A 56,367-nucleotide genomic window follows, 5' to 3' on the forward strand; every position below is an offset into this window, starting at 1 on the left:
ATCAGCGCCAGCAGCGTCTGTTGGTCGGTGGTGGCGGGCAGCCGATGCTCGAACGAGGTCATGCCGACCTCGCGCGTCATGCGCCCCTTGGAGCGGACATAGACCTGGCTGGCCGGGTCCTCGCCCACCAGCACCACGGCCAGGCCGGGCACGATGCCCCGGGGCGCCAGATCGGCGACCTGGGCGGCGATGCGGGCGCGCAGGCGGGCGGCAAAGGCCTTGCCGTCAAGGGTCTGGGCGGTCATGGGCGGTCCTTGCTCAGCTGGCGTTCTTCCTGGGCGATGGCGGCCTCGATCAGCTGCCGCCACAGGCGGTCATAGAGGTCGGGGTCCAGCCCGTGCTCCTGGGCGTGGCGGCGGACATTGGCGACCACCTCCTCGACGCGGTCGTCGATGCGGGCGGGCATGCCGTTGCCGGCCTTGATCTGGGCGGCGCGGTCGATCAGCGCATGGCGCCGCGCCAGCAGGGCCATCAGCTGCGCGTCCAGGGCGTCGATCTCGACCCGCAGGGCGGGCATGTCGGGAATGTCATTGATCCGGGTCATCGTGCCCGACCCATGCACCGCGCGAGGCAAAATCGCAAGAGGGACTAGCCCTCCAGCGGCTGCTGCAGGGCGCGGCGCAGCTGGCGCAGCTGTTCGCGCAGCTGCCGTGCGGTCTCGGACTCCAGCCCGGTGTTGCGGGTCACGCAGGTCAGCACCCGATCGGCCTCGGATTTCAGCGCGGCGCCCTGCGGGGTCAGCGACACCAGCACGCGCCGCTCGTCCCGGATGTCGCGCAGGCGGGTGACCAGCGACGCGCCCTCTAGCCGCTTGATCAGCGGGGTCAGCGTGCTGCTGTCCAGGCCCAGGGTCTCTCCGATGCGCCCGACGCTCTGGCCGTCGGCCATCCACAGGCTGAGCATCACCAGAAACTGCGGATAGGTCAGGCCCAACGGGTCCAGCAATGGCTTGTAGACCCGCCCGAATGCCAGGTTAGCGGCATAGACGTCGAAACACAGCATCGCGTCGAAAGGCGACGGACTGGACGAGGCGGGGTCATCGCTCATGTTCACGATGTAATTGCACATGACGCAGATCGCAACAGTTGCAATTGCGACATGGTTACTTACATCGTATACCATATATTATCATGAAAGGAAATACCGATGGTCACCAAGGTCCTGTATCATACCGCCGCGACCGCGACGGGGGGTGGGCGCAACGGCCACACCGCGCTGAATGACGCCAGCCAGGCGTTCGACCTGGACGTGCCCAAGGAGCTGGGCGGACCCGGCGGAGAGGGGCTGAACCCCGAAAAGCTGTTCGCGCTCGGCTATGCGGCCTGCTTCATGGGGGCGATGCGCCACTATGCCGCGTCGCGCAAGATCACCGTCCCGGACGATGCCACGGTCGAGGTGACAGTCGGCATCGGCCCGCGCGAGGATACCGGATTTGGCGTTGCCGTCCAGATCGTGGTCAGCCTGCCGGACCTGGAGCGTGACGTGGCGCAGGACCTGATCGACGGTGGCCACAAGGTCTGCCCCTATTCGCATGCCATCGGCGGCACGCTGGACATCACCCCGACGCTGGCCTGAGATAGGGACGCTGGCCTGAACCAAGAAAGAACCCCGGTCCATCGGACCGGGGTTCTATCGTCTCAGGCCGGGGCCGGGTCGCCGCCCGGCGCGGGCTTCGTCCGCGGGATCGCGGTCACCGAGGGGATCACGCTGGCCGGGGTGTCGTCGTCATCCCCGCCGATCGAGTCGCCACGCAGGATGCGGGCGATCTCGGCGCCGGTCAGGGTCTCGTATTCCAGCAGGCCCTTGGCCATCCGCTCGAATTCGACCTCCTTCTCAAGCAGGATGGCACGCGCCTCCTGATAGCCGGCCTCGATCAGCTCGCGGACCTCCTGCTCGATCAGCTCCTTGGTCGCGGCCGAGACCGAGAACCCGCCGGTGCTGCCGTTATAGCCCTCATGCGCCTCGGAATAGTCCACCGCGCCGACCTTGTCCGACATGCCCCACCGCATGACCATCGCACGGGCCAAGGCGCTGGCCTGCTGGATGTCGCCCGCAGGGCCGTTCGACACGCCCTCCTCACCATATTTGATGATCTCGGCGGCCTTGCCGGCCATGGTCATGGTGATGCGCTGCTTGGCCTCGTCCTTGTGCATGTTCAGGCGGTCCATTTCGGGCAGGCTGACGACCATGCCCAGGGCACCGCCGCGCGGAATGATCGTGGCCTTGTAGACCGGATCGCATTTCGGCAGCGACAGGCCCACGACGGCGTGACCGGCCTCATGATACGCGGTCTTTTCCTTCTGCTCGGGCGTCAGGACCAGACTGCGACGCTCGACCCCCAGCATGACCTTGTCCTTGGCATTCTCGAAATCGGCCATGCTGACAAAGCGGCGACCGATCCGGGCGGCGCCCAGGGCAGCCTCGTTCACCAGGTTCATCAGGTCGGCGCCCGAAAAGCCGGGCGTGCCGCGCGCGATCAGGCGCAGATCGACATCGGGACCGACCGGCACCTTGCGGGCATGGACCGACAGGATGCGCTCGCGCCCCTTGATGTCGGGGTTCGGCACGTGGATCGTGCGGTCAAAGCGGCCCGGGCGCAGCAGCGCGGGGTCCAGCACGTCCTTGCGGTTGGTGGCGGCGATGATGATGATGCCTTCGTTCGCCTCAAAGCCGTCCATCTCGACCAGCAGCTGGTTCAGCGTCTGCTCACGCTCATCGTTGCCGCCGCCGATGCCCACGCCACGCGCACGGCCCACGGCATCGATCTCGTCGATGAACAGGATGCAGGGGGCCGATTTCTTGGCCTGCTCGAACATGTCGCGCACGCGGCTGGCGCCGACGCCCACGAACATCTCGACAAAGTCCGACCCCGAGATGGTGAAGAACGGCACGCCCGCCTCGCCCGCGATGGCGCGCGCCAGCAGCGTCTTACCGGTGCCCGGAGGGCCGACCAGCAGCGCGCCCTTGGGGATCTTGCCACCAAGGCGGCTGAACTTCTGCGGGTTGCGCAGGAATTCGACGATCTCCTCCAGCTCCTCCTTGGCCTCGTCGATGCCTGCGACATCGTCAAAGGTCACGCGGCCGTGCTTTTCGGTCAGCAGCTTGGCCTTGGACTTGCCAAAGCCCATCGCGCCGCCCTTTCCGCCGCCCTGCATGCGGTTCATGAAGAAGATCCACACCCCGATCAGCAGGATGAACGGCAGCCAGACGCCCAGCATCGACATCAGCCCGCTGCTCTGCTGCTTGACCACGCGGACATCGACGCCCTGTTGGATCAGGCGGTCGCTGATATCCTCGCCCATCGGGCGCACGGTGGCGAGTTGTTCGCCATTCGCGCCGGTGATGGCCACGTCCTCGCCGTCGATGGTGACGGCGCTGACCTGGTTGTTCTGCACGCGCTGAATGAATTCGGAATAGCTGATCTGGTTGCGGTTCATCGACCCCGACCCGTCGCTGAACAGGTTGAACAGGGCCAGGATCATCAGGAACAGAACCACCCAGAAGGCGAAGTTGCGTGCGTTGCCCAATTCGGGTCCTCCGGCGGAATGCGGTTTGATGTGAAAATAGGGATTATCGCGTCAGGTTCAATGCGCCTTCACCAGCCTGCGGAAATCTGCCGCGCCCCGCAGGGGTCGCAGCGCGATCCCGGGATGGTCGCGCAGCAGCGGCGCGGCGATCAGCGCCCCGTCCTGCCAGATCGCGGGGCTGGCCGCGGCCTCGTCCCGCAGCAGCCCCGAATCGCGCCAGGGCAGGCGCGACAGCGCCTCCACCCCAAGCGCCGCCAGCCGCTGGCCCGGCGCCAGCCCCGCAACCCGCCAGCGCCGGTCCCAGGGCCCGTCGGCCACCGCAGGCGCGCGCAGCGCCGCCGCGGCCTCGCGCGTGACGCGCAGCCCGCTGCCGGTCGGAGAGATCATCGCCCCGTCCAGCGTCACCCGCCCCTGCGCCAGCACCGCCTCCAGCGCGTGGATCAGCGTGGCGCGGCGCGGGGGATAGTCGGCACCCGTCACCCACCGGCAGGCGGCCACCAGAATGCGGCGGCGGATCTCGGGCGGGGCGTCGCGCAGGGGGCGCCGCGGCAGGATCAGGCTGCCGCGGTCGAACTCGGTCTCCTTGCTGACCAGCGCCGCGTATTCGGCCAGGGCATCGCGCGCCTCGGCGATATGCGCGGCAGAGCGGGCCAGGCCGGACACGTCCAGCCCCAGGGCGGCGATCGCCTGGCGCGCGCGCACGCGGTCGTAATCGGCATTGTCATTGGTCGGATCGTCGATCCAGCCCACATCGCGCGCGCGCAGCCAGTCGCGCAGCTCGGCCCGGCCCGCGCCCAGCATCGGGCGCAACCAGCGCATGTCAAAGGCGTCGCGCCAATCCGCCATCGCCGACAGCCCATCCACGCCCGACCCGCGCGCCAGGCGCATCAGCAGCGTTTCGGCCAGGTCATCGGCTGTATGGCCCAAGGCCACGGCGGGCAGCTCGTTCCGCCGCGCCCACCCCGACAGCAGCCGCAGCCGCGCATCGCGGGCCTGCGCCATCAGGTTGCCCGCCTGCGTGTCGCGCCGCCACAGCAGGATCGCGTGCGGCAGGCCCAGGGCGCGGGCGGCGCGGGCGACATCCTCGGCCTCGGCGTCGCTGCCCTCGCGCAGGCCGTGATCGACGGTGGCGACCATCACGCGGCGGCCCTGCGCCCATTCGGCGGCCACCTGCATCAGCGCCACCGAATCGCCGCCCCCCGACACCGCCAGCCCCAGGGCCGGCAGATCACCCGCCAGACGGTCCAGGGCCGACCGGATCAGGGCGGCGACATCGCGGCTCACTGGTGTTCGGCCAGATCGGCGGCGGCTTCGGGGTCCATGTTGGGGTCCAGCAGCGGGTCCAGCACGCCCAGATCGGTCACGCCGCAGCCAAGCCGGGTCACGTGACCCTCGGCCTCGACGGCCTGGGGGCTGCCCGGAAACCGGGCCGGAACCTCGGCCAGATACAGACAGGCGGCGGTCGCGTCGCCCTGCCCCTCGATCACGCGGGCGATGCCCAGCAGGCTCTCACCGGCCCGCGCGCCGTCCGGGTCGGCGGCGAAGCCCTCCAGCCAGGCAGCGGCGGCGGCGCGCGGGTCGCCCGACAGATCCAGCGCCTGTCCGCGCAGGAACAGCGCCTCGGCGGTCAAGGGACCACCGGCATGGGTCTCGGCCACATCGGCGAACAGCTGCGCCGCGCGGGCATGGTCCCCCGCCGCCATCACCGCGCGGGCGGCGTCGAAATCGGTCTGTTCGGCCTGGGTCGAGGCCGGCTGCCCGCCCCCGCTGACCGCCGGGGCCGAAGGCGCCAGCTGCGGGCTGACGCCCGAGGGGGGCCGCGGCACGGTCAGCGCCGACAGATCGCAGCCCGGCTCGGCCTCGCACAGGCGGAACTCCAGATCGGCCAGACGACGCTCGCTGTCATCGGCGATGCGGTCGACGCGGTTCTGCAGCTGTTCGGCTTGGTTGGTCAGGCGCATCAGCTGCGCCTCCATCGCGTTCATGCGGTCGATGGCGCTGGACCCGCCCGCCGCCTGGAACCCCGCCGCGCCCGAGGCCACCAGTTCGGCCCGCAGGCCCTGCAGCTGGCTGCGCAGCTGGGACACCTGGGCGCGCATGTCGGCCAGCGTGGCGGCATCGGGCGCGGCCTGCGCGGGTGCGACCAGCGACAGCGCCAGGATCAGCGCAGAGGCCAGCCGCATCACAGGCCTGCCCCGGTGACGCCCCCGACCGCGGCAGGCGCCGCCGCGATGGCTGCGACCGGTGCGGGCGCGGCCTCGGTCACCACGGTGACGGCACGGCGGTTCTGGGCATAGCAGCCCTCATCGGAACAGGTTGCGGCCGGACGCTCCTTGCCAAAGGACAGCGTGCGGATGCGGCCGGGCGCCACGCCCTGCGCCACCAGATATTCCTGCACCGCACTGGCGCGGCGCGCGCCCAGGGCCAGGTTGTATTCGCGGGTTCCGGTCTCTTCGGCATGGCCCTGGACCACGGCGGTAAAGCCCGCATGACGCGACAGCCAGGCTGCCTGGCGGGCCAGGATCACCCGCGCCTCGGGGGTCAGGGTGGTCTGTTCGGCCGGGAACAGCACCGTGTCGCCGATGGTGCCGCGGAAATACTGGGCCGTGGCCTCGGCCCCCAGAATGCCGCCGGCCAGATCGCCCTGGAACACCGCGCCCCCGCCCGTGCTGGCATAGGGGTCGACCACCGGCGGCGCCACGGGCGGTGCGGGCTGGGCACAGGCGGCCAGCCCCAGAAGGGCGGCCAGCAGGACAGGCTTGGTCGCGGCGTTCATCATGTCATCCTCATGGCATCAGGGGTCCCCAGGACGGGTCCGAGGCGGCAAAGTCAAGATTCATCGGTCGCATGTTGCGCCCGGTGATGTCCACCGAATGCAGCCGCGGCAATCCGTTTCCGCCGGGGGTGGCGCGCGTGAACATCACCACCCGGCCATTGGGCGCCCAGGTCGGGCCCTCGTCCAGGAAACTCTCGGTCAGCATGCGCTCGGACGATCCGTCGGTGCGCATGGTGCCGATGTGGAACCGGTCGCCGATCTGCTTGGTAAAAGCGATCAGATCGCCCTTGGGCGACCAGGCGGGGGTGCCATAGCGCCCCTCGCCAAAGCTGATGCGCGTGGGCTCTCCGCCGTCCAGACCCATGATGTACAGCTGCGGCGTGCCCGAGCGGTCGCTCTCGAACACGATGCGCTGGCCGTCCGGGCTGAAGCCGGGCGACGTGTCGATGGCCGGCGAATTGGTCAGCGCCCGCTGCGCGCCGGTGGCCACATCCATCAGCCAGAGGTCGGTATTGCCGCCCTGTTCACGCGAATAGGCAACCCACCGCCCGTCCGGGCTGAAGGTCGGCGCAAAGGCCATCGCGTTCTGGTCCGTGGTCAGGGGGCGGGCGCTGACGGTGGCCACATCCATGATCTGGATCTGCGGAAAGCCGCTGTCATAGCTGGTGAACAAGAGCCGCCGCCCATCGCGCGAGAATTTCGGCGCCAGCACCAGGGACGAGCTGTCGGTCATCCACAGGATGTTCGCGCCGTCGTAATCCATGACGCCGATCCGCTTGATGCGGGCGTTCTTGGGGCCGGTTTCCTGCACGAAGGCCACGCGGCTGTCGAAATAGGGCTGCTCGCCGGTCAGGCGGGCATAGATCTGGTCGGCGATCTTGTGCGCCGCGCGGCGCCAGTCGCTGGCGCGGGCGTCGAACTGCATCCCGTCGCCCTGCGGCTGACCCGAGATGACGTCGAACAGCCGGAACCGGACGCTGATATTCTCGCCCATCTGGCGCACCTCGGCCGAGACCAGGCCCTGCGCGTTCACCGCCCGCCAGTCGTCATAGCTGACGGCCTCGGCAAAGCTGGCGGCGCGGGCGGGATGCGCCTCGGCCGGGATCTCACGGAAGAGGCCCGTGCCGGTCAGGTCGTCCGCCACGACCTGGCGCACGCGGGCCGCGATCTCGGCATCGCCGTGAAAGGCCGGGATGGCGATGGACATCGGCTCGATCACGCCGTCGGTGATCTCGATGCGCAGGGGCGCGTCCTGCGCCATCAGCGGCCCCGACGGCAGCAGGGCCGCCGACAGGGCGACGGCCAGAACGGCGGCGGGGGCGAGGGTCAATTTGCGGAACATGACGTCATCAGTACCTTTTGTCAGTGACAAGCGGAAGGTGGCCCGACCGGCGATGGGGCCACGTCCCGGTCATTGGAACGCAACCCCGTCGGGGCGGAAATCGACGACGACATCGCGCCACCGACCGTATTTCGAGGCCGGCAGGTCGAACCCCGCCTGGCCGCACATCAGGATCGCCCGGCGCGCCACGTCGAAGGCCTGCTGGGCTGCGCCCTCGCTGCCGCCCTGATACCCCGCGATGCGCAGGCTGTTCTGGTCGGGCACGCCGCCCGGCGACAGGGTGAACCCGACCGAGACGGTCATCTGCGACGCCTCGACCGACAATGCGCCCACGTTCCAACAGTTCTGGATGGCAAAGCGCAGCCCATCGCGTTCCGACAGGGTCAGCGGATCGCCCATCGGCAGGCCCTGCGCAGGGTCCGACAGCGGGGTCGCGGGCATCGGGCTGGGCGTCAGGCGCATCATGTCGGCGGGCGGCCCCGAGGGATCGTTCGCCGGATCGGCCGCAGCGCCGGTCCCCGCCATCGCCCCGGCCAGGGCGGCGGCCAGCGGGTCCAGCCCGGCGGACGCGCCGCTGCCGCCCTCGATCGTTTGCGTCTGCCCGCCCTGGGCGTCGCTGCCCGTGGCGATGTCCTGACCGCCGCCGCCGGCCTGCGCATTGCGCAGCGCATCCTCAAGCGCCTGGCGGTCGGCGGCCTCGCGGGCGGCCTGCTCGGCGGCGACGCGGCGCGCTTCCTCGGCCCGGCGCTCGGCCTCGGCGGCAGCCTGGCGTTCGGCTTCGGCCGCACGTTCGGCTTCTGCGCGACGCTCCGCCTCGGCGGCGCGTTCGGCTGCGGCACGACGCTCGGCCTCGGCGGACTCGGTCGCGCGGCGTTCGGCATCCGCGGCGGCCTGGCGTTCGGCCTCGGCGGCGCGTTCGGCTTCAGCGATCCGCTCTGCTTCGGCAGCGCGTTCCGCCTCGGCGCGGCGTGCAGCCTCCGCCTCGGCTTGCCGTGCCGCATCGGCGGCGGCCTGACGCTCCGCCTCGGCAGCGTCCCGCTCGGCGGCGGCGCGGCGCTCGGCCTCGGCGGCGCGGCGTTCGGCATCAGCCGCAGCCTGACGCTCGGCCTCGGCAGCGCGTTCGGCCTCCGCGGTCCGCTCTGCTTCGGCAGCAGCCTGGCGTTCGGCATCCGCAGCGGCAGCGGAAGCGGCCTGTCGGGCGGCGGCATCAGCCGCAGCCGCCTGTCGCTCGGCCTCAGCGGCAGCGGTGGCGCGGCGCTCCGCCTCGGCGGCGGCGGCCTGGCGTTCGGCCTGGGCCTGCGCATCGGCTGCCGCCTGCGCTGCGGCGCGCTGTGCGGCCTCGGCAGCGGCGGCTTCGGCCACGCGACGCTCGAATGCCTCGACCAGGCCCGCCGGGCGATCCTGCGGGCGCGGTGACGCATCCAGGGCCAGCGCCGAACGCGGCGCGACGGGTTGGGCGGCGGCGTCGGGCACCGGCGCTGCGGGTTGGGACGGCTGCGCCTCGGCGACCGGGGCGGGCGGCGTGGGGGCCACCTGCGGCAGCGCCTCGGCGGTATCCGTCTGATTATCGCTCGGGGTGGGCAGGTCGGTTGCCACATCCACCGGCGCGGCGGGGGCGAAATCGCTGAGATCCGGCGCGGCCTCGGCCACATCTGGTTCGGCCAACGCCTCGGCCTGCGCCGATTGCGGCGGCGCGGCGTCCACGGGGCGCGCGGTCGTCTCATCTGCCGCGTCAACGGGGGCCAGGGCCGCGACGGCGGTCGCATCGGCGCCCACGGGGCCGGCCCCGCGCGCGGCGGCGGCCAGGGCCTCGAACTCGGCCCCGCTGATGGTCGAGACCTGGGTCGTGCGCACCATCGGTGCGGGCTGGGGCCGGAACAGCGCGCCGCCCAGGATGGCCCACAGGATCAGCGACCCATGCGCCACCCCCGAGATCCAATAGCCGGTGCGCCCCTCGCGGTCCTCCATGATCAGCCGTCCATCCGGGGGCCGCCGGTCTCGGTGACCAGCACGATGTCGGTGATGCCCGCCGCATTCAGCGCGCCCATGATCTGCACCACGCGGGCATAGGGGATTGTCCCGTCCGCGCGCAGGAACACCCGGCCCGTCTGGCGTTCGGCCAGCATCGCGCGCAGCACGGTGACCAGCTGGTCATCCTCGACCGCGCGGTCCATGACCTGCATCGCGCCATCGGCGGGAATCGACAGGGTCAGCGGCTCCTCCTGCTCGGTGGCGACGGCGTTGGCGGCGGTCTGCGGCAGGTTCAGCGGCACGCCCGCCGTCATCAGGGGGGCCGCCACCATGAAGATAATCAGCAGCACCAGCATCACGTCCACGAAGGGCGTGACGTTGATCTCGGACATCGGCATGTTACGCCGACGCCCCTTGCTGCGAACCCGTTTGACGACCGAGGCTGCCATGGATCACTCCTCGTCCATCTGGCGCGACAGGAGGGTCGAGAACTCGTCCGAGAACGCCTCCCACCCGCCGGTGATGCGTTCCGCGTCGCCCGACAGCTTGTTGTAGAAAACGACCGCCGGGATGGCCGCGACCAGGCCCAGGGCGGTGGCCAGCAGCGCCTCGGCGATGCCCGGCGCCACGACGGCCAGGCTGGTGTCCTGGGTCAGGGCGATGCCCTCGAAGGCGGTCTTGATGCCCCAGACGGTGCCGAACAACCCGATGAAGGGCGCGGTCGAGCCCACTGTCGCCAGGAAGGACAGGCCGCGGAACAGGCGCCCCTCCTCGCGCTGGATGGCCACATTCATGGCGCGGTCGATGCGGGCGATGCCGCCGGGAATCAGCCGCCCGTCATCGCGGTGGCTGCGGCGCCATTCGGTCATGCCGGCGGCAAAGATACGCTCGGACGGGCCCTTGGGGCGGTCGCCCAAGCGGTCGTAGAGGTCGTCCAGCGGCTCTCCGGACCAGAAGGCGCGGTCGAATTTCGCGGCCTCGGCGCGGGTGCGGGCAAAGACCAGGAACTTCTGGACGATGATCGCCCAGGCCCAGAACGAGGCGACGATCAGCATGATCATCACCACCTGCACGGTCAGCGACGACCGCCAGAACAGCGCCACGGCCGAAAAGTCGATGGCCTGGGCGGCCTGAATGGGTTCCATCTTCTGCCTCATCATCACGGGCCACGACTGCCCCCTGGCAGTCCGGCGTTGCGGCCTATTACCCTGTAACTGCCACGGGTTTCAGCCCCCGTGGCAACACAATGGCGTCAATTTTCATCAAGGTGCAGCAGCCGTGCCGCAATCACCCCCGCGTGCGGCACGCCGCCACGACGCGGGCGGCGCGCATCACCCCTTAGGCAGGGCGCGCGACAGCGCCTGCGGCAGGCGCACCGGACGCCCCTGCCCGTCCAGGCAGACGATCGTCACGCGCGCCGTGAACAGCACCTCGTCGCCGCGTCGCACCTGCTGGTCCACGACGATCCGCGCGGCGGTCGCCGAGGCCAGATCGGTCACCACCGTCAGAAGGTCGTCGAACCGGGCGGGGCGCAGATAGTCGGCCTCGACCCGACGCACGGCAAAGACCCGGCCCGACGCGGCCTTCATGGCCATCTGATCGATGCCGGTGTCGCGCATCCATTCGGACCGCCCCCGTTCGATGTATTTCAGATAGTTGGCATAATAGACGATGCCGGCAAGGTCGGTGTCTTCGTAATAGACGCGCAGGGTCAGGTGATGGCTCATGGCGCCACGATAAAGGGCGGGCGGCGGCTGTGCAATCACCCCTCAGGCGTCGAACAGGCTGGCCTGACCGGGCTGGGCGGGGGCGTCAATGCCCAGGTGCCGCCAGGCGCGCGATGCCAGCATCCGGCCGCGCGGGGTGCGCGCGATCAGCCCCTGCTGCAGCAGATAGGGCTCGATCACCTCCTCGATGGCGTCGCGGCTTTCGGATAGGGCGGCCGACAGCGTCTCGACGCCCACCGGGCCGCCGCCGTAATGCTCGGCCATCAGCGTCAGATAGCGCCGGTCGGCCCCGTCCAGCCCCAGATCGTCCACGCCAAGCCGGACCAGCGCGATATCCGCGATTTCGCGCGTCAGGCGGCCATTGCCCTCGACAAGCGCGAAATCCACGACCCGGCGCAGCAGCCGGCCCGCGATGCGCGGCGTGCCGCGGGCGCGGCGCGCGATCTCCATCGTGCCCGCGGGGTCGGCGCTGATGCCCAAGAGCCGCGCGCCGCGCTGCACGATCAGGTCCAGTTCGGCGATCTCGTAGAACTGCAGCCGGGTAGGAATCCCGAACCGGTCGCGCAAAGGCGTGGTCAGCAGCCCCAGACGCGTCGTGGCGCCGACCAGCGTAAAGGGCTGCAGCTCGATCCGCACGGTGCGGGCGGCGGGGCCCTCGCCGATCACCAGGTCCAGCTCAAAATCCTCCATCGCGGGATAGAGGATCTCCTCGACTGCCGGGTTCATGCGGTGGATCTCGTCGATGAACAGCACGTCGCGCGATTCCAGATTGGTCAGGATCGCCGCCAGATCCCCCGCCCGCGCGATAACGGGCCCGGATGTCATGCGAAAATTCACGCCCAGCTCGCGCGCCATGATCTGCGCCAGCGTGGTCTTGCCCAGGCCGGGGGGGCCAAAAAACAGCGTGTGGTCCATCGCCTTGCCGCGCATCTTGGCGCTTTCGATGAACACCTTCAGGTTGGCGCGCGCCTCGGCCTGGCCAACGAATTCGGACAGGTTCTGAGGCCGCAGGGCGCGGTCCTCGACATCGCTGTCCAGCTTTTCGGGGCGCAGATCGGGATCAGGTGCACTCATCCCCGGCCCCAGGGCGCGCGGGACCGCGCCCCGGCGCGCGGAATGCGGCTCGGGGCGGCAGCCTGCCGGGGACCGGAAGGCGATCCGCCCTCCATCGCCATCAGCCGGGCGATGCGCTCCTCGGTGGGCGGGTGGGTGGTGAACAGGCGGTCGGCCCGCATCGCATGCAGCGGGTTGATGATGAACATGGCTGCCGCCGCCGGGTTCTTTTCGGCCGGGACATTGACGCTGCGCCCCGCCGCCCCGGCGATCCGCTGCAACGCCGAAGCCAGCGCCCGCGGCTTGCCGCAGATCTGCGCGCCGGTCGCATCGGCCTCGTATTCCCGCGCCCGAGAGATCGCCATCTGCACCATCATCGCGGCCATCGGCGCCAGGATCATCGCGATGATCCCGCCGATCATGCCGCCCCGCCCCTCGCGGCTGCCCGCGAACAGCATCATGTTGCCCATCATCGCGATGGCCCCCGCCATCGTGGCGGTGATAGTCATGGTCAGCGTGTCGCGATGCTTGATATGGGCCAGCTCATGGGCGATCACGCCCTCGATCTCCTCCGCCGACAGGTGGTTCAGCAACCCTTGGGTGACGGCCACGGCCGAATTTTCCGGGTTGCGCCCGGTGGCAAAGGCGTTCGGCTGCTCGGTCGGCAACAGATACAGCTTGGGCATCGGCATCTGCGCCCGCTCGGCCAGACGCGCGGTCATCGCATACAGCTCGGGCCCCTGGTGCGGCGACAGCTCGACCGCGCCCTGCTGGCGCAGGACCATCTTGTCGCTGTTCCAATAGCTGAAAAAGTTCATGCCCCCCGCGATCACCAGCGCGATCAGCGCGCCGCCCGATCCGCCCAGCATCCAGCCTAATGCCATGACCAGCGCGGTCAGCGCCGCCATCAGCATGAAGACCTTGACGTTTCCTGCCATCATCCGACCTCCGGTTCAGTCCTTGGGCGCCAGCAGACGCAGCGCCGCGCGGATCAACGCGGGCATGGCCGCCGCGGGTTCCCGCGCCTGCGCCTCGGCCACCGCCGTCGCCGCCTCGGAGGGACCATAGCCCAGATTGGTCAGCGCCGACAGCGCATCCGCCATGGCCTGCCCCGACAGCGCAGCCCCCGAGGGGGGCGGGGCCGCGGCGCCCGGCGCCGGGGCCGCGGAGGGGCCGGGCTCGATGCCCGGCTCCTCCGCTCCGCCGCCCGCGGCAACGTCCCCCGCGTCGATGGTCAGCGCGCCCCCCAGGGCCATGACCGACGGCGCCTTGTCCTTCAGCTCCAGCACGATCCGCTGCGCCAGCTTCGGCCCCACGCCATTGGCCTTCCTGACCGACGACCAGTCGCCCAGCGCGATGGCCCGCGCCAGCCCCTCGGGGCCCAGCGTGCTCAGGATCGCCAGCGACACCTTGGCCCCCACGCCCTGCACCGAGGTCAGCAGCCGGTGCCACTCCTTGTCCAGCATGGTCGGAAAGCCGAACAGCTGCAGCAGATCCTCCCGGACCAGCAGCTCGGTATACAGCGCAGCCGCCTGCCCCACCGGGGGCAGGCCCGCCGCCGTCCGCTCGCTGACATGAATGATGTACCCCACGCCCCGCACGTCGATCAGAACGTGATCGCGCGCCCGGTGCAGGATGACCCCGGCGATCCGCCCGATCATGCCGCGCCCCGCTTGGGTGTGGCGACCCGCAGCGTGCGACCCTGCAGATGGCGCGCATGGCAGATGGCGATGGCCAGCGCATCCGCCGCATCCGGGCTCTCGAACTGGACGCCCGGCAGCTGGACCCGCACCATGTGCTGCACCTGCTCCTTGCCGGCATGGCCGACGCCCACGACCGTCTTCTTGACCGCGTTGGGCGCGTATTCGCCGACGGCGATTCCCGCCTCGGCCGGCGCCAGCAGGGCCACGCCGCGCGCCTGTCCCAGCTTCAGCGTGCCGGTCGCGTCCTTGTTGACGAACGTCTGCTCGACCGCGGCCTCGTCAGGCGCGTGGGTGGCGATCACCGCGCACAGCCCGCGAAACAGGACCGACAGCCGCGACCCCAGATCCTGCGCGCCGTCCGAATGGATTGTGCCATTGGCGATATGGCGGATGCGCGATCCATCGACCAGGATCACCCCCCAGCCCATGTTCCGCAAACCGGGATCGATGCCCAAGACCTTCATGCTGCCCTCTTTTTTCCGATTGTTAGCACGAAGCACGAACATCTGCCTAGAGCTGATGCGGGAAGGCCGGGGGCGCTTCGCCCCGTCGCCGGCTGGACCTCGGACCAGTGGCGCACCAGTCGGCACCCCCCCGAGGATACCTTCATGAAGAAGAAGGCCGCGGTCACTCCTCGATCACGTCCAGCACGCCGGGAACGGCGCGCAGGGCCTGGCGCGCGGGCGTGGTCAGGGGGGCGTCGTTGGCGACCTCGATCTCGATGATCTCGTCGCCCTCGCGCAGGCGCAGGCGGATCGGCCCGCGCGATCGGGGCGGCACGATGATGTCGGTGCGGATGCGGGTCAGCACCTCGACCAGGCGCGGGATCGTGTCGGCGCCCTGCATCTCGACCGCCAGGCAGCCCGCGCCGGCATCGGCGATCGCATCGTCCAGCGCCGTCACCGAATTGGCCAGCATCTTGACCTGCTCGCCCGAGGGTTCGACCTTGACCTGCAGCACCACGTTCTGGCCCGGCTCAAGCTTGTCGCGGGCGGCGGCCAGCAGGTCGGAAAAGACCGTGACCTCATAGAGGCCGGTCGGGTCCGACAGGCTGACGAAGGCATAGGCCGTGCCCTTGGCCGACTTCCGCTCCATCCGCGCGGCGACGGTGCCCGCGATCTGGGCGACCAGCGGGCCGTTCAGCGCGTCCTGGCTGATCTCGGCCAGGGTCTGCACCTTCTTGCGCCGCAGCGCGGGCAGGTAATCGTCCAGCGGATGGCCGGACAGATAGAACCCGATGGCCTTGTGCTCCTCGGCCAGCTTCTCGGTGGGCAGCCAGATGCCCGCGATGGGCGGGCGCGGCGGCGGCAGATCCTCTCCGCCCCCGAACAGAGAGGTCTGGCTGGAGGCGGCCTGATCCTGCACCGCCGCCGACCAGGCACACAGCGCGTCCAGCGACTTCATCACCCGGGCGCGGTTGTCGTCCAGCCCGTCGAACGCCCCGGCGCGGGCCAGCATCTCCAGCGGGCGCTTGCCCACGCGCTTCATGTCCACGCGGCGGGCCAGGTCGTGCATGTCGCGGAACGGCTGATCGCCCCCATTTTCAGACCGGCGCGCCTCATGGATCAGCCGCATCGCCTCGATCCCCACGCCCTTCAGCGCGCCCAGTGCATAATGGATGCGCCCCGGCCCGGTGGTGAATGTCGGGGCCGAGCGGTTGACGCAAGGCGGCACCATCTCGATGCCCATCCGGTCGCATTCGCGTTTATAGACGGCCAGCTTGTCGGTCAGATGGATGTCGCAATTCATCACCGCGGCCATGAATTCGACCGGGTGGTTCGCCTTGAGCCAGGCGGTCTGATAGCTGACCACCGCATAGGCGGCCGCGTGCGACTTGTTGAAGCCATAGTTCGCGAATTTCTCCAGCAGGTCAAAGACCTCTCCGGCCTTCTTGTCGGGCACGCCGTTGGCGACGGCCCCCTTGACGAACTTGGGCCGTTCCTTGGCCATTTCGGCGGCGATCTTCTTGCCCATGGCGCGGCGCAGCAGGTCCGCGCCGCCCAGGGAATAGCCCGCCATGACCTGGGCAATCTGCATCACCTGTTCCTGATAGACGATGATGCCCTGCGTCTCGGCCAGGATGTCGTCGATGCTGGGATGGATCGATTCCAGGTCGCGCAACCCGTTCTTGACCTCGCAATAGGTCGGGATGTTCTCCATCGGGCCGGGACGGTACAGCGCCACCAGCGCCACGATATCCTCGATGCAGGTGGGTTTCATGCGGCGCAGCGCATCCATCATGCCCGACGATTCCACCTGGAACACCGCGACCGTGCGGGCGCTGGCGAACAGGTCATAGCTGGGCTTGTCGTCCAGCGGGATCAGGTTGATCTGGTTTTCCGTCCCCGGTGTCGGTTCATACAGCTGCCGCCCATCGGCGGCGATGTGCAGCGGACGCCCCGCCCCGTTGATCAGATCGACGGCGTTCTGGATGACCGTCAGCGTCTTGAGGCCCAGAAAGTCGAATTTGACCAGACCGGCCTGTTCGACCCACTTCATGTTGAACTGCGTTGCGGGCATATCAGACGCGGGGTCGCGATACAGCGGTACCAGTTGGTCCAGCGGCCTGTCGCCGATCACCACCCCCGCCGCGTGGGTGGATGCGTTGCGATACAGCCCCTCCAACTGCTCGGCGTAATCCAGCAGGCGGGCCACGACCTCCTCGCGCGCGGCCTCGCGCAGGCGCGGCTCATCCGCGCGGGCCTTGGCGATGCTGACGGGTTTCACCCCCTCGACCGGGATCATCTTGGACAGGCGGTCCACCTGGCCAAAGGGCAGCTGCAGCACGCGTCCCACGTCGCGCACCGCCGCCTTGGACAGCAGCGCGCCGAAGGTGATGATCTGGCCCACCTTGTCGGCGCCATATTTGCCCTGCACATAGCGGATCACCTCCTCGCGGCGGTCCATGCAGAAATCGATGTCGAAATCCGGCATGCTGACCCGCTCCGGGTTCAGGAAGCGCTCGAACAGCAGGTTATAGCGCAGCGGGTCCAGGTCGGTGATGGTCAGCGCATAGGCGACCAGCGACCCGGCCCCCGACCCGCGCCCCGGACCGACCGGGATGCCCTGTTCCTTGGCCCAATGGATGAAATCGGCCACGATCAGGAAATAGCCGGGAAAGCCCATCTGTTCGATGATGCCCAGTTCGAAATCCAGGCGGGCGGTGTATTCCTCGGGCGTGACCGCATGGGGGATGACCTTCAGGCGCTCGGCCAGACCGGCATGGGCCTGACGGCGCAGTTCGGTCACCTCGTCATCGGCGAATTTGGGCAGGATCGGCGCGTGCTTGGCCACCGCAAAGGCGCAGCGGCGGGCGATTTCGACGGTATTGTCGATCGCCTCGGGCAGGTCGGCGAACAGGACGGCCATCTCCTCGGGCGATTTGAAGTAATGCTGGGGCGTCAGGCGGCGGCGGGGGTGGGACTGGTCGACATAGGCCTTTTCCGCGATGCAGATCAGAGCGTCATGCGCCTCGTACATCGTCGTCTTGGGGAAATAGACGTCGTTCGTCGCCACCAGCGGCAGGTCCCGCGCATAGGCCAGATCGATCAGCCCGCCCTCGGACGCGGCCTCGGCGGCCATCAGCTGGCCATTCTCGCCGGGATGGCGCTGCAGTTCCACATACAGGCGGTCGCCAAAGGCCGCGGCCAGCCGGTCGGCCAGCGCCTCGGCCTTGGGCATCTGCCCTTGCGCGATCAGCAGGCCCAGCGGACCGACAGCGCCCCCTGTCAGGCAGATCAACCCCTCGGCCCGCCCGCACAGCTCATCGACGGTCACATGCGGCAGCGCGCCGCCCTCGCGCAGGTACAGGCAGGTGGACAGCGCCATAAGGTTCATCCAGCCCGCCTGGTTCTGCGCCAGGAGGACCACCGGCCCCGTGGCATCCGCCGCCAACGTCACCTGACAGCCGACGATGGGCTGGATGCCCTTGTCGCGGGCCTTCACGCTGAATTCCAGCGCGGCGAACATGTTGTTCGTATCGGTCAGCGCCACCGCCGGCATGCCCGCATCAGCGGCAAGTCCGGGCAGTTTGCCTACGGGAATGGCACCTTCCAGCAAAGAATGCTCGGAATGTGTGCGAAGATGGATGAATCGGGGGGATTTTGCGGCCATGATCGGGGTTGTATCGCAGCCTGACCAAACAGTGCAATTGCGCGGGCCGCGATTTGCGGGATAAGCAGGTCAAGGATTTGACCAAGGGGACAGAATTGACCGACATGCCCGTTTTCCGCGCCGAAGGTCTGGGCAAGTCCTATCCCGGCGTGCGCGCCAATGACGACGTGTCGTTCCACGTCATGCCGGGGGAAATCCACGCCCTGCTGGGCGAGAACGGCGCGGGAAAATCGACCCTGGTCAAGATGATCTATGGCCTGGTGCGCCCCGATGACGGGCGGATGACCCTGGGCGGTGCGGCCCATGCGCCATCCGACCCCCGCGCGGCGCGGGCGGCGGGCGTGGCGATGGTGTTCCAGCATTTCAGCCTGTTCGACGCGCTGACGGTGGCCGAGAACATAGCCCTGGGAATGGAGAACCCGCCGCCGCGCCGCGAACTGTCGGCGCGCATCACCCAGGTCAGCCATGATTTCGGCCTGCCGCTGAACCCGGCCCGCCGCATCGTCACGCTGTCCGCAGGCGAACGCCAGCGGGTCGAGATCATCCGCTGCCTGCTGCAGAACCCCCGCCTGCTGATCATGGACGAACCGACCAGCGTCCTGACGCCGCAAGAGGCCGAACTGCTGTTCGCCACCCTGCGCAAACTGGCCGCAGGGGGCACCGCGATCCTGTATATCAGCCACAAGCTGGACGAGATCCGCAGCCATTGCGACCGCGCAACGATCCTGCGGCACGGCCGCGTCGTCGACAGCTGCGACCCCCGCGCCCATTCGGCCCGCGATCTGGCCGCGATGATGGTCGGCGGCCAGATGCGCCAGATTGACCGCAGCGGCCGCCAGCCGGGCGCGGTCCTGCTGGAGGTGCGCGCCCTGTCCCAACCGGCCCCGAATGCCGAAGGCACGGCGCTGAAGGATATCGCCCTGACCCTTCGCGCGGGCGAAATCCTGGGCATCGGCGGCGTCGCGGGCAACGGCCAGGAGGAGTTGCTGGCCGCCCTGTCGGGCGAGGCCCGCAGCGCGCCCGGCACCGTCACGCTGGAGGGCGCGGACCTGTCCGCGACCGGCCCCGAACCCCGCCGCATCGCCGGATTGCTGGCCGCGCCCGAGGATCGGTTGGGCCATGCCGCCGTCCCCGACTTCAGCCTGACCGAGAACACCCTGCTGACCGCGGGCAGCCGCAAGTCCCTGGTCCGCGGCGGGCTGATCGACCACAAGGCCGCACGCGACTATGCGCTGGCGGTGATCGAGGGGTTCGACGTCCGCACCCCCGGCCCCCATGTCGCGGCCCGCGCGCTGTCGGGCGGCAACCTGCAGAAATTCGTCATCGGCCGAGAGGTCATGCAGAACCCGCGCGTGCTGGTCGTGAACCAGCCCACCTGGGGCGTCGATGCGGGGGCTGCGGCCGCCGTGCGGCAATCGCTGCTGGATCTGGCCCGCCAGGGCACTGGCGTCATCGTCATCTCTCAGGACCTGGATGAGCTTTTGGAACTGTCCGACCGTTTCTGCGCCCTGAACGAAGGCCGCCTGTCGCCCCCCGTTCCCACCGACGGGCTGACGCTGGACCGCATCGGCCTGATGCTGGGCGGCGCGCATGGCATGGAAGAGGCGCATCTATGATCACGCTGATCCCCCGCCAAAGCGCCTCGACCGGCTGGCAGATCGCAACGCCGGTGATGGCCGTGCTGGCCACCATGGTCACCGGCGGGCTGCTGTTTTCGCTGCTGGGCCATGACCCGGTCGCGGCGATCCGCACGATCTTCTGGGACCCGCTGTTCGGCCCCGCCGCCAGCTATTCCCGCCCGCAGCTGCTGATCAAGGCCGCACCCCTGATCCTGATCGCGTCCGGGCTGGCCATCGGCTTTCGCGCGGGCATCTGGAACATAGGGGCCGAGGGACAGTACATCATCGGCGGCCTCACCGGCGCCGCCGTCGCGCTGGCGCTGTACCCGCTGGAGGCGTGGTGGATCTTCCCGCTGATGGTCGCGGCGGGACTGGCGGGGGGCTGGGCCTGGGGCATTATCCCCGCGATGCTGCGCAATTGGTTCGGAGCGTCGGAAATTCTGGTGTCGCTGATGCTGGTCTATGTCGCGCAGCGGGTGGCGGCCTGGATGGCCTTCGGCCCGATGCGCAACCCGCAGGGCATGGGCTTTCCCGGATCGCGCAACCTGCAGCAATACCCGTCCGCCGCGAACCCCGAACTGATCGCCGGGACCGGCGCGCATTGGGGGGTCGTGGCCGCCGCCGTGGCCGTTCTGGCCACCTGGTTCCTGATGAGCCGCCACATCCGCGGGTTCCACATCCGCGCCGCCGGCACCGCGCCCCGCGCCGCCCGTTTCGCGGGGGTGCGTCCGCAGACGTTGGTGGCCTTCTGCCTGGGCCTGTCGGGGGCACTGGCCGGTGCCGCGGGCCTGTTCGAGGTCGCGGGCCCCGCAGGCCAGGTCACCGACAAGCTGGGCGTCGGATACGGGTTCACCGCGATCATCGTGGCGTTCCTGGGGCGGCTGCATCCGGTGGGCATCCTGCTGGCGGGGCTGCTGCTGGCGCTGACCTATATCGGGGGGGAACTGGCGCAGATGACCATGGCCCTGCCCGCCGCCACCGTGCAGGTGTTCCAGGGGATGCTGCTGTTCTTCCTGCTGGGCTTCGATCTGCTGACCCGGTTCCAGATCCGCCGGAGGGCGCGCGCATGATGATCGACCCGCTTTCCGTCTTTCTGCTGCTGATCTCGGCCTCGACCCCGATCCTGTTCGCCGCCTTGGGCGAGCTGGTCGTGGAACGCGCGGGCGTCCTGAACCTGGGGGTCGAGGGCATGATGATCACCGGAGCGCTGGCAGGGTTCGCCGCCGCCTATGCCAGCGGCAACCCGTTTCTGGGGTTCGCCGTGGCCGCCTTGGCGGGGGCCACCATATCGCTGCTGTTCGCGGCACTGACCCAGCTGTTTCTGGCCAACCAGGTCGCATCCGGGCTGGCGCTGACGCTGTTCGGGTTGGGCCTGGCCGCGATGTTCGGCAAGCCCTTCGAAGGCGTCAAGGCGCCCGCCATGCCCATCGGTCCCCTGCGCATCAACTGGATCGTCTGGCTGGGGCTGATCATGGTGCCGGTCGTCTGGTGGTTCCTGAACCGCACCCGGCGCGGGCTGATCCTGCGCGGCGTGGGCGAAAACCACGAGGCGGCCCATGCCCTGGGCTATGACGTGCGCCTGACCCGGCTGGCGGCCATCGCCTTTGGCGGCGCCATGGCGGGCATCGGCGGGGCGTTCATTTCCATCGCTACGGTCCTGCAATGGACCGAAGGCATGACCGCGGGCGCGGGCTGGATCGCGCTGGCCATCGTGGTGTTCTCCAATTGGACCGCGCCGGGCGTGCTGGCGGGGGCGTGGCTGTTCGGCGGCGTCACCGTGCTGCAGCTGCGCCTGCAGGCGGCGGGCGTTGCGGTGCCGGTGCAGCTGTTGTCGATGGCGCCCTATCTGGCGACCATCATCGTGCTGGTGGCCATCTCGGCCCGGCAGAAATATTCGCGGCGCGCGGGGGCGGCTGCCCCCGGCTCGCTTGGCACCAATTTCCACGCGCTGCGGTAGAACCGCAGCCGATCACTGCAGAGAGGGATCACTATGCTTCGCAGGACACTTCTGGCCACCGCATCGGCCACGCTGATGGCCTTGGCCGCGCCGGCCATGGCCCAGGACGAGCCGCTCAAGATCGGCTTTATCTACGTGGGCCCGGTGGGCGACGGCGGCTGGACCTATCAGCACGACCTTGGCCGCCAGGCGATCGAGGCCGAATACGGCGACCGGGTGGAAACCACCTTCATCGAGAGCGTCCCAGAGGGCGCCGATGCCGAACGCGCCCTGACCCAGCTGGCGCTGGCGGGCAACCAGCTGATCTTCGCGACCAGCTTCGGCTTCATGGACCCGGTGATGAACGTCGCGGCCCGTTTCCCCGACATCAAGTTCGAGCACGCCACCGGCTACAAGACCGCCGAGAACGTCGCCGTCTATGACGCCCGTTTCTACGAGGGTCGCGCGGTCACCGGCACCATCGCGGGCCATATGACGGAATCGAACAAGATCGGCTATATCGGGTCCTTCCCGATCCCCGAGGTGATCCAGGGCATCAACGCCAGCTTCATCCACGCCCGCAAGGTCAACCCCGAGGTCGAGATGCGCGTCGTCTGGGCCTATAGCTGGTTCGACCCGGCGAAAGAGGCCGAGGCCGCATCGGCCCTGCTGGCCGAAGGCGTCGACGTGATCCTGCAGCACACCGATTCGACCGCACCCCTGGCGCAGGCCCAGCAGGCCGGGGCCATCGGGTTCGGTCAAGCCAGCGACATGGCGGCCTTTGCCCCCAGCCCGCGCGTGGCATCCATCATCGACGACTGGTCGCCCTATTACATCAAGCGCGTCGGCCAGATGCTGGACGGCACCTGGGAAACCGGCGCCAGCTGGGCGGGCATCGGTGACGGAGAGGTCGTGATCGGAGAGATCACCGACGCCGTCCCCGCCGAGGTCAAGGCCGAGGCCGAGGCCCTGCGCGACGCCATCGGCGCGGGCGAATACCACCCCTTCACCGGCCCGCTGAACAAGGCCGACGGCACCGTCTGGCTGGCCGAGGGAGAGACCGCATCGGACGAGGACCTGCAGTCGATGAACTTCTACGTCGAAGGCATCACCGCGCAGATCCCGCAATAAGCGGCTTTCGCCACTCCATGACGTGGAACCAGGGTGCGTCGCGATAGCGGCGCACCGTCCCGGGCGGGCCGCCGGTGGGCTGCGGCTCCTCGAAATGGGTCATCACCAACCCCTGCCCCAGCAGCGCCTGCAGATAGGTCTGAAACGGCCGGTGCCAGTTGCGCACCGTGATGCCGCGCCAGCTGACCCATTCCGCGCGCGGATCGGCATAGCCGTTCATCACGAATTCCCGGCTGTCATCGGCGCGCCTGCGCCAGGTCCCAGCCGTGCTGAAGCTGTTCAGGTTCGCGATCAGCAGCCGCCCGCCGGGGCGCAGGATACGCGCCATCTGGGCCACCGCCTCCTCCAGCCCGTCGATGTCGATCAGCGTCAGATAGCTGACCACCAGATCGGTCGATGCGTCGTCCAGCGGCAGCGCCTCGGCCCGCGCGTCCAGATAGCGCCCGCCGGGGTCGCGCGCCGCCGCCGTGGCGCGCAGATCGGCGGTGGGCTCCACGCCGATGGGGTCGATCCCTTGGGCGCGCATCAGGCGGCAGAACCGCCCCTCGCCGCAGCCCACGTCCACCGCGTCGCGCGCCCCCGAGGCACGGACCCGCGCCAGCATCGGCGCGTCCAGCACATGACGGCGCGAGAAATCGCCCTCGGACCCCATATCCGCGATCCAGGCGCGGGCGGATGCCTCCCACCCATTATCCGGCATCAGCCCATCCGTTCGCTGGCATAGCTGCCCGGTGAGGGCGGAAAGACCACCGTCTTGGCCGCGTTCAGGAACACCCGCCCGTGGATATGGGCATGGACCGCGCGGGCCAGGACCTGCGCCTCGACATCGCGGCCCAGGGACACGTAATCGCCGGGGCTTTGGGCATGGGTCACGCGGACGGTGTCCTGTTCGATGATCGGGCCCTCGTCCAGGTCGGCGGTGACGTAATGGCTGGTCGCGCCGATCAGTTTCACGCCCCGCTCATACGCCTGCTTGTAGGGGTTCGCGCCTTTGAAGCTGGGCAGGAAGGAATGGTGGATGTTGATGATCCGCCCCGACATCTGCTGGCACATCCGGTCCGACAGCACCTGCATATAGCGCGCCAGCACCACCAGTTCTGCCCCGCTCTGCTCGATGATCTCCATCTGGCGGGCCTCGGCCTCGGCCTTGTTTTCGGGCGTCACCCGGATCATGTGGAAGGGGATGTCGTGGTTCACGACGACCTTCTGGTATTCATGGTGGTTCGACACCACCCCCACGATGTCGATGGGCAGCGCGCCGATGCGCCAGCGATACAGCAGATCGTTCAGGCAATGCCCGAACCGGCTGACCATGATCAGCACCTTCTTTTTCACCGAATCGTCGGTGATCTCGACCTCCATGCCGAACCGCGTGGCGATGGCGGCAAAGGTCGCGCGCAGGCTGTCCAGGGTCGCGGCCCCCTCGGACCGGAAACTGACCCGCATGAAGAACCGGCCCGTCTCGACATCGTCGAACTGGGCGCTGTCGGTGATGTTGCAATCCGCATCCGCCAGCGCGCCGGAAATCGCCGCGACGATGCCGCGGGTCGAGGCGCAGGTCACGCGCAGGGTAAAGGTCTTCATCTGTGGTCCCCGTTTTGCCGATGGCGCGAACGCCACCGGCATTTCAACGCATTGCCCGCAAAGGGCAATCACGTTTGCGACGGCACGGGGCCGCCCGCGACATCAGGCCCCGAACGTCAGGCAGCCGGCAGCCGCGCCTCGACCATGCCGGCATACCAGCTGGAGCCCGCCGGGATCGCCTCGTCGTTGAAGTTGTAGGCGGGGTGATGGACCATCGCCGTGTCGCCATTGCCGACCCAGATATAGGCGCCGGGGCGTTCGTTCAGCATATAGCTGAAATCCTCGCCGCCCATCATCGGCTGCATGTCCATGTCCACATCGCCCGATATCGCGCGGGCCACGTCGGCGGCCCAATCGGTCGCCAGCGGGTCATTCATCGTGACCGGATAGCCGCGCTGATAGTCGACCTCGGCGGTGGCACCCATCGCGGCGGCGATGTTGGTGGCGACGCGCTTGATCCCCTCCTCCAGCTGGTCGCGGACCTCGGGGGCCAGGCTGCGGGCGGTGCCTTTCAGCTTGACCACCTGCGGGATCACGTTATGCGCCGTCGAATCCGTGCTGACCACGCACACAGAGATCACCGCGTTCTTCAGCGGGTCGATGTTGCGCGCCACGACCGATTGCAGCGCCACGATGATCTGCGCGGCGGTCAGGGTGGTGTCGATGCATTCGTGGGGCTTGGCGGCATGGCCGCCCTTGCCGGTCACGGTGATGTCGAACTGATCGGCCGCCGCCATCATCGCGCCGGGCCGGATCGAGAACTGGCCCACCGGCATGCCCGGCATGTTGTGCATGCCGTAGAACTCGTCGATCTTCCAGCGGTCGACCAGACCGTCCAGCACCATCGCCTCGCCGCCGGCGCCGCCTTCTTCCGCGGGCTGGAAGATGACCACGGCGGTGCCGTCGAAATTGCGCGTCTCGGCCAGGTATTTCGCCGCGCCCAGCAGCATGGCGGTGTGGCCGTCATGGCCGCAGGCATGCATCTTGCCCGGCGTCTTGGAGGCATATTCCACGCCCGTCTGCTCGATGATCGGCAGGGCGTCCATATCGGCGCGCAGGCCCACAACGCGGCCCTTGCTGTCCGTGCGGCCCTTGATCACACCCACGACGCCGGTGCGGCCCACGCCCTCGGTGACCTCGTCACAGCCGAATTCGCGCAGCAGATCGGCCACGCGGCCCGCGGTGCGGTGGACATCGTACAGCAGCTCGGGATGTTCGTGGAAATCGCGGCGCCAGGCGGTGATTTCGGGCAGCAGTTCGGCAAAGCGGTTCTTGACGGGCATGGGTGTCTCCTTCGGGCGCAGCGTGGCGATTTCCTGCATGATCTGCAAGAGGGGCGGAGGCCGCCTCCCGGCCCCTGCCCGAAAAACGATCAGCCGTGTGTGATGGGGTCGACCAGCACGCGATGACCCGGCGCGACCTCGCGGTACACGGACGGCTTGGCCGCGTAATCGACCGGGTGGATGGGCGACGGGATCGGCCGGAAGGTCAGGTCCTCGCTGATCTTCTTTTGGCGCGGATCGGCCACGGGCACGGCGGACATCAGCTGGCGGGTATAGCTGTGCTGGGGGTTCTCAAAGACCTGCTGGCGGGTGCCCATCTCGACGATGCGGCCCAGATACATGACGCCGACATGGTGGCTGACGCGTTCCACGACCGCCATGTCATGGCTGATGAACAGCATGGAAATACCCAGATCCTGCTGCAGTTCCATCAGCAGGTTCAGCACCTGCGCCTGGACCGACACGTCCAGCGCGGAGACGGCCTCGTCGGCCACGATCAGCTTGGGGTTCAGCGCCAAAGCGCGGGCGATGGCGATGCGCTGACGCTGGCCGCCCGACATCTCGTGCGGGTAGCGGCGCATGAAGCTGCGCGGCAGCTCCACCCGGTCGAACAGGGCGGCGATGCGGTCCTGGCGTTCCGATTTGCTGCCGATGCCGTAATTCTCCATCGGCTCGGCCACCTGGTCATACAGCTTCATATGCGGGTCCAGGCTGGCGAAGGGGTCCTGAAAGATCATCTGCATGTCGCGCCGCGCACGCCGCAGCGCGCCCTGCGACAGGCCGATGATGTCCGTGCCGCCCAGATCGACGGTGCCCGATTCGGGCTCGACCAGGCGCAGGATCGACCGCCCGCAGGTCGATTTTCCGCAGCCCGATTCCCCCACCAGCGACAGCGTTTCTCCGGCATTGATGGTAAAACTGACATCCTCGACCGCATGCACCCGCGCGACGGTGCGGCGCAACAGCCCGCCCTTGACGTTAAAGCGCGTGGTCAGGTTCCGCACCGTCAGCAGCGGCTTGGGGTCGGTCACGATGATCGGCTCGGGCGCGCCTTGGGTGCCGTCGCCCATCAGGCGCAGGCGTTCGGGGGCCGGTTTGCCAGTCATCTCGCCCAGACGCGGCACGGCGGCCAGCAGCATCTTGGTGTAATCCTTTTGCGGGTTTTCAAAGATCTGCGCGACCGGGCCCTCCTCGACCTTGTCGCCGCGATACATGACCACGACACGGTCTGCCATCTGCGCAACCACCGCCATGTCGTGGGTGATGAAAAGAACGGCAATCTGCTTTTCCCGCTTGAGCCGGTCGATCAGGGCCAGGATCTCGGCCTGGATGGTCACGTCCAGCGCGGTGGTCGGCTCGTCGCAGATCAGCAGGCGCGGCTCGCAGGCCATGGCGATGCCGATGACGACGCGCTGGCGCATGCCGCCCGACAATTCATGCGGATACTGGTCCAGGCGGCGTTCGGGTTCGGGGATGCGGACCTGGCGCAAGATCTCCAGCGCGCGGGCGCGGGCCTCGTGCTTTTTCAGGCCACGATGGGCGATCAGACCCTCGGTCAGCTGGTCGCCCACGGTAAAGACCGGGTTCAGCGCGGTCATCGGCTCCTGAAAGATCATGCCGATTTGGTTGCCGCGGATGTCGCGCATCGCGGCGCTGGACTGGCGGGCCAGATCGATGGGCGTGCCGTTGCCCGGATCGAACATCAGGCTGCCGCCCGCGATGGTGCCGCCGCCATATTCGACCAGCCGCATCAGGGACAGCGAGCTGACCGATTTGCCCGACCCGGATTCGCCCACGACGCAGACACATTCGCCCGGCTTGATGGTAAAGCTGACATCCTTGACGCCGACGACGATGCCGTCATTCGTCTCGAATTCGACCCGAAGTTTCTCAATCGAAACAAGCGGTTTGTCGTCCAGCATGGCAGGCCCCCGGGAAATGTCCAAGACGGCAGGCTAGCCAATGCCCCCGGAAAGTCAAAGCCGAAACCGCAGGCGCGGGCTTGCGCGAATGGTCTTGCTTTTCGCGCGGGCTTCGTTCGATGATGCCTCCATTCCGCAGGGGCAAAACCGAACCTGACCGATGCGGGACCACGACCAAGAACAGGCCCAATGATGGCCGGTGTGACGTGCCAGCCCCACGCACACGACACCCAACAGGAGACCGTGATGAAACTGAATACCGTGTTGATGGGCGCTGTCGCGACGCTGGTGATGGCGCCAGCCGCGATGGCCGAACGGGGCAGCGACGGACAGCTGAGCCTGATTCTGTGGCAGGCCCCCTCGACCATGAACCCCTATTTGTCGGGCGGCACCAAGGAGATGATCGCATCGTCCCTGACGCTGGAGCCGCTGGCGGGTTTCGACGCCGACGGCAACATCTACCTGCGCCTGGCCGCCGAGATGCCCAGCCTTGAGAACGGCGGCATCGCCGAGGATCTGACCTCGGTCACGTGGAAGCTGCGCGACGACATCAAGTGGTCGGATGGCACCGACTTCACCGCCGATGACGTGGTCTTCACCGCCGAATACTGCATGCATCCCGAGGGCGGCTGCTCTCAGCTGGCCAAGTTCGAGGGCGTGGAATCGGTCAAGGCGGTCGATCCGCACACCGTCCGCATCACCTTCACCGAGGCGCGGCCCGACCCCTTCTCGACCTTCGTCGGCTCGCAGACCCCGATCCTGCAGAAGGCCCAGTTCGAGAACTGCCTGGGCGCCAACGCGCCGACCTGCACCGACCAGAACTTTGCCCCCGTCGGCACCGGCGGGTTCCGCGTCACCCAGTTCCTGACCAATGACACGATCAGCCTGGAGGCCAACCCCGAATACCGCGACCCGGCCAAGCCCGCCTTTGCGACGGTGCTGGTCAAGGGCGGCGGCGACGCGGCAGGCGCGGCGCGGTCCGTGCTGGAGACGGGCGAGTTCGACTATGCCTGGAACACCCAGCTGGCCCCCGATGTCATCGCCGGCATGGTCGCCGCCGGTCGCGGCACGGTCTCGGCCGCCTTCGGCAGCCTGGTGGAGCGCATCCACGTCAACCTGACCGACCCGTCCTCGTCGCTGCCCGCGGATGAACGCTCGACCCGCGCCCATCCCCATCCGTTCCTGTCCGACCCGGCGGTCCGCCAGGCGCTGTCCATGGCCATCGACCGCGAACTGCTGGTCGAGATCGGCTATGGCACCGCCGGTCAGCCGACCTGCAACTATGTCCCCGCCCCCGAGGCCTGGGCATCCGACAACACCGACTGCCTGACCCAGGACATCGCGGGCGCCAACGCCCTGTTGGACGAGGCGGGCTGGGTCATGGGCAGCAACGGCATCCGCGCCAAGGACGGGGTCGAGCTGCGCATGGCCTTCCAGACCTCGGTCAACGCGGTGCGCCAGGACTTCCAAGCGCTGATCAAGCAGTGGTGGTCCGAGATCGGCATCGAGACCGAGCTGAAGACCGTCGACGCCTCGATCTTCTTTGGCTCGGATGCGGGTTCGCCCGATACCCTGCAAAAGTTCTATGCCGACGTGCAGATGTATGCCGACAACTTCGACGGCGTGAACCCGACCGCCTACCTGTCCAAGCACACCTGCAACAAGGCGCCCTCGCCCGCGAACCAGTGGCAGGGAGAGGGCATCAGCCGCTTCTGCGACGAGGAATACGACCGCATGGTCGCCGAGCTGGGCGGCATGGTCGATGAGACCGAACGGTCCGAGATGGGCCGCCGGATGAACGACATGCTGACCAAGGACAGCAACGCGATCATCCCGCTGGTCTATCGCGGCACCGCCTCGGCGCATGCCAACTCGCTTGGCGGCGTCCAGCTGAACGCGTGGGACAGCGAGATCTGGAACACCGCCGACTGGTACCGCATCCAGCAGTGACTGTCCCCCGCCGCCCCGGCCCCCGCGACCGGGGCGGCCCCCCTGCGGTCGCGTGACCGCGGTGGCGGCGGTCCACGCCCGCACCCCTTCCGACCCGAGGCGCCATGCTGACATTCACCATCCGCCGGCTGTTCCTGGCGATCCCGACGCTGTTGTTCATCTCCCTTGTGATCTTCCTGCTGCTGGAGGCATCGCCGGGCGACCCCTTGGGCGACGTGCCCCTGACCGTCCCCCCCGAGGTGCGCGAACGCATGCGCGCCGCCCTTGGCCTGGGCGAACCCTGGCCCGTCCGCTATGTCCTGTGGCTGAAACAGTTCTTCTGGGTCGAGCCGCTCTACTGGACCGACCGGTGGTTCGGCACCGATTTCAGCCAGGGCGCGCAGCGCATCGTCAGTTATCAGTCGCGCAGCCCGGTCTTTGACGTGATCGCGCAGCGCCTGCCGCAGACCCTGACCGTGGTGGGCATGTCCTATGTCATCGGCATCATGATCGCCGTGCCCATCGGCATCCTGTCGGCCTATCGGCAGTACAGCCTGTTCGACCAGATCGGCACCTTCGTGTCGATGATCGGCTTTTCGATGCCGACCTTCTTCACGGGCGTCGTGCTGATCATCGTCTTTGGCGTGAACCTGCAATGGTTCCCCTCGGTCTATGACACCACGCTGGTGGTGCGGGACTGGGACAGCTTTCTGGCGCAGGCGCGGCAGATGGCCATGCCGGTCACCGTTCTGGCGCTGTACAACGCGGCGCAGATCAGCCGCTTCATGCGCTCCTCCATGCTGGACAATCTCAGCCAGGACTATATCCGCACCGCCCGCGCCAAGGGCCTGTCGGAACGCAAGGTCGTGCTAAAGCACGCGCTGAGGAACAGCCTGATCCCGGTCGTGACGGTGATCGCGTTGGGCCTGCCCGCGGTCTTCGGCGGCGCGATCATCACCGAACAGGTGTTCCGCGTGAACGGGCTGGGACAGCTCTTGATCTCGTCCATCTATGCCAATGACATCCCGATGGTGATGACGCTGACCTTCATCTTCGCCATCCTGATCGTCACCTTCACCCTGATCGCAGACATCCTCTACGGGGTGCTGGACCCGAGGATCCGCTATGACTGAGCCGACCCGCACCCCCTCCTCTGACCTGGCCGCCGCCGGTGGCGCGGCCACCCCCGCAGCCGCCAGCCCCCCGGTCGTGCCCGCCCCCGAAACCGTGGCCCATCGCAGCCAATGGTCCGATGTCTGGCGCCAGTTCCGCCGTCACCGGGGCGCGATGGTGGCGCTGTCGCTGTTCGTGGGGATCATCCTGTTCGTCTCCATCGGCCCGCTGCTGTGGCGGATCGATCCGACCTTCGTGGACATCCGCGCCCGCAATCAGGGCTTCTCTCTGGCCCATCCCCTGGGCACCGACCAGCTGGGCCGCGACCTGCTGGCGCGGCTGATGGCCGGGGGGCAGGTCTCGATCGCGGTGGGCCTGACGGCCATGACCATCGCGATCTTCCTGGGCAGCCTGATCGGCATCCTGTCGGGCTTCTTCCGCAGGCTGGACGCGCCCCTGATGCGCATGACCGAGCTGTTCCTGGCCCTGCCGCTGCTGCCTCTGCTGCTGCTCATGGTGACCCTGTTCCGCGAGCCTCTGTCTCAGACCTTCGGGCCCGCGCTTGGCATCTTCTTCCTGATCGTGACCGCCATCGGCGCGACCAGCTGGATGCAGGCCGCCCGCATCGTCCGCGGAGAGGTCCTGGGCCTCAAGGAACGCGAGTTCATCCTGGCCGCGCGCTCCATCGGCACGCCCTCGCACCGGATGGTGACGCGGCACATCCTGCCCAACGTGATGTCGCCGATCATGGTGGCCGCGACCCTGGGCATCGCCACCGCGATCATCACCGAAAGCGCGCTGTCCTTTCTGGGCCTGGGCTTCCCGCCCGACTTCCCGACCTGGGGACGGCTGCTGTTCGACGCGGTCGATCAGATGGTGCTGTATCCGTGGCGGGTGATCTTTCCCGGCCTTCTGATCTCGCTGACGGTGCTGTGCGTGAATTACATCGGCGACGGGTTGCGCGACGCCATGGACCCCCGCATTCGGGGGCGCTGACCGAAAAGGGGGGCCGAGCAGCCCCCCTTTTGCGTTTCAATAGGCCGCGCTGCCGCTGCCCGCAGGCAGGGCGCCATAAGGCAGCCAAATCGTCTTGGACCGCGTCGCATGGTGCAGGAACGCCTCGCCCTGCGCCTGAGGGCCGGTCCAGTCGCGCGCGGGCACAGCCCAGACGGGCTTCAGGTTCCCCGCCGCCGCCCGGTCCACCGCCGCAAGGCCTGCCGCGGGGCCTGCGTGCCAGAAGCCCGCGACCTCCTCATGGGCGGCCAGCGGCACGGCCAGATCGGCACAGACACCGGTCACGATATTGACGACCCCGGCAGGCAGGTCCGACGTGTCGAACACCTGATACAGGTCCGTCACCGCCAACGGATCGTCCTGCGCGGGGATCGCCACGACCGCATTGCCCATCGCGATCGCGGGCAGCACCAGCGACAGGAACCCCGCCAGCGGCTGCGCATTCGGGCAGGCGATGCCGATCACCCCCATCGGCTCGGGGATGACGGTGACCAGATGACCCGGCTTGGCCTGCACGGTCGCGCCGTCGAACTTGTCGGCCCAGGCGGCATAGTGGAACGCGCGGGCAATGGCCGCATCGACTTCGGCCCGGCTGGTGCGGGCGGCGAATTCCGCGGCCCGCGCCGACAGGTTCTCGGCGACGTAATACAGGACCTGCGCGCGGGCATGACCGCCCGCCGCTGCCCATTTCCCGGCCTTGGTCGCGGCCTCGACCGCGTTGCGGATATCCTTGCGGCTGCCCAGCGGGGCCAGCCCGCCCGGCACCGCATACATCGCGCCCCCGTCCGGCCGCTTCTGCGCGCCGCCGTAATACAGCTTGGCCGTGCGGTCGATGCCGGGCTGCGGCGCCGCCCCGTCGGTCACAGCGACAACCGCCTTGGGCGCGACCTCTCGCGCGGCTTTCACCGCGGGCGCGGCCAGATAGTCGCGCATCCCCGAGGCCCCGCCCTCGCGGCCATAGCCGCTTTCGCGATAGCCGCCAAATGGGGCGGCAGCGTCGAACATGTTGGCACCGTTGATCCAGATGACCCCGGCCTTGATGCGCGCGGCCATGTCGGTGGCGACCGTCGCGCTTTCCGACCAGACCGACCCGGCCAGACCATAGCAGGTGTTGTTGGCCAGCTCGACCGCCTCATCCGCGGTGCGGAAGGTGGACAGCGTGGCGATGGGGCCAAAGATCTCCTGCTCCATGCCCGGATTGGCGGGGGCGATGTTCTTCAGGTATCCCGGCGCGATAAAGCATCCGTCCTGCGCCTGGCCGCCGATCAGTTCGGCGCCCGCATCGGTCGCGGCGCGACAGATCGACAGGATGCGCTCCTTTTGCACCGGATCGACGATGGCGCCGATATCGGTGGACTTGTCCAGCGGCGCGCCGACGCGCAGGCGGGCCATGCGGGTCGACAGCAGACCCTCGAACCGTTCGGCCACGGATTCCGCCACCAGGATGCGCGACCCGGCGCAGCAGACCTGGCCCTGGTTGAACCAGATGCTGTCCACCACGCCCTCAACGGCAGCGTCCAGATCGGCATCCTCCATGACGACAAAGGGCGACTTGCCGCCCAGCTCCAGCGTCAGGCGGCGTCCGGTTCCGGCCAGGGCGGTGGCGATGCCGCGCCCGACCTCGGTCGAGCCGGTAAAGGCGATCTTGTCGACCTCGGCCGCGACCAGCGCCGCGCCCGTCGCACCGTCACCGGTCACGATGTTCACGACGCCCGCGGGCAGGCCGACCTCCTGACAGATCTCGGCGAATGCCAGCGCGGTCAGGGGGGTGTATTCGGCGGGTTTCAGCACGACCGTGTTGCCCGCAGCCAGCGCCGGGGCGATCTTCCACGCCAGCATCAGCAGCGGGAAGTTCCACGGAATGATCTGCCCGCAGACGCCCAGGGGCGCGTGGCCCGGAAACTGCGTGTCGCGCAGTTCGGCCCAGCCCGCATGATGATAGAAATGCCGCGCAACCAGCGGCACGTCGATGTCGCGCGCCTCGCGGATCGGCTTGCCGTTGTCCAGCGTCTCCAGGACCGACAGGAACCGCTCGCGTTTCTGCACATGCCGCGCGATGGCGTACAGATACCGCGCCCGTTCCGTACCCGACAGCGCGGCCCAGCCCCGCTGCGCCTTGCGCGCGGCCTTGACCGCCGCCGTCACGTCACCCTCGGACCCCTGCGTCACGCGGGCCAGCAGGTCGCCGGTCGCGGGGTCGCGGGTCTCGAACAGGTCTCCGGGCTTGGTAAAGCTGCCGTTGATGAAATGGCCGAACGTGCCGCGCCGGGCCAGCCAGTCGCGGGCCGCCGACGCGTCCTCGGTCGAGGGGCCGTATTCCATCGTCTGCATGATCTCGCTCACTTTGGTCATCGGATCCTCAGGCAATCGCTTGGCGGTGGGCGGCCGCATAGCGGCCCGTCACGTGGTGGCTGATCTGGCGCTCGATATCGCCCAACAGGCTGGAGGCGCCGATGCGGAACAGGTCCGGGGCCAGCCAGTCGCGGCCCAGCTCCTCGTTCATCAGGACCTGCCAGCTGATCGCGTCCTTGGCGGTGCGCAGCCCGCCTGCGGGCTTGAAGCCCACCTTGATGCCGGTCCGGGCGTGAAAATCGCGGATCGTTCGGACCATCACCAGGCTGACCGGCAGGGTCGCGTTCACGCCCTCCTTGCCGGTCGAGGTCTTGATCCAGTCCGACCCGGCCTGCATCGCCACATGGCTGGCGCGGGCCACATTCTCCAGCGACTTCAGATCGCCGGTGGCCAAGATCGCCTTCATCCGCGCCGCGCCGCAGGCCTCGCGCATGGCGCGCAATTCGTCATACAGCGCCGCCCAATTGCCCTGCAGCACATGGGCGCGGGTGATGACGATGTCGATCTCGTCCGCGCCCTGATCCACGGCATAGCGGATTTCGGCCAGGCGCAGGTCCAGCGGCATCAGGCCTGCGGGAAAGCCCGTCGCCACGCTGGCCACCGGGATGCCGCTGTTGCCCAAGGCGCGCTTTGCGGGCGCCACCATCGTCGGATAGACGCAGACCGCGCCTGTGGTCAGCCCGGTCACGCCCACGGCCTCCAGCAGGTCGGCGGCGATGGGCTGGCGCGCCTTGGCGCACAGCCGCGCCACGCGGTCGGGCGTGTCGTCGCTCGCCAGCGTGGTCAGGTCGATGCAGCGTACCGCGTTCAGCAGCCAGGCCGCCTGATGATCCTTCTTCAGACTGCGCCGCGTGGGCAGGCTTGCGGCCCGGCGTTCGACGGCGGGCGTGTTGATCCGCAGACCGTCGAACCAGTCCAGATGCAGGTCGGTGCCGGGGTTGGTCATGCCTGTCTCCTGATGGTGGTGCGCTGGCGGAACTGGGCCCACATCCGCCAGACCAGCACCAGCAGCGCCAGCAGCACGCCGCAGATGATCAGCGCGGCCCAGTTGGTCGGGCGGTCATCGGGCCCCGCGACCGTGTTGATGGAAATGGCGTTGGGATAGGTCGACATCCACGGCAGCCGCCAGCCATAGGCCGTCACGCTGACCCAGATCGGGCTTTGGGCCGAGGATTGCAGGTTCGTGGCCTCGGCCTGCAGGTTCGCGCTGTCATATTTGAAATAGGGCGGCCAGACCCAGCCCGTATCCTCGTTGCGATAGACGAAGACCCGCCCGCCCGGCCGCACCGCATCGATGAACCGCACGTCGCGCTGGCCTTGGGCGTTTTCCACCGTGCCGGTGCTGTCCGAGGCCCAGAAGATGCTGGCCGAGGGCGGGATCGCCGTCAGCCGGTTATAGGTGTTGCTGATCCGCACCGTGTTCTGCGACGGCAGGGCATAGTCCAGAAGGGCAAAGATCAGGACGCCGAACAGGACGCCCGCGACGACGCGCGCATAATACAAAGGCATCTCCTATTGCCAGTTGACCAGAATGACGATGGCCAGGATGGCCGCCGTCGGCAGCACGAAGACCAGCAGGGTCAGCCTTGCGCGCAGGCTGCGGTTGAAGCCGGTCATCGCCTTGGCGACGAACGCGCGGCGCGCGGCGGTGTTCCCGGCCTGATCGGGATGGCGCGCATCCCACCGATCCTCCAGCCGCTCGACCTGCTGCGACCGCACATAGAGGCGCAGCAGGACGTAAAACACCATCTGCACCACCAGCAGGACCAGCCACAGCCGGATGAACGCCACACCATACCCCCTTGTCGTCACGGCCCTCACCCTATCATGCTGCGCGCGACGCAGACCAGCCGTCGCGTCGCGTCACAGGGGGCCATGCAACCCGTTGACGCCGCGCGGCGTTTCCGGCTCGCGCAGGATCAGGGATGAGGCATGACCGAACAGCAGGTGCTCAGGCAATCGATCGTGATGGTCTTCGTCGTGGCCGCCGCGGGGATCGGCTTTGGGCTGGCCTCGGGCTCGGCCTCGATCATCTTCGACGGGATCTATTCGCTGACCGACGCGGTGATGACCACCGTGGCGCTGCTGGTGTCGTCGCTGATCACGCAGCGCCTGTCCGAACGCCGCCAGGCCCGGCTGGTCCAGCGTTTCACCATGGGGTTCTGGCATCTGGAGCCGATGGTCCTGGGCCTGAGCGGCATCCTGCTGACCGGGGCCGCGATCTATGCGCTGGTCATGGCGGTCAGCAGCCTGCTGACCGGGGGGCGCGATCTGGATTTCGGGCGCGCCATCGCCTATGCGGCCGTCGTCGTCGTCATCGCGGTGACGATGGCCTGGCGCAACCGGCGCGCCAACCGCACGATCGGGTCGAACTTCGTGGCGCTGGACGTCAAGGGCTGGACCATGTCGGCGGGGCTGACCGGCGCGCTGCTGGTGGCCTTCGTGCTGGGCTGGGCGATGCAGGGGACCGCGCTGGACCACCTGACGCCCTATGTGGACCCGGCGGTGCTGGCGCTGGTCTGTCTGGTGATGATCCCCCTGCCGATCCCGGTGATCCGCCAGGCGCTGGCCGATATCCTGCTGATCACGCCTGCCGATTTCAAGGCCGACATCGACCGCATCGCCCGCGAGGTGGTGGCCCAACACGGCTTTCTGGACCACCGCGCCTATGTCGCCCGCGTCGGTCGCGGCCGCCAGATCGAGCTGTATTTCATCGTCCCCCCTGGCCAGCCCCCCCGCCCGCTGGAGGATTGGGACGCCATCCGCGACCAGATCGGCGACGCCATCGGCGGCGATATCGACAACCGCTGGCTGACCATCGCCTTTACCACCGACCCGGAATGGGCCGACTGACAGGAGCCTTGCCATGACCTCGACCGCGCTAACGGACCCACGCCGCGACCTGCAGGCCGAACTGGACCGCCTGGCCGCCCGCCAGCTGGCCGGGCGCGGCCTGCTGATGCGCGGGGTCGAGGCCGTGGGCCGCATGACCGAAGGTGCCGCGACCACGCTGCTGGGCCTGTCGCCCGTCGCGCTGGAGACGGTGATGGAAAGCGCGTTCCGACAGCTTTATGACCTGTCGGCACGCGGCGACGGCATCAGCGTGGTGCGCGACGCGCCCCTGGTCGCCAACCGCGCGGCGGCGGTGCTGTCAGGCGCCACCGGCGGCTGGTTCGGAGTGGCGGGCATCGTGCCCGATCTGGTCGCCTCGACGACCGTGATCTTCAACTCCATCCAGAAGGTCGCGCGACAGCACGGTTTCGACACCACCGACCCGCAGGTGCGGCTGGAATGCCTGGCGGTGTTCCAATACGGCGAACCCGGTCAGGACGGCGACGCGGCGGCGCAGTCGTTCCTGGCGAACCGCCTGCTGACCAACGGCCAGACCGTGTCCGCGCTGATCACCCGCTTTGCCGGACAGTTCGCGACCCGCCTGACCACCAAGCTGGGCGCACAGGCGGTGCCGGTGCTGGGGGCTGCCACGGGGGCGGCGATCAACTATGCCTTCCTGGACTATTACGAAAGGGTGGCGGGCATTCATTTCCGCCTGCTGCGGCTGGCGCAGGACCATCCGGGCGTGGACGTGGACGCGGCCTACACCCAGGCGCTGACCCGCGCCGGACAGCCCCGCCTGTCGCGCCGTCAGAAGGGGACGTCGTCGCCCCCGCCCCCCGGCTGAACATAGGCCGCCTTGATGTTCTTGAACCCCGCCTCGAACTGGACGGTCAGCGTGTCCTCGGCGATGCCCATCACCTGACCCTCGCCGAATTTGGCATGGGTCACGCGGTCGCCCACGGTGAATCGCGACGCGGGCGCCGCGTTGATCGTGACCGGGGTGCGATGCGCGGGGCTGCCCCGCTCCGCCGCGCGGGTCTGCATCCGCTTCCAGCCGGGCGAATTGTACACATCGGCCTTCTGCACCCGTTCTTCCATCCGGGTGCCGCCCGCCATCGCCATCGCCGCGCCATAGCCGCCGCCATACAGGCCCGGCGGGGTCAGCACCTCGACATGCTCTTCGGGCAGCTCGTCGATGAAGCGCGACGGCAGGGCGCTCTGCCACTGGCCGTACAGGCGCCGGTTCCCGGCAAAGGTGATCGTGGCCAGCCGCTCGGCGCGGGTGATGCCGACATAGGCCAGCCGCCGCTCCTCCTCCAAGCCCTTGGTGCCCTGCTCGTCCATGGCGCGCTGGTTGGGGAACAGACCGTCCTCCCATCCCGGCAGGAACACGACCGGAAACTCCAGCCCCTTGGCGCCGTGCAGGGTCATGATGCTGACCTGTTCGCCATCGTCGCCATTGTCGCGGTCCATGACCAGCGACACGTGCTCAAGGAACCCCTGCAGGTTCTCGAACTCCTCCAGTGCCTTGACCAGCTCCTTGAGGTTGTCCAGCCGCCCCGGCGCGTCGGGCGACTTGTCGTTCTGCCACATCGCGGTATAGCCCGATTCGTCCAGCACCCGCTCGGCCAGTTCAACGTGGTTCACGCCGTCGCGCACCGCCATATGCGACCGACCCGTAAGCGCCACGAAATCGCGCAGGTTGGCCAGCCCCTTGCCACCCAGCTGCTTGTCCTCGACCACGATCCGCGCGCCTTCCAGCAGGTTCACGCCGTTCTGGCGCGCCGCATGCTGGACCGTCTGCAGCGCCTTGTCGCCAAGGCCGCGCTTGGGCGTGTTCACGATCCGCTCAAAGGCCAGATCGTCGTCGGGCGACACCACCAGCCGGAAATAGGCCATCGCGTCGCGGATCTCCTGCCGCTCATAGAACCGTGGCCCGCCGATCACCCGATAGGGCAACCCGATGGTCATGAACCGGTCCTCAAACGCCCGCATCTGATGCGACGCCCGCACCAGAATGGCGATGTCGTTCAGCCCGACACGGCCCAACGCCGCGCGATGTCCGCCCTGGAACGCCTCGATCTCCTCGCCGATCCAGCGCGCCTCGGCCTCGCTGTCCCAATGCCCGATCAGGCGCACCGGCTCTCCGGGTTCGGCATCGGTCCACAGCGTCTTGCCCAACCGCCCCTGGTTCGTCGCGATCAGCCCCGACGCCGCTCCCAGAATCTGCGGGGTGGACCGGTAATTCTGCTCCAGCCGGATCACCTCCGCGCCCGGAAAATCCTTCTCGAACCGCAGGATGTTGCCCACCTCGGCCCCGCGCCAGCCATAGATCGACTGGTCATCGTCGCCCACGCAGCAGATGTTGCGATGCGCCTGCGCCAGCAGCCGCAGCCACATGTACTGGGCCACGTTCGTGTCCTGATACTCGTCCACCAGGATATAGCGGAACCGGTCCTGCCACTGCCGCAGCACGTCCGGATGCGCCTGGAACAGAATCACGCAATGCATCAGCAGATCGCCGAAATCGACCGCGTTCAGCGTCAGCAGCCGGTCCTGATAGGCCGCGTACAGCTTGCCGCCATGCCCGTCGAAGGCCTCGCCCTCGCCCCGCGGCAGGTTGGCGGGCGTGATGCAGCGGTTCTTCCAGCCGTCGATCAGATGCGCCAGCTGCCGCGCGGGCCAGCGCTTCTCGTCGATATTCTCGGCCGCGATCAGCTGCTTCAGCAGGCGGATCTGATCATCCGTGTCCAGAATGGTGAAACTCGGCTTCAGATGCAGCGACCCATGCCCGATCAGCTCGGCGTGCCGCCGCAAAATCTTGACGCTGATGCTGTGAAACGTGCCCAGCCATGGCATCCCCTCGACCGCATCGCCCAGCAGGCGGCCGATCCGGTCCTTCATCTCGCGCGCGGCCTTGTTGGTGAAGGTCACCGCCAGCAGCTGCCCGGGCCGGGCCTTGCCCAGCATCAGCAGATGCGCGATCCGCGTGGTCAGCGCGCGGGTCTTGCCGGTGCCCGCCCCCGCCAGCATCAGGACCGGCCCGTCCAGCGCCTCGACCGCGGCGCGCTGCGCGGCGTTCAGCCCCTCCAGATAGGGCGCGGGCCGCGCGGCCATCGCGCGCTGCGACAGCGGCACCGCCGCCAGTTCATCGGAATCGTCGAAATGCTCCATCCCGCCAACATAGGCATCGCCGCGCCCCAAGGAAAGCCCGACGTTCGCCCTCCGTTCCCCCCGCCGCGGCAATAGTGCACGGCCCACAGCAGGGGGTCCGGGGGGCGCGCAGCTCCCCCGGCCACCGCGGGACGCAAGATCAGGCGCGCAGCCCCGCGAAGGTCGCCGGGTCCAGCGATGCCTGCGCAAAGGTCGGCCCGCTGGTCAGCAGGCTGACCGCGTCATGCGAGTGCAGCGATTCCTGGTGGCTGGCCACCACGCGGAAATCGCCCACCCGCGGATCGGCCAGCAGCTGCCCCGCAAAGGCGCGCACCGCATCCTCGACAAAGATCGGATTGGCCGCGTTCAGTTCGGCGAATGCCTGCTCATCCTCGCGCTTGACCATCACCTGCGTCTCGGTCGGCACGGCGGCGCGGCACAGCGCGATCACGTCCTCGAACCAGATCCGCTCGGGTCCGTCCATCACCAGCGAAATGCGCGCGATGGATCGCTGCGAATGCGGCGTGGCCAGCCGCCCGCGGGTCTGGCGCGCATGTTCCGACAGTTCCAGCGAACAGGGGCAGGTGGACGAATAGACATAATCGACATGCATGACCCGCAGCCGCGTCCCCGCCTGCTCGATCACCTCCAGCGCGATGTCGTAATACTGCCAGCCCGACAGGCCCGACCGCAGGCTGTCCACCCGCACCGGATACGAAAACCGCATCTGGATGCGCGCATCCAGCGCGTCCAGGTCGGTCTTGTAATCGTCCAGCGCGGCCTCCAGCACCGACAGGCTGAACGCGTGGTCGGCATGACCATAGAAGGACCGCATGATCCGCGACATGTTGATGCCCTTGCGGTCCGCCTCCAGGCTGACGGTGCCGGTCACGCTGGTCTCCAGCGTGATTTCGCCCCCGTCACGCACCAGATAGCGGATCGGCAGCCGAAAGTTCGAGATGCCGACATGCTGGATCGCCGTGCGCGCCCCCACGATCAGGCTGGCAGGCCCGTTCTGCAGGTCGGGCAGGCTGTCCTTATAGGCGCCATCGACCCGGAAATCGGCGTCATAGCTGCGGGCAAGGGCGGGATAGGCAGGGGTCAGGGGGCGGATCTCGGTCATGGCGGCCTCCGGCTGTGTGGCAACAGATATAGGGGGCGGTACAAGAATTGTTAGCCCACCTGCCCCCTCCCCGCACCGGGGACGCGGGACAGGATGCCGCAGGACCTCAGCCCTGCAGCGCGGCCAGCAGATCGGCGGTCAGATCGCGCGAATCCTCCAGGCCTACGGACAGGCGCAACAGGCCCGGCGTGATGCCCAGACGCGCCTTATCCTCGTCCGACAGGCGCGAATGAGTGGTGGTCGCCGGATGGGTGACGATGGATTTCGCATCGCCCAGATTGTTTGAGATGGCGATGATCCGCAGCCGGTCCAGCGCGGCGAATGCCGCCTCCTTGCCGCCCACGACCTCCATCGCGATCATCGTGCCGCCAGACCCCATCTGACGCATCGCCAGATCGTGCTGCGGATGGTCGGGCAGGCCCGGATAGATCACCCGCGCCAGACCCGCATGCCCATGCAGCGCCGCCGCGATCGACGCCGCCGCATCGGCCTGGGCGCGCACGCGCAGGTCCATCGTGGTCAGCCCGTTCAGCATGATCCAGGCATGGAACGGGCTGATCGCACCGCCGGTATGCTTCAGATAGGGCTCGGCCACCTCGCGCACGAAATGACGCGTCCCGCAGATCACGCCGGCCAGCGCCCGCCCGCCCCCGTCGATATGCTTGGTCGCCGAATAGATGACCACATCGGCCCCCTGCTCGACCGCCCGGGAAAAGACCGGCGTCGCAAAGACGTTGTCCACGACCACCGTGGCCCCCGCCGCATGGGCCAGATCCGCCACCGCGCGGATGTCGATCACCTCCAGCGTGGGGTTCGACACGCTCTCGAAGAAGACCGCCCGCGTGCCGGGCCGGATCGCGGCCGCCCACTGGTCCAGATCGGTGCCATCGACATAGCTGACCTCGACCCCGAACCGCACCAGCAGGTCCAGGACATACAGGCACGACCCGAACAGCGCCCGCGCCGCCACGACGTGATCGCCGGGCTTGCACATGGCGAACATCGCGCCGTTCACGGCGGCCATGCCGCTGGCGGTGGCGAATGCGTCCTCGGTCCCCTCCAGCGCCGCGATGCGGTCCTCGAACATGCGGCTGGTGGGGTTGCCATAGCGGGCATAGATGAACTCGTCCGGGCCGGTGCCCTGGAACCGCGCCTCGGCCGAGGCCGCGTCGGGATAGACAAAGCCCTGAGTCAGAAAGATCGCCTCGGCCATCTCGCCATATTGGCTGCGGCGGGTGCCGTGATGGACGGCTTGCGTGCGGGGGTGGACGGTCTTGTCGGGCGAAACGCTCATCTGGGCTGCCTTTCCGTGATCGTCTGCGGGGTAATCCCCGCGGCCCGATTGCGCAAGTCCCCCGAAACCGGGCGCGCAATTCTGTCGCGTGGCCGACATCTTGCACGGAGTGCAGATAAACTGTTGTTATTCAGAAACATAGTGGGCTCGCTTGACCAAATCGACAGTTGGAATGACGCCCGCCAGCGGCTATGGTCCCGGCATGGTTCGGACGGAAACGCCCGGACCGGGCCGGAGCCGCGCCTCCGGCATGTTCATGGTCCCTGCACCAGCAGGGTGTTTCACCAGTGCGCCAGAACGTTCCTGCGGTCCTGTTACCCGTGATTGTTTTGTCAGTGCCGACCGTGGGAATCAGTCAGATCCGGGGCGGAGGCATCGCGCCGCCCCGGATGGCGCGGCAAACCTACAGATAGTCGCCGCGCTGCAGACCGTATTTCGCCATCTTCTCGTTCAGCGTCCGGCGCGGCAGGCACAATTCGTCCATCACGCTGGCGATGCTGCCCTTGTGGCGGCGCATGGTGTTGTCGATCAGCATCCGCTCGAAACTTTCGACATATTCCTTCAGCGGCTTGCCCTCGGTCGTGGTGGCCTGCTGGTTGTCCTCGCCATCGGCCATCAGCAGCGACGCGATGGCCCCCGACCCGCGCCGGTTCTGCAGCACCGCGCGCTCGGACACGTTGATCAGCTGGCGGATATTGCCGGGCCAGGGCGCCTGCAGAAGCTGGGCGGCCTCCTGCGCGCTGACCTGGGGCGGCTCGCAGCCATATTCCTCGCTGAACTGCTCGGTCATGCGGGTGAACAGCGCCAGGATGTCCTCGCCCCGCGCGCGCAGCGGCGGCAGGGTGATCTTCAGCGCCGACAGGCGATAGAACAGGTCGGGGCGCAGCGAATCCTCGGCGCGGCGACCCTCGCCGCGGGCATTGCTGATCGCGATGATGCGGGTGTCGGCGGGCGCGCCCTGTTCGCTGATGAAGGCCAGCAGACGCGCCTGCAACCCCTCTGACAGCGCCTCGATATCCTCCAGGCACAGCGTGCCGGCGCGGGCCTCCTCGACGGCGGGCAGCCCGTCCTCGATGGGGCCGAACAGCCGCGCAGCCAGCGCCTCGTCGTTATAGGCCGCGCAGCTGACCGGCACGAATTTCTTGGACGCGCGCGGGCCCACCGCATGCAGCGCATGGGCCACCAGGGTCTTGCCGGTGCCGGTCTCTCCGTCGATCAGGACGTGGCCATCGGCCTGGCCCAGATCCAGGATATCCTCGCGCAGCCGCTCCATCACCGGGCTGGCGCCGATCAGCTTGGACATGACCTGCTGGCCCTCGGACAGGTCGCGGCGCAGGGCGCGGTTGTCCAGCGTCATCCGCCGGGCCTGCGTGGCCTTCTTGGCCAGCTGCGTCATGCGGTCGGGGTTGAAGGGCTTTTCCATGAAATCCATGGCCCCCAGACGCATCGCCTCGACCGCCATGGGCACGTCGCCATGGCCGGTGATCATGATCACGGGCAGGTTCGAATCCAGCCCCATCAGGCGTTTCAGCAGGGCCATCCCGTCCATGCCGGGCATGCGGATATCGGTCACCACGACGCCGGGCCAGTCGGGGCCGATCACCTTCAGCGCATCCTCGGCGCTGGCGAATGTCTCGGTCTCGAAACCCGACAGGACCAGCCATTGACTGATCGATTCGCGCATGTCGGGTTCGTCATCCACGATGGCGATCTTCAGCTTGCGGGACATTCTGTCATCCTCTCTTGCGTCATTCGGCGGCCAGCGCCTGACGGGGGTATCCGGGACGGTGCAGCGGCAGCTCGACCCGGAACACCGCGCCGCCCTCGCTCTCGTTATGCGCCGTCAGACGACCGCCGAAATCCGCCACGATGGTGGACGAGATCGCCAGGCCCAGCCCGGTGCCCTCCCCCGGCTTCTTGGTCGTCCAGAAGGGTTCAAACAGCTTTTCCAGGTCCGAAACACCCGGCCCGTTATCGCGAACGGACACGAAGGCGTGAGCCGCGGCCTCGACCGTGATCTCGATCGCGGCGTCGGGCCGGCCGCGCACGGCATCGACCGCGTTGCGCAGCAGATTGATCAGCACCTGCTCCAGCCGGATGCGGTCGGCCATGACCATCACCCGCTCGCGCGGGACGATGCGGATGATGCGGATCGGGCTGTGGCGCAGCTGCGGCTCCATCATGGTCAGGGCGCTGCTGACGGCGGCGCGCAGATCCACGGGCTCGACCGCCTCGCCGCCCTTTCGGGCATAGGATTTCAGCTGCCGGGTGATCGCACCCATCCGGTCGATCAGGTCGTCGATGCGCTGGAAACTGGACAGCGCCTCCTCGGGGCGACCGCGCTGTAGGAGCAGCCGCGCGCCCGCCAGATAGGTCTTCATCGCGGCCAAAGGCTGGTTCAACTCGTGGCTGACGCCCGCCGACATCTCGCCCAGGGCGGCCAGTTTCGACGATTGCTGCATGGTCTGCTCGGCCACGCGCAGCTCCTTCTGGACCCGCTCGCGTTCCGCGATCTCGCGGGTCAGGCGGGCGTTCAGGGCGCGCAGATCGGCCGATTCGCGCATATAGGCCTGGCTCTGGATGCGCGCGCGCCGCGACAGCATCCAGAACGCCCCCGCCAGCAGGATCGCGAACCCCATGATCTGCAGCGCCAGGATCGCGTTCACCCGCTCGCGGACCGAGGAATAGGCGGTAAAGCTGATCATCCGCCAGCCCCGGAACGGCACCCGCGCCTCGGACCGCATCACCGCACGGCCCTGCACATAGGCGTCGGCCGGACTGGAGGTCCAGTCCGCCGTCACCTGGAACGCGCGCCGGATCGCGGAGGGCGCGTCGCGCACCGCCAGCGCCTCGGGAACGGTCAGCCCGCGCCAGCGCGGCTCGGTCGACAGGATGATCACGCCCTCGCTGTCGGTCACCGCGACGGCGTCCGAAATGCCCGCCCAGGACCGCTCCAGCCGGGTCAGATCGGCGCCCACGACGATCACCCCCAGGGTGCGCCCCTCGGAGACCACCGCGCGGGAATAGGCGAATTCATGCGCCCCCGAGGCCATTTCCGACACCGTGAACACCGTGTCGCGCGACCGCAGCGCCTCGACATAATAAGGGGTGGCGACGCTGTTGGTGCCGATCTGATAGCGGTCGGTCGCGCCCACCACGCGCCCCGACGCATCCAGCAGCCGGATCGAGGCGGCGCCGATCTCCTTCTGGGCGGCCATCAGCCGGGCCGAGGTGGACGAGAAATCATTGCCGTTCAGCGCCCCGATCAGCGCCGGGTCGCGCGCCAGCAGCAGCGGCACCACGGAATTGCGCTGCAACTCGGACATCAGGTTGCCGGAATACAGCGCCAGCCGCAGCTCCGAACGCACGCGCGTGTTCTCCGAGAACCGGTCCGTCAACCAGGCATTGGTCGTCCAGATCGTGCCCAGGGCGGCCAGACAGATCAGTGCGATGGTGGCGCGCAGCCACCAGGGATTGACCAGGCGCGGCCCCCTGCCCCGCCGACGTTCGGCGCGGTCCTCGATATGATCATCAGCGTCCAAACGCGCGTCCGCCCCACAGGATCGACTGACGCAATCTAGGGCGATCCGCGCCGCGGCTCAAGTCAGGCCTGCGTCAACGCGCCCACCAGCCCCCGGAACAGGGCCGCACCATCGGTGCCCCCGGTCACCGGATCGGCGGCGCGTTCCGGATGGGGCATCATGCCCAGCACGCGGCGGTTTTCCGACAGCACGCCCGCGATGTCCCCCACCGACCCGTTGATCGAGGGCGCATAGGTAAAGGCCACGCGGTCCTGATCGCGCAACTGCGCCAGGCCGTCGGGTTCGATCTGATAGTTGCCGTCGTGATGGGCGACGGGAATGCTGATCTGCTGGCCCGCCTGATACCCCTCGGTGAAGGCGCTGTCGCGGGTGGCGACGGTCAGGGTCGCGGGCTTGCACAGAAAGGTCAGGCCGGTGTTGCGCATCAGCGCGCCGGGCAGCAGGTCCAGCTCGGTCAGGACCTGAAAGCCGTTGCAGATCCCCAGCACATAGCCGCCCCGCGCCGCATGGGCCCGCAGCGGTGCGGCGATGGGCGATTGCGCGGCGATGGCCCCGCAGCGCAGATAGTCGCCATAGGAAAAGCCGCCGGGCACGCCGACCAGGTCGATGCCCTCGGGGAGGGCGGCGTCCTTGTGCCAGACGCGGACCACCTGGGCCCCCGCATGCTCCAGCGCGACGGCAAGGTCGCGGTCGCAATTCGATCCGGGGAAGGTGACGACGGCGGCTTTCATCGCGGTGCTCCTGATATCGGGTTGCCCTGCCCTTAGCGCAGGCGGGACGCCAAAGAAAGGGGGGCCAGCCCCCCATCGCCTTGCGGCGATTCCCCCCGGGATATTTGGATGAAGAAGAAGGGGCCCCGGCGGCACCATGAGAAAGGCCGGGCGCTTGGCCCGGCCTTTGCGTGGATCAGTTCAGCGCCTTGTTCAGGTACTGGTCCACCTTTTCCAGGTAGCCCATCGTGGTCAGCCATTTCTGGTCCGGGCCAACCAGCAGCGCCAGGTCCTTGGTCATGTGGCCATCCTCGACCGCCTGCACGGTGACCTTTTCCAGCGTTTCCGCGAACTTCAGCAGCTGGGCGTTGTCGTCCAGCTTGGCGCGGTGCTTGAGGCCGCCGGTCCAGGCAAAGATCGACGCGATCGAGTTGGTCGAGGTCGCGTTGCCCTTCTGGTGCTCACGATAGTGGCGGGTCACGGTGCCGTGGGCGGCCTCGGATTCCACAATCTTTCCGTCCGGCGTCATCAGCACCGAGGTCATCAGGCCCAGGCTGCCGAAGCCCTGCGCGACGGTGTCCGACTGCACGTCGCCATCATAGTTCTTGCAGGCCCAGACATAGCCGCCCGACCATTTCATCGCGGATGCGACCATGTCGTCGATCAGGCGGTGTTCATAGGTGATGCCGGCCTTCTTGAACTGATCCTCGAACTCGGCCTCGTAGACCTCCTGGAACAGGTCCTTGAAGCGGCCGTCATAGGCCTTGAGGATGGTGTTCTTGGTCGACAGATAGACCGGATAGCCGCGCGCCAGGCCATAGTTCAGCGATGCCCGCGCGAAATCGCGGATCGAATCGTCCAGGTTGTACATGGCCATGGTCACGCCGGAAGACGGCGCGTCAAAGACCTCGTGCTCGATCGTCTCTCCGTCCTCGCCGACGAACTTGATCGTCAGCTTGCCCTTGCCCGGAAAGCGGAAGTCGGTCGCGCGGTACTGGTCGCCAAAGGCGTGGCGGCCGACGATGATCGGCTGCGTCCAGCCGGGCACCAGGCGGGGCACGTTCCGGCAGATGATCGGCTCGCGGAAGATCACGCCGCCCAGGATGTTGCGGATCGTGCCGTTGGGCGACCGCCACATCTTCTTCAGGCCGAATTCCTCGACCCGCTGCTCGTCGGGCGTGATGGTGGCGCATTTGACGCCCACGCCGTGCAGCTTGATCGCCTCGGCCGCGTCGATGGTGATCTGGTCGTCGGTGCGATCACGCTCCTCGATGCCCAGGTCGTAATACTTCAGATCGATGTCCAGATAGGGCAGGATCAGCTTCTGCTTGATGAAGTCCCAGATGATCCGCGTCATCTCGTCTCCGTCCAGCTCGACGACAGGATTTGCGACCTTGATCTTCGACATGGGGGCCCCCTTTGGCGTTGGATTCGTTGCCCCGGTCATAGCCGGAACCGGCCCGAAAGAAAAGACGGTATGCGATTGTATGCCAAATTGGCCGCAACCCTCAGGCGGCGGCGAAATGCACCCGCAGCCCGCGATGCAGCCAGTCCCACAGCGTCGGGCACCCAGCCCGGACCCAAGGGCCGACGCGCCCCTCGACATGGGCCAGCGTCACATCATACTCGACCCAGCCCGCGCCGCCCGACCGCAGGTTCTGGACCGCGGGCTGACAGCGGTCCAGTGCCTTGGCAAAGACCGCATCCGGGCTGCGCGCGGCCTCGAACTCGGCCCACAGCGCGTGCATCCGGGCGCCCTGATCCGCGGGCAGCATCCCGAACAGGCGGCGCGCGGCGGCGGCCTCGGCCTCCTGCACGGCCGCCGACCCATGCGCCTGCCCGCCCGCCGAATGCAGCGGCACGTCGCCGACATCGATCTCGACCAGATCATGGATCAGCAGCATCCGGATCACGCGGCCCACATCGACCCCCGGCCCCGCCAGCCCCCCCAGAACCAGCGCATACAGCGCCAGATGCCAGCTGTGCTCGGCGCTGTTCTCGCGGCGCGACCCGTCCAGCAGGCGGTTGGCGCGCCGCACCGACTTCAGCCGGTCCGCCTCGGCCAGAAACGCCAGCCGCCGCGCCAGATCACCCCCGGGCAGCCCCCGCCCCGCCAACAGCGCCTGCGCCGCGTCCCAGCCCTCGGGCCACTCGCGCGCGAACCGCGCCGCCCGACCGACGGCCAGATTGTCGCGCACGATGGCCACATGATCGGCCAGCGGCGCATCCGCCATCAGCACCTGAAAGATCGGCTGCACGTGATCCATCCGCTTGGCCAGAACGGCATCCGCATCGGCCCGCGCCTCGAAATCGCGCCACATCGCGGCCAGCGCCGCCCCGCCCGGCGCCAGGCCAAAGATGCGCGCCGCCGCTGCGGCCTCGGCCCGTGCCAGCCCGGCCCCGTCATGGGCCAGGTGGATCGGCTGATCGCCCGTGTCGATCTCGACCAGATCATGCAGCAGGATCATCGCGATGGCGCGGTCCGACGCGCCCATCACCATCGCCCACAGCGCGACATGCCAGGAATGCTCGGCGCTGTTCTCGGCCCGCGACAGATCCATCAGCACATTGGCGCGGGTGACCGACTTCAGCCGGTCCGCCTCGCACAGGAACGCGAATGCGTCGTCCAGCATGCCCGCCTCTTCTTCTTCACTCAAATATCCCGGGGTCCGGGGCAGCGCCCCGGCGGCCCCCGCCTCAGCGCGACGTCTCGGTCAGGCGCTTTCGGACATAGCCCTGCACCAGGTCGATCATCGGCTTCATGTGGGTCTCGTCGTCGCGGAAGAAATGATCCGCGCCCTCGATCTCCTCATGGGTCACGGTGATGCCCTTCTGCTCGCGCAGCTTGGCGACCAGGGTGTGGGTGTCCTTGGGCGGCGCCACGCGGTCGGCGGTGCCGTTCACGATCAGCCCCGAACTGGGGCAGGGCGCCAGAAAGCTGAAATCATACATGTTGGCGGGCGGCGCTACGGTGATGAACCCGGTGATCTCGGGGCGGCGCATCAGCAGCTGCATCCCGATCCAGGCGCCAAAGGAAAATCCCGCGACCCAGCAATGCTTGCTGTTGGGGTTCATCGCCTGCAGATAGTCCAGCGCGGATGCCGCGTCTGACAGCTCTCCGATCCCCTGGTCGAATTCGCCCTGGCTCCGGCCCACGCCGCGGAAATTGAACCGCATGACGGTGAACCCCATGCGGTGGAACGCGTAATGCAGGTTATAGACGACGCGGTTGTTCATCGTCCCGCCATATTGCGGATGCGGATGCAGCACGATGGCGATGGGGGCGTCGGGCTTGCCGGGCTGAGGGTGGTAACGGCCTTCAAGACGGCCTTCGGGGCCGGGAAAAATCAGCTCGGGCATGGTTGTCCTTCACGGGGCTTGCACTGGGGCATGTCGGCTTTCTTGACGCCTGCGCACAGGGCTTCTAGACGGTATATCTGGGCAGCCGGCGCGGGTTTGACAAGAAACATGCAGGCCCGGCATAGCGCGCGACCACCGCGCGCGTCAATGCGGGCCGCGCCCGGACGGCACCATCAGGGGGAAGACGCGCCATGAAACTGTCCACCAAGGGACGCTACGCGATCATCGCGCTGACCGACCTGGCCATCGCCAAGGGCGGCGATCTGACCTCGCTGGCCGAGATCTCGAAACGCCAGGACATCTCGCTGCCCTATCTGGAGCAGCTCTTCGTCCGCCTGCGCCGCGCGGGGCTGGTCTCCTCGGTACGCGGACCGGGGGGCGGCTACCGCCTGGCCCGCACCCCCGAGACGATCCGCGTGGCCGAGATCCTCGAGGCCGTGGACGAGACGGTCAGCGCCATGCATATCGGCGCGGGCGCCTCGGGCGGCATCTCGGGGTCGCGGGCGCAGACCCTGTCGAACCGCCTGTGGGAAAGCCTGTCGGCCCATGTCTACGTCTTCCTGCACAACCACACCCTGGCCGATGTGGCGAAAAACCAGCTGCTGCCCTGCCCGGCCCTGCCCAAGATCCTCAACGTCGTGGACGAGTGATCCTTAACCCAGCGTGCGTTGTCGGTGTACGCCCTGTGCACGCGCTGTGCCTGCCCCGTGCCCGCCCGGTGCGCGGTTTTTCTCAGCAATCGCTGGCCCGATCAGCCGCCGGGCCGTCCCCCGGTCACCGCGCAACGCCCGCCCCGTTGCGCGCGATCAGATCCAGGACCGCCTCCTTGGGCCGGCACAGCACCGCGCCCTGCGGCGCCATGACCACCGGCCGCTCGATCAGGATCGGATGCGCGGCCATCGCCGCGATCAGCGCGTCGTCGGACAGGCCCGGATCGCCCAGGCCCAGTTCCGCAAAGGGCGTCCCCTTGCGCCGCAGCAACCCCCGCGCCCCCATCCCCAACCGCGCCAGAACCGCCCGCAGCTCCGCCTCCGACGGCGGCGCGGCGATGTAATCGCGGATCTCGGGCCGGGTGCCCGCCTCGCGCAGCGCCGCCAGCACCCAGCGGGACGTGGAACAGGTCGGCTTGTGCCAGATCACCCAGCCCATCTCAGCGATCCCCGCCCGGAATGGGCAGGGCACTGGTCGCCTTGATCTCCTCCATCGACAGCAGGGCCGTGACATTGTGGATCTTCACCTCGCCGATCAGCGACTGATAGAACCGGTCATAGGCCCGCGCGTTCTTCACCTGCACCTTGAGGATATAGTCGATATCGCCCGCCAGCCGATGCGCCTCGACCACCTCGGGCCGCTCGCGCAGGGCGTGCAGGAACCGGGCGGCCCAGTCGCGGTCATGCTCGCTGGTGCGCACCAGCACAAAGAAGCACGCCTCCAGCCCCAGCGCCTCGGGGTCCAGAATCGCCACCTGCCGGCGGATCACTCCGGCCTCGCGCAGCTTGCGGATCCGGTTCCAGACCGGGGTCTTGGACGCCCCCACCCGGTCCGCGATCTGGTCCAGCGACAGGCTGGCATCCTGCTGCAGCAGGGACAGGATCTTGCGGTCCACCTCGTCCAGGCGGACAGGCGTTTGGCCTGGCCCCGTATCGGGGGAAATCGGTTCCGGCATGGCACGCTCCTTGGTCGATCGTCCTTATTTGCCGTGACCACTGTGCAGAATCCAGAACGAAATTCTATATAGAGGGCAGCAATCAAGGGGTCCGACCATGAGCAAAGCCTTCACTCCGACGGCCGACCGTCCCGGCGTCATCACCGGCAACGATCTGCGTGAAGGCCACAATCTGTGGATGTGCGACGGCGGCTGGACCCCCGACCCGCGCCGCGCCACCCTGTTTGAGGACGAGGCCATCGCCGAACTGGCCCTGCTGGAGGCCATCGGCCAGCCCGGCGTCATCGTCGGCCCCTATCTGGTCGAGGCGAAACGCGGCCCCGACGGCCCCGAGCCGGTGCATTTCCGCGAGGCTTTCCGCCAGCGCGGGCCGTCCAACTATTTCCACGGTATCCAGGCCGATCGGCGTACCGCCGAGGCCCAGAAAACGGAATCCGCCCATGTTTGATATCCGCCCCGTCGAGACCGACTATGTCCGCCAGCGCGCCGCCGAATTCCGCGCCCAGGTCGCCCGCCGCCTGGACGGCAGCCTGACCGAGGACGAGTTCAAGCCGCTGCGCCTGATGAACGGCGTCTATCTTCAGCTGCATGCCTATATGCTGCGCGTGGCCATTCCCTATGGCACGATCAGCCCCGACCAGATGCGCACCCTGGCCCTGCTGGCCGAGAAATGGGATAAGGGCTACGGCCACTGGACCACCCGCCAGAACATCCAGTTCAACTGGCCCAAGCTGGTGGACATCCCCGACATGCTGGACGCGCTGGCCGATGTCGGCATGCATGCCATCCAGACCAGCGGCAACACGATCCGCAACGTGACCACCGACGCCTTCGCGGGCGCCGCGTTCGACGAGGCCGCCGATCCGCGCCCCTATGCGGAGCTGCTGCGCAGCTGGTCCACCGATCACGCCGAATTCCAGTTCCTGCCGCGCAAGTTCAAGATCGCCATTTCCGGCGGCAAGAAGGACCGCGCCGTCATCGCCGCCCATGACATCGGCCTGCGTCTGACCGAACAGAACGGCAAGACCGGGTTCGAGGTCTGGATCGGCGGCGGTCTGGGCCGCACGCCCCTGCTGGGTCAGGTCGTCCGCGACTTCCTGCCCGAAGAGGACCTGCTGCCTTACGTCGAGGCGATCATCGCGACCTACAACCTGGCTGGCCGCCGCGACAACAAGTACAAGGCCCGCATCAAGATCACCGTGCTGGAGCGCGGCCTGGACGTCATGCGCGCCGAGATCGAAGAGGAGTTCCTGGCCCGCCGCCGCGATTTCCACGGCGCCGACCGCGATGCGCTGGCGGTGTTCAAGGACCGCTTCCGCGCGCCGTCCTTCCGCAATGCTCCCATCGACGGCTATGAGGCCGAGCGTCAGGCGAACCCCGCCTTCCGCAGCTGGACGGACACGAACCTGCATCAGCACCGCGTGGACGGTTATGCCAGCGTTGCCGTGACCTTCAAGGCGCCGGGCCAGACGCCGGGCGACGCCTCGGCGTCCCAGATGCGCCTGCTGGCCGATCTGGCCGAACGCTATGGTCACAACGACCTGCGCGTGATGCATGACCAGAACGTGGCCCTGCCGCATGTCCACAAATCGGACCTGCCCGCGCTCTATGCGGCGCTGCGCGAGGCCGGTCTGGCCACCGCCAATGCCGGGCTGACCAGCGACATCATCGCCTGCCCGGGCATGGATTACTGCGCGCTGGCCACCGCCCGGTCGATCCCGATCGCCGAGGAGATCGCCGACCATTTCCGCACCCTTGGGCTGGAGGAGGAAATCGGCAACCTGAACATTCGCATCTCGGGCTGCATCAACGCCTGCGGGCATCACCACTTGGGCCATATCGGCATTCTGGGGCTGGACCGTGCAGGGGTCGAGAACTATCAGATCACGCTTGGCGGCGATGCCTATGACATCCCGGCCATTGGCGAACGCGCGGGCGCGGGTTTCCCGGCGGAACAGGTGGTCCCGGCCATCGACCGCCTGCTGCGCGCTTATCTGGAGGTCCGCCAGGACCCGTCCGAACGCTTCATCGACGCCTATCGCCGTCTGGGTCAGGCGCCGTTCAAGGCCGCCCTCTATCCGGCGCAGGCCGATGCTTGACGGCAACCTGGACACGCGGGCGGGGCGGCTGAACGACCGCTATCGCCACCATGCCGCCATCGAGGTGCTGCGCCGCGCGGTCACCGACCCCGATCTGGGGCAGGTGGCGCTGGTGTCGTCCTTTGGCGCGGAATCGGTCGTGCTGCTGCATATGGTCAGCCGCGTGGCCCCCGGCCTGCCGGTGCTGTTCATCGACACGCAGATGCTGTTTGCCGAGACGCTGGCCTATCAGCAGGAGGTTTCCGCGAAACTGGGCCTGACCAACGTCCAGGTCATCACCGCCAGCGACGCAGAGATCGCCGCCCATGACCCGGACGGCACGCTGCACAAGGTGAACCCCGACGCCTGCTGCGATTTCCGCAAGACGGTGCCGCTGGAGCGGGTGCTGTCGGGCTATGACGCCTGGATCACGGGCCGCAAGCGGTTCCAGAACGGCCAGCGCGCCGCGCTGGAATTTTTCGAACCCGAACCCCCGACCCGCCTGCGCGTGAACCCGCTGGCGCATTGGCGCCCCGAGGATGTGCAGGATTACATGGTCGAGAACCGCCTGCCCCGGCATCCGCTGGTGGCGCAGGGCTATCCCTCGATCGGCTGCGCGCCCTGCACCTCGCCCGTGGCCCCGGGCGAAGACCCCCGGTCCGGCCGCTGGCGCGGACAGGAGAAATCCGAATGCGGCATCCATTTCATCGGCGGACGCATGGTCCGCAGAAAGGTCTCGGCATGAGCGAGCAGTTGAACAGCGAACCCGTCCTGGCCCGCGATGACGGGTTTCATCCGGTGACCGACCAGCCCGCCGTGGTGCTGGCCCCCGACACCGCACCCGCGACCCTGGCCGACCATCTGGACGCGGCCCTGATCGGGATCGCCTTTCCGTCCTTCAGCGACGGGCGCGGCTTTACCCTGGCCCGCCGCCTGCGCGAGCTGGGGTACACCGGGCGCCTGCGCGCCACGGGTCGGCTGATCGCCGATCAATACGCCATGGCGCGCCGCGTGGGCTTTGACGAGGTCGAGGTCGCCGCCGACATCGCCGCCCGCCAGCCCGAGGATCAATGGCGGGCCCGCGCCGACTGGAAGGCCTGGGACCATCGGGCGCAGCTGGCCGGGTGACCCTTTCACCCGCGCGCCCCATCGACTAGATGACAAGGATTGCAACAATGACGCTGGATCTGCCCGTGACCGAGGCCGCCAAGATTACCGTTCCCGACGCCCAGACCGTGACCTCCGTCACGAAATGGACCGACAGCTTGTTCTCGTTCCGGGTGACGCGGCCTGCCTCGCTGCGCTTTCGGTCGGGCGAATTCGTGATGATCGGCCTGCCCGGAGACAACGGCAAGCCGCTGCTGCGCGCCTATTCCATCGCCTCGCCCAACTGGGACGATGAGTTGGAATTCTATTCCATCATCGTGCCGGACGGGCCGCTGACCTCCAAGCTGCAGCACATCAAGCCGGGCGACCAGATCATCCTGCGCCCGAAACCCGTGGGCACGCTGGTCCTCGACGCGCTGCTGCCGGGCAAGCGGCTGTGGTTCCTGGCCACCGGCACCGGCATCGCGCCCTTTGCCAGCCTGATGCGCGACCCCGAAACCTATGAGCGGTTCGAGCAGGTGATCATGATGCACACCTGCCGCACCGGAGAGGAGCTGGTCTATGGCGCCGAGCTGGTGAACAACCTGCGCCACGACCCGCTGCTGACCGAGATCTATGGCGACGACTTCGCACAGCGGCTGAAATACTATCCGACCACCACGCGAGAGCCCTCGCCCTTCATGGGCCGCATCACTGACAACCTGACCTCGGGCAAGGTGCTGTCCGATCTGGGCCTGCCCCCCATCGACCCGGCCGAGGATCGCGCGATGATCTGCGGCAGCTTGGCCTTCAACGTCGACGTCAAGGCCGTGCTGGAAGGGTTCGGCCTGCATGAGGGCGCCAATTCCGAGCCGCGCGAATTCGTGGTCGAAAAGGCGTTCGTGGGCGAAGGCGTCTGATTTCGCCCCCCGCTGACACGATCGGCCGCGCCTGTCCGGGCGCGGCCTTTGTCATGGCCGCGCACGATCACGCGACGGTCACGGACAATTTGGGAACCCTTCGGCCAAGTGCCTGTTAAACCGTCAATGATAGACGTTCGGTTTTCCCGGAGGAGCATCCCATGCGCCGAATTATCCACAACTCGACCGCCCTTGCGGCATGCCTGTCGCTGATGGCGCCGCACCTGGCGATGGCGCAGCCGCGCCTGCCCGCCCATGCCGCGGGCACGCCCGCGGTGCAGAACCTGGTCCTGGCCCAGGCCGAAGCGCCCGCCGAGGCCACTGAAGATGGTGAGATCCTGCCGCCCGCCGAGACCTCGGACGACGAGGCCGCCGATGAGGCGGCTGAGACAGAGGACGGCCCGCAGGACGGTGCCGACCTGAACCGCGATGCCGTCGCACCCGAGGCAGAGGCCGACGCACCCGCTGAGGAGCCGCAGGCGGAACCCGTCCCCGAGCAGCAGCC

General features: G+C 68.2%; 52 protein-coding genes and 1 pseudogene (2 of these 53 only partly in view). 17 read left to right on the forward strand and 36 right to left on the reverse strand.

Going from position 1 to position 56,367, the window contains the following annotated elements; all coding sequences use genetic code 11:
• The 3 genes in view from folD to ABS73_RS01625 are tightly spaced (at most 44 nt apart) and all read right to left on the reverse strand, a layout consistent with a single transcriptional unit that may run on beyond the window.
• Positions 1-245 carry the start of a bifunctional methylenetetrahydrofolate dehydrogenase/methenyltetrahydrofolate cyclohydrolase FolD gene (folD, locus tag ABS73_RS01615; RefSeq protein ID WP_286693381.1) on the reverse strand. The gene continues 631 nt to the left of window position 1, outside the view, so 245 of the gene's 876 nt are visible here — the first part of the coding sequence; it begins with the start codon at positions 243-245; its stop codon lies off the left edge, out of view.
• The gene (locus tag ABS73_RS01620; RefSeq protein WP_277018475.1) at positions 242-544 is read right to left on the reverse strand and encodes a chorismate mutase; all 303 of its coding nucleotides are present in this window, start codon (positions 542-544) and stop codon (positions 242-244) included. The genes folD and ABS73_RS01620 overlap by 4 nt, the downstream gene beginning before the upstream one ends.
• A gap of 44 nt (positions 545-588) precedes the next feature.
• Positions 589-1,047 (reverse strand): MarR family winged helix-turn-helix transcriptional regulator, encoded by a 459-nt coding sequence (locus tag ABS73_RS01625; protein WP_277018474.1) that lies wholly within the window; start codon positions 1,045-1,047, stop codon positions 589-591.
• Between the two features lie 99 nt (positions 1,048-1,146).
• Here ABS73_RS01625 and ABS73_RS01630 point away from each other — a divergent pair, with 99 nt between their 5' ends.
• Positions 1,147-1,575 (forward strand): Ohr family peroxiredoxin, encoded by a 429-nt coding sequence (locus ABS73_RS01630; protein ID WP_277018473.1) that lies wholly within the window; start codon positions 1,147-1,149, stop codon positions 1,573-1,575.
• 62 nt (positions 1,576-1,637) lie between these two features.
• On the opposite strand, the gene ftsH is transcribed toward ABS73_RS01630, so the two are convergent.
• The 14 genes from ftsH to dnaE form a co-directional block, all read right to left on the reverse strand.
• The gene (gene ftsH / locus ABS73_RS01635; RefSeq protein ID WP_277018471.1) at positions 1,638-3,527 is read right to left on the reverse strand and encodes an ATP-dependent zinc metalloprotease FtsH; all 1,890 of its coding nucleotides are present in this window, start codon (positions 3,525-3,527) and stop codon (positions 1,638-1,640) included.
• 57 nt (positions 3,528-3,584) lie between these two features.
• Positions 3,585-4,811 (reverse strand): tRNA lysidine(34) synthetase TilS, encoded by a 1,227-nt coding sequence (gene tilS, locus ABS73_RS01640; RefSeq protein WP_277018470.1) that lies wholly within the window; start codon positions 4,809-4,811, stop codon positions 3,585-3,587.
• The gene (locus tag ABS73_RS01645) at positions 4,808-5,710 is read right to left on the reverse strand and encodes a tol-pal system YbgF family protein (protein WP_277018469.1); all 903 of its coding nucleotides are present in this window, start codon (positions 5,708-5,710) and stop codon (positions 4,808-4,810) included. Before ABS73_RS01645 ends, tilS begins: the two co-directional genes overlap by 4 nt.
• Entirely contained in the window at positions 5,710-6,303 is a 594-nt protein-coding gene (locus ABS73_RS01650) for an OmpA family protein (protein ID WP_277018467.1), read from the reverse strand. Before ABS73_RS01650 ends, ABS73_RS01645 begins: the two co-directional genes overlap by 1 nt.
• A 10-nt stretch (positions 6,304-6,313) precedes the next feature.
• On the reverse strand, positions 6,314-7,645 hold the full coding sequence (tolB, locus tag ABS73_RS01655; RefSeq protein ID WP_277018465.1) for a Tol-Pal system beta propeller repeat protein TolB: 1,332 nt from the start codon (positions 7,643-7,645) through the stop codon (positions 6,314-6,316).
• A 69-nt stretch (positions 7,646-7,714) separates the two neighbouring features.
• The gene (gene tolA, locus ABS73_RS01660) at positions 7,715-9,613 is read right to left on the reverse strand and encodes a cell envelope integrity protein TolA (RefSeq protein ID WP_277018464.1); all 1,899 of its coding nucleotides are present in this window, start codon (positions 9,611-9,613) and stop codon (positions 7,715-7,717) included.
• 2 nt (positions 9,614-9,615) lie between these two features.
• Positions 9,616-10,065, reverse strand: coding sequence for a protein TolR (gene tolR, locus ABS73_RS01665; protein ID WP_136857057.1), 450 nt, complete (start codon positions 10,063-10,065; stop codon positions 9,616-9,618).
• A gap of 3 nt (positions 10,066-10,068) precedes the next feature.
• The gene (tolQ, locus tag ABS73_RS01670; RefSeq protein WP_136857056.1) at positions 10,069-10,761 is read right to left on the reverse strand and encodes a protein TolQ; all 693 of its coding nucleotides are present in this window, start codon (positions 10,759-10,761) and stop codon (positions 10,069-10,071) included.
• A 186-nt stretch (positions 10,762-10,947) separates the two neighbouring features.
• Positions 10,948-11,343 (reverse strand): tol-pal system-associated acyl-CoA thioesterase, encoded by a 396-nt coding sequence (ybgC, locus tag ABS73_RS01675; protein ID WP_277018462.1) that lies wholly within the window; start codon positions 11,341-11,343, stop codon positions 10,948-10,950.
• A gap of 42 nt (positions 11,344-11,385) precedes the next feature.
• On the reverse strand, positions 11,386-12,417 hold the full coding sequence (gene ruvB / locus ABS73_RS01680) for a Holliday junction branch migration DNA helicase RuvB (RefSeq protein WP_277018461.1): 1,032 nt from the start codon (positions 12,415-12,417) through the stop codon (positions 11,386-11,388).
• Entirely contained in the window at positions 12,414-13,334 is a 921-nt protein-coding gene (gene htpX / locus ABS73_RS01685) for a zinc metalloprotease HtpX (protein WP_277018544.1), read from the reverse strand. Before htpX ends, ruvB begins: the two co-directional genes overlap by 4 nt.
• A gap of 15 nt (positions 13,335-13,349) precedes the next feature.
• Complete coding sequence (ruvA, locus tag ABS73_RS01690; RefSeq protein WP_277018460.1) at positions 13,350-14,057, reverse strand: Holliday junction branch migration protein RuvA; 708 nt, start codon at positions 14,055-14,057, stop codon at positions 13,350-13,352.
• The gene (gene ruvC, locus ABS73_RS01695) at positions 14,054-14,563 is read right to left on the reverse strand and encodes a crossover junction endodeoxyribonuclease RuvC (protein ID WP_277018459.1); all 510 of its coding nucleotides are present in this window, start codon (positions 14,561-14,563) and stop codon (positions 14,054-14,056) included. The genes ruvA and ruvC overlap by 4 nt, the downstream gene beginning before the upstream one ends.
• 163 nt (positions 14,564-14,726) lie before the next feature.
• Positions 14,727-18,212, reverse strand: a complete 3,486-nt coding sequence (gene dnaE, locus ABS73_RS01700) for a DNA polymerase III subunit alpha (RefSeq protein WP_277018457.1) — start codon at positions 18,210-18,212, stop codon at positions 14,727-14,729.
• A gap of 104 nt (positions 18,213-18,316) precedes the next feature.
• Here dnaE and ABS73_RS01705 point away from each other — a divergent pair, with 104 nt between their 5' ends.
• The 4 genes from ABS73_RS01705 to ABS73_RS01720 are packed head-to-tail and all read left to right on the forward strand — an operon-like array spanning position 18,317 to position 22,898.
• Positions 18,317-19,828, forward strand: a complete 1,512-nt coding sequence (locus ABS73_RS01705; protein ID WP_277018542.1) for an ABC transporter ATP-binding protein — start codon at positions 18,317-18,319, stop codon at positions 19,826-19,828.
• Positions 19,825-20,901: an ABC transporter permease gene (locus ABS73_RS01710; protein WP_277018456.1), complete on the forward strand. Its 1,077-nt coding sequence runs from the start codon at positions 19,825-19,827 to the stop codon at positions 20,899-20,901. The genes ABS73_RS01705 and ABS73_RS01710 overlap by 4 nt, the downstream gene beginning before the upstream one ends.
• Positions 20,898-21,788, forward strand: a complete 891-nt coding sequence (locus ABS73_RS01715) for an ABC transporter permease (protein ID WP_277018454.1) — start codon at positions 20,898-20,900, stop codon at positions 21,786-21,788. The genes ABS73_RS01710 and ABS73_RS01715 overlap by 4 nt, the downstream gene beginning before the upstream one ends.
• Before the next feature lie 33 nt (positions 21,789-21,821).
• Positions 21,822-22,898 carry a BMP family ABC transporter substrate-binding protein gene (locus ABS73_RS01720; protein ID WP_136857047.1) on the forward strand — a complete coding sequence of 359 codons (1,077 nt, stop codon included), beginning with the start codon at positions 21,822-21,824 and terminating at the stop codon, positions 22,896-22,898.
• Here ABS73_RS01720 and ABS73_RS01725 read toward each other — a convergent pair.
• The 4 genes from ABS73_RS01725 to ABS73_RS01740 all read right to left on the reverse strand — a co-directional run bounded on the left by ABS73_RS01725 (position 22,876) and on the right by ABS73_RS01740 (position 27,687).
• Positions 22,876-23,598, reverse strand: coding sequence for a class I SAM-dependent methyltransferase (locus ABS73_RS01725; RefSeq protein ID WP_277018452.1), 723 nt, complete (start codon positions 23,596-23,598; stop codon positions 22,876-22,878). The genes ABS73_RS01720 and ABS73_RS01725 overlap by 23 nt on opposite strands.
• Positions 23,598-24,482, reverse strand: a complete 885-nt coding sequence (gene purU, locus ABS73_RS01730) for a formyltetrahydrofolate deformylase (protein WP_277018451.1) — start codon at positions 24,480-24,482, stop codon at positions 23,598-23,600. Before purU ends, ABS73_RS01725 begins: the two co-directional genes overlap by 1 nt.
• 116 nt (positions 24,483-24,598) lie before the next feature.
• Complete coding sequence (locus ABS73_RS01735; RefSeq protein WP_277018449.1) at positions 24,599-25,765, reverse strand: M20 aminoacylase family protein; 1,167 nt, start codon at positions 25,763-25,765, stop codon at positions 24,599-24,601.
• Between the two features lie 89 nt (positions 25,766-25,854).
• Positions 25,855-27,687: an ABC transporter ATP-binding protein gene (locus ABS73_RS01740; protein ID WP_277018448.1), complete on the reverse strand. Its 1,833-nt coding sequence runs from the start codon at positions 27,685-27,687 to the stop codon at positions 25,855-25,857.
• 246 nt (positions 27,688-27,933) lie between these two features.
• Between ABS73_RS01740 and ABS73_RS01745 the strand changes: the two genes are divergently transcribed.
• From ABS73_RS01745 to ABS73_RS01755, 3 genes are all read left to right on the forward strand, one after another.
• Positions 27,934-29,637 (forward strand): peptide ABC transporter substrate-binding protein, encoded by a 1,704-nt coding sequence (locus tag ABS73_RS01745; RefSeq protein WP_277018447.1) that lies wholly within the window; start codon positions 27,934-27,936, stop codon positions 29,635-29,637.
• Between the two features lie 104 nt (positions 29,638-29,741).
• Positions 29,742-30,749 carry an ABC transporter permease gene (locus ABS73_RS01750; RefSeq protein WP_277018446.1) on the forward strand — a complete coding sequence of 336 codons (1,008 nt, stop codon included), beginning with the start codon at positions 29,742-29,744 and terminating at the stop codon, positions 30,747-30,749.
• Complete coding sequence (locus ABS73_RS01755) at positions 30,742-31,725, forward strand: ABC transporter permease (protein ID WP_136857041.1); 984 nt, start codon at positions 30,742-30,744, stop codon at positions 31,723-31,725. The genes ABS73_RS01750 and ABS73_RS01755 overlap by 8 nt, the downstream gene beginning before the upstream one ends.
• 36 nt (positions 31,726-31,761) lie before the next feature.
• On the opposite strand, the gene ABS73_RS01760 is transcribed toward ABS73_RS01755, so the two are convergent.
• Genes ABS73_RS01760 through ABS73_RS01775 form a run of 4 tightly spaced genes read right to left on the reverse strand, consistent with a single transcriptional unit; the run spans position 31,762 to position 35,907 of the window.
• Positions 31,762-34,095, reverse strand: a complete 2,334-nt coding sequence (locus ABS73_RS01760; protein ID WP_277018443.1) for an aldehyde dehydrogenase family protein — start codon at positions 34,093-34,095, stop codon at positions 31,762-31,764.
• A gap of 7 nt (positions 34,096-34,102) precedes the next feature.
• Positions 34,103-35,041, reverse strand: coding sequence for a deoxyribose-phosphate aldolase (deoC, locus tag ABS73_RS01765; RefSeq protein WP_277018441.1), 939 nt, complete (start codon positions 35,039-35,041; stop codon positions 34,103-34,105).
• Positions 35,038-35,604, reverse strand: a complete 567-nt coding sequence (locus ABS73_RS01770) for a DUF1523 family protein (RefSeq protein ID WP_136857038.1) — start codon at positions 35,602-35,604, stop codon at positions 35,038-35,040. Before ABS73_RS01770 ends, deoC begins: the two co-directional genes overlap by 4 nt.
• A 3-nt stretch (positions 35,605-35,607) precedes the next feature.
• Positions 35,608-35,907 carry a hypothetical protein gene (locus ABS73_RS01775; protein WP_277018439.1) on the reverse strand — a complete coding sequence of 100 codons (300 nt, stop codon included), beginning with the start codon at positions 35,905-35,907 and terminating at the stop codon, positions 35,608-35,610.
• Positions 35,908-36,027: 120 nt separating this feature from the next.
• On the opposite strand from ABS73_RS01775, the gene ABS73_RS01780 reads away from it, so the two are divergent.
• Positions 36,028-36,948, forward strand: coding sequence for a cation diffusion facilitator family transporter (locus ABS73_RS01780; RefSeq protein ID WP_277018438.1), 921 nt, complete (start codon positions 36,028-36,030; stop codon positions 36,946-36,948).
• A gap of 13 nt (positions 36,949-36,961) precedes the next feature.
• Positions 36,962-37,774, forward strand: a complete 813-nt coding sequence (locus ABS73_RS01785) for an EcsC family protein (protein ID WP_277018436.1) — start codon at positions 36,962-36,964, stop codon at positions 37,772-37,774.
• On the opposite strand, the gene ABS73_RS01790 is transcribed toward ABS73_RS01785, so the two are convergent.
• The 9 genes and pseudogenes from ABS73_RS01790 to ABS73_RS01830 form a co-directional block, all read right to left on the reverse strand.
• Complete coding sequence (locus tag ABS73_RS01790) at positions 37,738-40,104, reverse strand: UvrD-helicase domain-containing protein (protein WP_277018435.1); 2,367 nt, start codon at positions 40,102-40,104, stop codon at positions 37,738-37,740. The two genes, ABS73_RS01785 and ABS73_RS01790, sit on opposite strands and share 37 nt — an antisense overlap.
• 139 nt (positions 40,105-40,243) lie before the next feature.
• Positions 40,244-41,218: pseudogene (gene folE2 / locus ABS73_RS01795) on the reverse strand (GTP cyclohydrolase FolE2); the annotation flags it as partial.
• A 94-nt stretch (positions 41,219-41,312) separates the two neighbouring features.
• Entirely contained in the window at positions 41,313-42,500 is a 1,188-nt protein-coding gene (gene metZ, locus ABS73_RS01800; RefSeq protein ID WP_277018432.1) for an O-succinylhomoserine sulfhydrylase, read from the reverse strand.
• Between the two features lie 403 nt (positions 42,501-42,903).
• Complete coding sequence (locus ABS73_RS01805) at positions 42,904-44,229, reverse strand: sigma-54-dependent transcriptional regulator (RefSeq protein ID WP_277018430.1); 1,326 nt, start codon at positions 44,227-44,229, stop codon at positions 42,904-42,906.
• Positions 44,230-44,248: 19 nt separating this feature from the next.
• Positions 44,249-45,964 carry a sensor histidine kinase gene (locus tag ABS73_RS01810; RefSeq protein ID WP_136857119.1) on the reverse strand — a complete coding sequence of 572 codons (1,716 nt, stop codon included), beginning with the start codon at positions 45,962-45,964 and terminating at the stop codon, positions 44,249-44,251.
• A 140-nt stretch (positions 45,965-46,104) separates the two neighbouring features.
• Positions 46,105-46,773: a phosphoribosylformylglycinamidine synthase subunit PurQ gene (purQ, locus tag ABS73_RS01815; protein WP_277018429.1), complete on the reverse strand. Its 669-nt coding sequence runs from the start codon at positions 46,771-46,773 to the stop codon at positions 46,105-46,107.
• Positions 46,774-46,948: 175 nt separating this feature from the next.
• A complete protein-coding gene (locus tag ABS73_RS01820) occupies positions 46,949-48,160 on the reverse strand; it encodes an NADP-dependent isocitrate dehydrogenase (RefSeq protein ID WP_277023274.1) in 1,212 nt (403 codons plus the stop codon).
• 100 nt (positions 48,161-48,260) lie between these two features.
• On the reverse strand, positions 48,261-49,385 hold the full coding sequence (locus ABS73_RS01825; RefSeq protein ID WP_286693382.1) for an HD domain-containing protein: 1,125 nt from the start codon (positions 49,383-49,385) through the stop codon (positions 48,261-48,263).
• A 64-nt stretch (positions 49,386-49,449) separates the two neighbouring features.
• Positions 49,450-50,112: an alpha/beta hydrolase gene (locus ABS73_RS01830; RefSeq protein WP_136857028.1), complete on the reverse strand. Its 663-nt coding sequence runs from the start codon at positions 50,110-50,112 to the stop codon at positions 49,450-49,452.
• A 191-nt stretch (positions 50,113-50,303) separates the two neighbouring features.
• Between ABS73_RS01830 and iscR the strand changes: the two genes are divergently transcribed.
• Entirely contained in the window at positions 50,304-50,762 is a 459-nt protein-coding gene (gene iscR, locus ABS73_RS01835; RefSeq protein ID WP_136857027.1) for a Fe-S cluster assembly transcriptional regulator IscR, read from the forward strand.
• 124 nt (positions 50,763-50,886) lie between these two features.
• On the opposite strand, the gene arsC is transcribed toward iscR, so the two are convergent.
• Together arsC and ABS73_RS01845 are read right to left on the reverse strand one after the other, a co-directional pair.
• Positions 50,887-51,261 (reverse strand): arsenate reductase (glutaredoxin), encoded by a 375-nt coding sequence (gene arsC / locus ABS73_RS01840; RefSeq protein ID WP_277023278.1) that lies wholly within the window; start codon positions 51,259-51,261, stop codon positions 50,887-50,889.
• Between the two features lies 1 nt (position 51,262).
• A complete protein-coding gene (locus tag ABS73_RS01845) occupies positions 51,263-51,778 on the reverse strand; it encodes an Lrp/AsnC family transcriptional regulator (RefSeq protein ID WP_277023279.1) in 516 nt (171 codons plus the stop codon).
• Positions 51,779-51,875: 97 nt separating this feature from the next.
• On the opposite strand from ABS73_RS01845, the gene ABS73_RS01850 reads away from it, so the two are divergent.
• The 6 genes from ABS73_RS01850 to ABS73_RS01875 form a co-directional block, all read left to right on the forward strand.
• Positions 51,876-52,226 (forward strand): DUF2849 domain-containing protein, encoded by a 351-nt coding sequence (locus tag ABS73_RS01850; protein WP_136857025.1) that lies wholly within the window; start codon positions 51,876-51,878, stop codon positions 52,224-52,226.
• Positions 52,219-53,877: a nitrite/sulfite reductase gene (locus ABS73_RS01855; protein WP_277023281.1), complete on the forward strand. Its 1,659-nt coding sequence runs from the start codon at positions 52,219-52,221 to the stop codon at positions 53,875-53,877. Before ABS73_RS01850 ends, ABS73_RS01855 begins: the two co-directional genes overlap by 8 nt.
• Complete coding sequence (locus ABS73_RS01860; RefSeq protein ID WP_136857023.1) at positions 53,870-54,601, forward strand: phosphoadenylyl-sulfate reductase; 732 nt, start codon at positions 53,870-53,872, stop codon at positions 54,599-54,601. Before ABS73_RS01855 ends, ABS73_RS01860 begins: the two co-directional genes overlap by 8 nt.
• Positions 54,598-54,984, forward strand: a complete 387-nt coding sequence (locus ABS73_RS01865; RefSeq protein ID WP_277023283.1) for a DUF934 domain-containing protein — start codon at positions 54,598-54,600, stop codon at positions 54,982-54,984. Before ABS73_RS01860 ends, ABS73_RS01865 begins: the two co-directional genes overlap by 4 nt.
• 47 nt (positions 54,985-55,031) lie before the next feature.
• A complete protein-coding gene (locus ABS73_RS01870) occupies positions 55,032-55,862 on the forward strand; it encodes a ferredoxin--NADP reductase (RefSeq protein WP_136857021.1) in 831 nt (276 codons plus the stop codon).
• Between the two features lie 161 nt (positions 55,863-56,023).
• On the forward strand, positions 56,024-56,367 hold the beginning of the coding sequence (locus ABS73_RS01875; RefSeq protein ID WP_277023284.1) for an OmpA family protein. 1,747 nt of this gene lie beyond the right edge of the window; 344 of the gene's 2,091 nt are visible here — the first part of the coding sequence; it begins with the start codon at positions 56,024-56,026; the stop codon falls past the right edge of the window.

It is taken from the genome of Paracoccus sp. SCN 68-21 (genome assembly GCF_001724535.1).
GTDB classification, from domain to species: domain Bacteria; phylum Pseudomonadota; class Alphaproteobacteria; order Rhodobacterales; family Rhodobacteraceae; genus Paracoccus; species Paracoccus hibiscisoli.

What these genes read in the sequence shown, in the direction of transcription:
- ABS73_RS01720 (WP_136857047.1), top strand. Translation starts at nt 21,822, where the DNA reads ATGCTTCGCAGGACACTTCTGGCCACCGCATCGGCCACGCTGATGGCC.
- ABS73_RS01745 (WP_277018447.1), top strand. Translation starts at nt 27,934, where the DNA reads ATGAAACTGAATACCGTGTTGATGGGCGCTGTCGCGACGCTGGTGATG.
- ABS73_RS01855 (WP_277023281.1), top strand. Translation starts at nt 52,219, where the DNA reads ATGTTTGATATCCGCCCCGTCGAGACCGACTATGTCCGCCAGCGCGCC.
- tolA (WP_277018464.1), bottom strand. Translation starts at nt 9,613, where the DNA reads ATGGAGGACCGCGAGGGGCGCACCGGCTATTGGATCTCGGGGGTGGCG.
- ABS73_RS01710 (WP_277018456.1), top strand. Translation starts at nt 19,825, where the DNA reads ATGATCACGCTGATCCCCCGCCAAAGCGCCTCGACCGGCTGGCAGATC.
- ABS73_RS01650 (WP_277018467.1), bottom strand. Translation starts at nt 6,303, where the DNA reads ATGAACGCCGCGACCAAGCCTGTCCTGCTGGCCGCCCTTCTGGGGCTG.
- ABS73_RS01760 (WP_277018443.1), bottom strand. Translation starts at nt 34,095, where the DNA reads ATGACCAAAGTGAGCGAGATCATGCAGACGATGGAATACGGCCCCTCG.
- purU (WP_277018451.1), bottom strand. Translation starts at nt 24,482, where the DNA reads ATGAAGACCTTTACCCTGCGCGTGACCTGCGCCTCGACCCGCGGCATC.
- ABS73_RS01860 (WP_136857023.1), top strand. Translation starts at nt 53,870, where the DNA reads ATGCTTGACGGCAACCTGGACACGCGGGCGGGGCGGCTGAACGACCGC.
- ABS73_RS01820 (WP_277023274.1), bottom strand. Translation starts at nt 48,160, where the DNA reads ATGTCGAAGATCAAGGTCGCAAATCCTGTCGTCGAGCTGGACGGAGAC.
- ABS73_RS01750 (WP_277018446.1), top strand. Translation starts at nt 29,742, where the DNA reads ATGCTGACATTCACCATCCGCCGGCTGTTCCTGGCGATCCCGACGCTG.
- ABS73_RS01735 (WP_277018449.1), bottom strand. Translation starts at nt 25,765, where the DNA reads ATGCCCGTCAAGAACCGCTTTGCCGAACTGCTGCCCGAAATCACCGCC.
- ABS73_RS01620 (WP_277018475.1), bottom strand. Translation starts at nt 544, where the DNA reads ATGACCCGGATCAATGACATTCCCGACATGCCCGCCCTGCGGGTCGAG.
- tolR (WP_136857057.1), bottom strand. Translation starts at nt 10,065, where the DNA reads ATGGCAGCCTCGGTCGTCAAACGGGTTCGCAGCAAGGGGCGTCGGCGT.
- ABS73_RS01740 (WP_277018448.1), bottom strand. Translation starts at nt 27,687, where the DNA reads ATGCTGGACGACAAACCGCTTGTTTCGATTGAGAAACTTCGGGTCGAA.
- htpX (WP_277018544.1), bottom strand. Translation starts at nt 13,334, where the DNA reads ATGGCAGGAAACGTCAAGGTCTTCATGCTGATGGCGGCGCTGACCGCG.
- ABS73_RS01790 (WP_277018435.1), bottom strand. Translation starts at nt 40,104, where the DNA reads ATGGAGCATTTCGACGATTCCGATGAACTGGCGGCGGTGCCGCTGTCG.
- ABS73_RS01755 (WP_136857041.1), top strand. Translation starts at nt 30,742, where the DNA reads ATGACTGAGCCGACCCGCACCCCCTCCTCTGACCTGGCCGCCGCCGGT.
- ABS73_RS01625 (WP_277018474.1), bottom strand. Translation starts at nt 1,047, where the DNA reads ATGAGCGATGACCCCGCCTCGTCCAGTCCGTCGCCTTTCGACGCGATG.
- metZ (WP_277018432.1), bottom strand. Translation starts at nt 42,500, where the DNA reads ATGAGCGTTTCGCCCGACAAGACCGTCCACCCCCGCACGCAAGCCGTC.
- ABS73_RS01845 (WP_277023279.1), bottom strand. Translation starts at nt 51,778, where the DNA reads ATGCCGGAACCGATTTCCCCCGATACGGGGCCAGGCCAAACGCCTGTC.
- purQ (WP_277018429.1), bottom strand. Translation starts at nt 46,773, where the DNA reads ATGAAAGCCGCCGTCGTCACCTTCCCCGGATCGAATTGCGACCGCGAC.
- ABS73_RS01805 (WP_277018430.1), bottom strand. Translation starts at nt 44,229, where the DNA reads ATGTCCCGCAAGCTGAAGATCGCCATCGTGGATGACGAACCCGACATG.
- ABS73_RS01850 (WP_136857025.1), top strand. Translation starts at nt 51,876, where the DNA reads ATGAGCAAAGCCTTCACTCCGACGGCCGACCGTCCCGGCGTCATCACC.
- ABS73_RS01865 (WP_277023283.1), top strand. Translation starts at nt 54,598, where the DNA reads ATGAGCGAGCAGTTGAACAGCGAACCCGTCCTGGCCCGCGATGACGGG.
- ABS73_RS01825 (WP_286693382.1), bottom strand. Translation starts at nt 49,385, where the DNA reads ATGCTGGACGACGCATTCGCGTTCCTGTGCGAGGCGGACCGGCTGAAG.
- deoC (WP_277018441.1), bottom strand. Translation starts at nt 35,041, where the DNA reads ATGACCAACCCCGGCACCGACCTGCATCTGGACTGGTTCGACGGTCTG.
- ruvC (WP_277018459.1), bottom strand. Translation starts at nt 14,563, where the DNA reads ATGAAGGTCTTGGGCATCGATCCCGGTTTGCGGAACATGGGCTGGGGG.
- tolQ (WP_136857056.1), bottom strand. Translation starts at nt 10,761, where the DNA reads ATGGAACCCATTCAGGCCGCCCAGGCCATCGACTTTTCGGCCGTGGCG.
- ABS73_RS01785 (WP_277018436.1), top strand. Translation starts at nt 36,962, where the DNA reads ATGACCTCGACCGCGCTAACGGACCCACGCCGCGACCTGCAGGCCGAA.
- ybgC (WP_277018462.1), bottom strand. Translation starts at nt 11,343, where the DNA reads ATGAGCCATCACCTGACCCTGCGCGTCTATTACGAAGACACCGACCTT.
- ABS73_RS01770 (WP_136857038.1), bottom strand. Translation starts at nt 35,604, where the DNA reads ATGCCTTTGTATTATGCGCGCGTCGTCGCGGGCGTCCTGTTCGGCGTC.
- dnaE (WP_277018457.1), bottom strand. Translation starts at nt 18,212, where the DNA reads ATGGCCGCAAAATCCCCCCGATTCATCCATCTTCGCACACATTCCGAG.
- arsC (WP_277023278.1), bottom strand. Translation starts at nt 51,261, where the DNA reads ATGGGCTGGGTGATCTGGCACAAGCCGACCTGTTCCACGTCCCGCTGG.
- ruvB (WP_277018461.1), bottom strand. Translation starts at nt 12,417, where the DNA reads ATGAGTGCACCTGATCCCGATCTGCGCCCCGAAAAGCTGGACAGCGAT.
- tolB (WP_277018465.1), bottom strand. Translation starts at nt 7,645, where the DNA reads ATGTTCCGCAAATTGACCCTCGCCCCCGCCGCCGTTCTGGCCGTCGCC.
- ABS73_RS01780 (WP_277018438.1), top strand. Translation starts at nt 36,028, where the DNA reads ATGACCGAACAGCAGGTGCTCAGGCAATCGATCGTGATGGTCTTCGTC.
- ABS73_RS01870 (WP_136857021.1), top strand. Translation starts at nt 55,032, where the DNA reads ATGACGCTGGATCTGCCCGTGACCGAGGCCGCCAAGATTACCGTTCCC.
- ABS73_RS01705 (WP_277018542.1), top strand. Translation starts at nt 18,317, where the DNA reads ATGCCCGTTTTCCGCGCCGAAGGTCTGGGCAAGTCCTATCCCGGCGTG.
- ABS73_RS01630 (WP_277018473.1), top strand. Translation starts at nt 1,147, where the DNA reads ATGGTCACCAAGGTCCTGTATCATACCGCCGCGACCGCGACGGGGGGT.
- ABS73_RS01725 (WP_277018452.1), bottom strand. Translation starts at nt 23,598, where the DNA reads ATGCCGGATAATGGGTGGGAGGCATCCGCCCGCGCCTGGATCGCGGAT.
- iscR (WP_136857027.1), top strand. Translation starts at nt 50,304, where the DNA reads ATGAAACTGTCCACCAAGGGACGCTACGCGATCATCGCGCTGACCGAC.
- ruvA (WP_277018460.1), bottom strand. Translation starts at nt 14,057, where the DNA reads ATGATCGGGCGGATCGCCGGGGTCATCCTGCACCGGGCGCGCGATCAC.
- ABS73_RS01830 (WP_136857028.1), bottom strand. Translation starts at nt 50,112, where the DNA reads ATGCCCGAGCTGATTTTTCCCGGCCCCGAAGGCCGTCTTGAAGGCCGT.
- ABS73_RS01715 (WP_277018454.1), top strand. Translation starts at nt 20,898, where the DNA reads ATGATGATCGACCCGCTTTCCGTCTTTCTGCTGCTGATCTCGGCCTCG.
- ABS73_RS01645 (WP_277018469.1), bottom strand. Translation starts at nt 5,710, where the DNA reads ATGCGGCTGGCCTCTGCGCTGATCCTGGCGCTGTCGCTGGTCGCACCC.